A 57,671-nucleotide genomic window follows, 5' to 3' on the forward strand; every position below is an offset into this window, starting at 1 on the left:
GACAAAATCCACTGTCAGTACCCTGCTCACCTATCATCTGACCCCTAACCTCACAGCCACACTGAGAAGGCTGATGGGTATGGTCGGAAGGGATCAATACAGCCATCCGAAGGACTATCTCTTTCAGGCCGTTAACTTTCAGGATAACGGATATATGCCACCTGAATGGGGTTTACGAAGCCAGGGTAACGAAATCAATGCGCTGCTGAGAAACCATAACATGCCCTATCTGCCTACCCGAACCCCGCTCGGGGGAAATGGCGAACCCATTCCCGTCGAGGATGAGGGTATGCTTAGTAAGAACACGCTACTCCGGGCCTTTGAAGCGCTTTGGGAAGAGCTTCATCCGCAGGAAACGGGCACCCGATGCTGGACCGGTCACAGCGTCCGCGTAGGCGGTGCCATCGAACTTGCTCATGCCGGGTATACGCTCTTGCAGATCATGGAGATGGGTAACTGGAGCAACGCGGAGATGGTTTCACGCTATATCCGTAACATTGAAGCTGGTAAAAAAGCGATGACGCAATTCATGCGCGGAGCGCTGGATGAGTAGCGCCCATGCGGGCGCTGCTGAGGGTTATTTCTTACGGAAAGGATTAAACCGGTTCAGATCCTGAAGGGCGTCTTTCGGCGGCAGCATACCTGTGCGTTTCATTTTATAAACGCCGTTAAGCTTCATAGTTTGCACACCCAAGTTTAACAGTGCCACCAGCTTAAGCGTATACAGAAACGTGAATGCCGGGGCCATCTGGATAAAAATAAACAACAAACCGGCACACATCACCCTCAGCCACGCCGCATATTCCATGCTCAGCGGTCGCTTAAAATAATGGATTTCCAGTAATCCCACCGCCTTGTTACTGATCCACACCGCTGCCAGTGAGAGTAACAACACGATGCACACCATAATGCCCAGTTCCATGATCCTCACTCCCCGTCGTTTTTATATTTTGTGTTTCTGATTTGCCTGCTTTGGTTTTGTTTTTCGCCTTCTTTTTGGGTTTGATATGGTGGAACAGGAAACAATCCACCAGCACCCAGCCATTGGCATACCGGGCCAACAGCAATTTCTGCCCCGGATAATGAGCATGAAAAAGCATTTTCACATCGGCGGTATTCATGATCTGTTGCTTACGCTTCAGCTCCTCCTCAGGCATCTCATATTCCTGAATAAATGGTGATGACAACCGCTGGCGAAGCATACGAATAGCGCTGGCATTTTCATCGTGTTTAGCCAGACGGCCAAAACGCACAAGCGCCTTATGAGACACCTGGACAGGTCCCAGATGGGAATCAACCAGTTCATACTGCCAGAAATATCGCAGATCCACTTTCACCCAGCTGATACTGTCTTCCTGTGCAGCTTTCATTATGGTTCCCGACATCGGGACCATTGTCAGTTTGGTCAGACGTATGTGAATATAATCAGCCAGGGTCCTGAGGGACTCCGGTACATTATTGTTCAGCAGAAGCTGCTGAAGCCCCGGGGTCGACGTCTGCCAGCTCAGGTTGCGGCCGTCAGGTAAAAATTCAAAGTTTTGATCCGCTGGCGCCGATTTCGCATTGTTTTCCTTCCTCATGAGAAAGTAATGGCCACACAGTAACTCGGACCGTACCTTATCCTCTCCCGGGTCATGTCGGGCTTTACTGAGATCCACCGTCAATACAACACGGTTAATAGCGTCCTCGTGGTATTTTTTCACCCAGACACAGACACGATAAAGTCTCTCATCGAGCTTCTGGCTGGTAGTGGAGATCCATTGCATGCTTTTCTCCTCAGACCTTACTCATAATGAAAATGCCAAGATCCGCACCGGGTACAAGCTCCGTGTAGCTATGGTTGATCCTTCGTGCATTTGACGGTGCGTCATCCGACGCAGGCACCCAGTTCTGAAGACCTTTAAATGCTGGCTTTTGTCCAACAGCGAAAATGGGCAGTGAGGCTTTCACCACCTTGTAATCCGTCTCGGCGTATTTGCTACTTCCACGCTCCGTGCCTTCAGGACGGTATGAGAACAGATGCGCGATCGGAACCGGGAAGGTATTGGTCCGACAAAGACGTAACGCATCCCCGTCTTGTAGGACCTTTCTTTCAAGTAATGCCTTCGCCCTATCGATGTTCGCAACCACTGTCAGGTCAGTGGTCGCTGGCGATTTGACCGCTGCCGTACGACGCTTATCCAGCATCGCGATGAGCTCACTGGCGTTGGTTTTTACCTGGTTCCGGTTTAGTCGCCAGCAAAAAGTAACTTTTTTAAGCCGTGCCTCCACAAACATAATTTTGCGAGTAGACGCCACTGTCACAAGGCCGGGAAGTTTACGGTGAACTTCCTCAAAGCGGATGTGTTTCTGATCATTTACCCTTTTCATAGCTGAGGCAAAGTCAGTTTTGGCGTCGTTGATATCGCGAATAATTCTGCTCAGCAGTTCGGCACCCTCAGGAACAATAATCAGCCCCGGATATTTGGTCGTTACTTTCGTTGAATTCCTGCTGAGTACATCGATGTCATCGATACAAAAATCCTGAAATACACGGATAATGTCATCTACAGAGGCATCAGAAATAGTACTCACCTCAATTGGGGTAACCTCTTTCAGCCGCTCTTCGTGGCGCGTGACGGCCCCCACAGTCATCAGTTCCGCCATCACCGGCTGATGGTTATTCAGAAAGGCTCTGAGCTGTTCAATTCGCTCCAGAATCCGATCACGGTAGAAAGGTAAATTTTCACTGGACATTCATCACTCCGGTTTCAATAAAACAGCGCAACACCGTTACATCCTCAACCACTTCTGAAGATGCGATACGCAGCCGGTAGCTGTACTTTTCCAACACCTTCCGCAGTTCATCGGAATTGCCTGTTGTATAAAGGGGCAGAGGTTCAGCCTGCTGGCCGTCATGCCTGAAACAACGATTAAGGTCGGACAAAAGGCCAAAACTGACAGGCCTGTGTTGCAGATTGATACGCTGCCAGTCCAGCGGTACACCGAACTTCACCCACCAGCCCAGTCCAATAAGTTCATTTCGTATACTCTGCACATTACCCAAATCCGATACTGTAACATCCGGGATAACGCCATTACCTTCCACCAGCAAATGCATCACGCTCTTAAAATCAGGCTGACGACACTTTCTGGCTTGCTTCAGAATGGTTCGGATCGAACGCAAACACTGACGAGAATGCAAATTACGACGTTCAGCCGAACTAAGCCATCTGTTGATGAGTTCATTCGAATACGCCACCGGGCATTCCCCGAGGCCTGACCTTCCGTTTTCACGGACATACAACAGACAGGAGGTAGCTGCACTCACTACAGCGTCATATTTTTCATTCATGTTTACCCCCGTTAATATCAGAAATCTGGTTATCCGGAGTCAGGAACAAAGGCTGATAATGCAAGCGCCACGGATAATGTACCGTTAGGCCATCCGTGCCAATACGGTTCAGCCTGTAGCGGCCGTTCATTCGATCAACAGACCAAATGCCGGGAACTACAGGACGGCTCCACCGACAAACCGGTAAACCTCCGAGCTGAAGGGTATTCACCAGCCCTTTATCAATCTCGGTCACGCGTACCTTCAACAAGAAGCATAACCAGGGAGAGCACCAGATAAACAGCCAGACGGGCGCTAGGACAAACTTGTTTAGCAAATGCCCTGTCATCAACATCGCAGATAACAGCATAAAACTGATGATCAACCAAAAAACCATCCATCCTAACCAGGCTCGTGTCTCACAAAGTTTCCATTCCAACAGGTAAAGTCGCTTTTTCATCCAGAGCCCCCGGAACTCAGTGAATGACTGAGGTGTGCTGCATCAAAATAGGTGTGCGTGGCAAGATCTCGTTTCGCCACAGCTCTTGCGCTGACGTCCATCCATGGAGAATTCCGTTGCCACAGTGTGAATTGAACGCCATTACCTCATCATTTAGCTGATAGACAAGCCTGTCTGGCATCTCAAGGTACTCAGGCAGAGAAAGCAGTACGCCGTGGATCATTTCGCCAGTCAGCCTGGATAACGTCTCTTCTTCGTCGAGATTTACTGTTGGCATTGCAGATAGTGGGATAGAGAAACAGCAGAGATCCATACCCACAGCGTCATAACCAACATCAAAACCATCATCATTAAGCACAAATCGAAAGATAGCCTCAGGTGCCTGACCCAACTCGGGCATCGGTGCTTCAGGCACCTCTGTGCCGGTAAAATATTTTTCGGTCCAGTTGCTAAAGGGACTGGTAAACATCCAACAGAGCAGCGACAACGCAATGTCCGTTTTGAGTACTCGTTTCGTGCCAGACGCTCCAAAAGGATGAAGATTGCTTTTCATGATTTACCTGTAGATTGCTTTATTTACAGCTATTTAAACACATTCCGGATTTTCCCCAATAGGTTGCAAAACGCTAAAATTCGCAGATGCTGGTCCCCTTCTGTTTTAGTCGATGCTCAAGATAGATGCTGGCCAGATCGAGAGGATGATTTTCTTCGAGGCATGCCCGAACGAGATCTTCAGTTGATACAGATTCCAGTCCCCGGGTTTCAAGAATTTCTTTCGCCGTCGTCAGCGCCCGGGAGGCACTTCGACTTAACTGAATTTTCACCTGAGAACTGCTTTCACACAGGGTGTCAGCTGGTACGGTCTGTGAATCGGTATTGTACATAGGGGTATCACTCCATATCAGGGATCGAATGAAAATTGACTGCAAGAGACGTCTCTGGTTCACCGTTTTCCACAGTGCTTAGCCAGGTTCGGGCAGGAAGTTGTTGCTCACAGAGAAGCAGGTAACCTTCGCCCATAAGATGCTTTTGTCCCAATGCATGCAGTAGATCCCCTGAATATGGACCCAGAGCAGTTTGGGTATAAAACAACGCGCCTGCGGGTATTTTTTTAGACAACATGCTCATTAATACGATCTTCTCGTCCTCATTTTCGGGTAAAACGAGGATTATCCTGAACCCCTTGTTAACGTGTGATTGCAGACCTGCAACCAGCGACCGAAACCTGAGCGCATAAATGACCATCCTGAATCGGGTCATTAACAGTGTTGTAGCAGCAAAAATAACGACGACTGAGCCGAATTTTGACCGGTAAAACCACCAGTTCAGGCCACCGGCCACAATCAAAACAACCAGAAGCACAATGCTTCCGTAAAAAAATGCAGCCGGGAAACGGGTTCTTTTTCCTTCGAGGAGCGCCGACGCCATTATTACGCCCGTGATGCAGTACACAACCCAGTCATAGAACGATTCAGTCATCATTAGGTGCTTGTGTCTCGTATTGTTATAAAATCGGACGCTTGCCTTTATAAAGCCCTCAGCAATCGTGTCCCATACAGCCATAGACTTCGCTAAAATTGTCGCAACTGTCTGTTGTCACAAAGAGTTCCCCACGGCCTAAACGACGCTGTAGATCGGCCTTTACTTCAGCTGCCGGTTTGAGAAAAAGATACTCCAGCTGTGAGTCACTTCCCGAAGAAAGCAGCAACTCAATACTGAAATCAACATGCCGATAAGAGAACTGGCTTTGGTCGTGGGAAAAGACCGAGTTCACAGGGATATTGCTCAGACTTATGGTGGCAGGCATAGTCACTCCTTTGTTTTAAACAGTATACAAATCTCTATCGTTCCATTTTTCGGATAAGAGACCTATTTTCGCGAAACTAAAACAAAGTAAGTAAATTTTATTTATGCAGTCTCCAGCATGTAGACTGATTGCGGCCGGAAACGGAAACACGTGTCAAAAAATTGAAACTAACCGGAGCAGGAAAGGAAGCAGCAGAAAGAGTGTCATTTTGGATTGGAGTTGATGCGGAAGGTAACGGATGGTTTATGAAGAGCTGTGACCGGAGAGCAATGCAGTTAATCATATCGGTCAATGAGTACGTTGAAATATAGCGGATTAAAGAACAGATTTGAGGAATAAAAAAAGGCACGGATAACCGTGCCTTCTTGGGAGTATAAAAAACTGAAGATATAAAACTATCTTCAGCACTCATGCCGCAACGGAGACTTTAACCTCTGTAGCGGGGATGAGTTTACGTAATGTGGAGAATACTTCATAAATTAGATCCTGACGGTCATGGATTTTAACCCGGCCACCAGTCAATTCAGATACATTCACCCCTTGGTAAAGTTCATTAACGACTTCACCATCTTGATCAAGGACTCGAACATGAGCAACCATATGAAAGTAAGATTTTGCAGCATAACTTTCATAAATATCAATAATCGATTCATTATTACGACGTAAAACTACTTTGCCGGACGGCAGCGTTGTTTCATCCATATAACAATCGGTTAATTGATCGTCGAAATCGTCCTCTTGAAGTGAAATATGCAGACTCAGTTCGTCGGTAATTCGACGTGAATATGAATACTCACTAAATGTATAAGCGGCCATGCTTATATCACTGAAAGTGCGATAAGCATCATGAAGACCGGATGTTATTTCATCTGATACATAGTTGATAAGCCCAATAAAATGCGTATTCCAGAATTGTTCCAGTGCAAAACGGGCGATTAAAACCTGTCCATCAACTTCCATCAGTTTTTTGTATTCTTCACGATCATAGCCACCAGGTTGTGTGCTATCCGCAGAAAGACTTAGGATATCACAACAGACATCATCGTATTCAAAGCGGCTAGTCGCGTAGTGTTTACCAGAGATATCCAGATACTGACCGGAAACTTGGTCGAAGACCTCAAGGAAGTAAACCAGGCGCTTCTTGAGGGTATTAGCATCCAGTCCATCCAGTTGAGTAGCATTAAGCGTTTCCGCATAATGGTCCACAGACTGTCTTAATTCACTGGCTGATATACTGCAAGAAAAAGAAACCTCGTCGCCCTGGCAGTGAGAGACATTGATATGAATCTCTGTCTCATCAAAATCAATGCCAATGTCTGCCAGTACTGCACGAACGTAGTTTTGATTATCAGTATAATTAGTCATTTTCACTTCCTCAGGAAAATTGAAAGGAAGTGCCCCATAGGGGAGCAACTTCCCCAGTGGGTGGATAAAAATATGTTTTTCTAAATCATTCTATCCTGCCAGTTAAACAGGAAAGTGAACGCAATCATTTAGTCGAACAAAGTTACTTTTTACGATGAGGTGAGAATGAGGACCGGTTAAACACCGTCCCGAAACTCTTCAATCGCTTCATGGATCAACGCTGCTCTGTCACAGATTTGTACTCGGCCACAAGGTCCCACAGAAGAGAAGGTTCCGTGCGAGGATTCACACTTAACACTCCCATCACTGCCAGTGAAACGAACGTTCATCATAACCGGCACATCGTGTCCGGAACTTACGCAGGTATAAAGACGAATGAGTTTTTCATCATCGCAATACGCCCCCGTCGTGCCTTCAGACTCATTGAAACCAATGTAAAGATCAGGCATGCAAGCCGGGTATTCATCAGTGTTCAGCTCAAGATGCAACATCAGTTCATGATTTACACGACGGTGATATTGATATTGACCTAAACTATGAAATGAATTTTTAACAGACTTGATAACCTGAAGAGAATTAAATAGACACTCTGTTATTTTTTTCTCAAACTCATAGATAAAGTCGCCAAAATCAGAATGGAAAAATTGCTTCAGTGCATACCGGGCAATAAGAACTTTCCCGTCAACACTCATTCTATTCTGATAAATTTCCTTTCTGAGACCTTTCTGAAATTCATCATATTCAGGCAACGATTCTGAGGCCGCCAATATTGATGTTGCTATATCGAAAAATTTCATAGTGCTATGCGCATTATGATAACCACGAATTGTTATTTTCTGAAACCCAGACTTTTCATATACTTTAAAAAGGTATTTGATTTTATTCCGGAGAACTTCGGTTTCAGAATACGGCGCTTTATGTTTTATCAACTCTTCGATATATGAATCAAGATAGAATAACAAATCATCAGTCGCCACTTCTGCTTTGAATGAGAGTTGTTCAAAGAAATTAGACTTATCAAACAGTTTAATATCCTGTTGAATTACTGTCAGACCAAGTTGTTTTTTAAGCATGGCGCTAACAAAATTTATATCATCGTTTTCATTAAACATATCTACTTCCTCTTGAAAGAATAAAGGAAGCATCCCCTAAAGGGATTGAGCTTCCCTTAGGGTTATTTATTAATTACATGTAAAGCAGATCATCCGAATGCTCTGGAGCATACGAATTGATTTGCTTAAGCGAGTTATTTATAGCCTTTCTGTACAGCGATGAAGAATGCGATTGAACCATTTTGTACTCAGTGACGAGAAGAGGTGAAGTAAAGCAACCTAGATTCGCGTCGAGAGTTAAAGGGCCATCGTTGCAAGATTCAATAACAGCGTAAATGCGCCGCTTCATCACCCTACCCGACAGGTAACGATTAACATGGTTCAGGAACTTGTCAGCCCCAGAAATACTACTCACATCCCAGTTGGCAGAAATTATCTGGTCTGCAACTGAAACGGGTACCGGTTCAACTACTATCTGAGTATTGATTTGATGGTCAACACTGAAGAACCTGGTTAACACTTGTGGAACTGAACTTTCCGCAACCTTTTCTGTAACTGCGAAAATAAGCGGAAGAACCTGAGATAAGCGTGACCGTAACTGGCCATGAAGATGGCTGATGAAATTGTGACCGTTTTCAACCATACCAAGGATTAAATCCTTGTCTGCATTGCTGGAACGATAATAGACATAGTCCAGTTTTTCACGGTTCACACCTTCATTCAGCCAGTCTGGCTCAACATCAACAAGACGCAGGTGAGCTGCTGACACTGAAACCTCAAACTGCAAGGTTTCAAGAGTGACCGGCCCAGCCTTCAACAACGCAGCTCCTGAGCAATATTGTGCAACAGGATGGTTATCCACGTCAGGGCCCCATAAAGGCTCCCAGTCGCGCAGATAACGCATTAAATGCGGTTTTAAAGTCCGGACTGGAATATCAACCTTCACAACAAGACTCTGAATGACTCCGGTTTCCAGATTGACACTTTGGATCGCAGCACCTTCAAAACCCATCTTCACCAGCATCGCTTCAATTAATTTATAAATAGCTTTCATTTTATTGCCCTCGGTTAAGAGGGAATTCTCCCCAAGGGAAGAGTTCCCTCAGGGATTAGATAAGTTGAAAATAAGTTTTAATACCCGTAACGAATAGCGTGTTGTCTTTCTTGAAGGTAGGCTTCGTATTCATCTTTTCCGGATGCGAAGCACTCTTTAACAAAGACACCGCAAAACATTTTAAGATCATCTCTGGCATGCATTTCTTTATCTGACATGACTTTAGCATAATCAGACGTGTCGATATCCGCTAAGCGCCAACCGTACTTCATGTAAACACGATTACTGTGGGCAAAGCCTTTAAGATAGCGGCGTGCATTTTTGATGATCTGACGACTACCAGACATGTCGGATGACAAAAAGTCAGGTGCGATCATCGTTTCCAGAATATCAACTGGCAACCCCTTACAAAATATTTGAACATTATAACTATTGTAACAGTCATGATATTTAAAGTCCTTTATAAGACGGTCAGGTTGGTCAGTTGTTATCTTATTTAAAACATCAAGTGCTAAACGAATACCTTCCTTCATAGTTTCATGTAATTCTACATTCACAAATGAAAAGAAGGGACTCAGTCCTTCTTTGTACGTGAGATAGTCTTCACCAAAACGTCCATGTCGAGTTAAATGCAGCAATCGTTGCTTGTTATATTCACTATCAGTCACGTCGTAACTACCACCGCGCTGTAGAGTGAATCCTTCCTTGACAGTAACCGGGAATCTAATATGGTCAATAAAGAAAGACCGATTCTGCTTATTTTTCACTACATCTAACTGACGTTTAACACAATCCGTAATGTTCTGGTCTTCGAACCCAGGGAACGGGATATCTAAAAATATTGAACTGTATGCGTTAGCATACGAATGAAGAAAATCAAATGAAACATCGGCGTCACAGCGTATACCAGTAAATTTACCGTCACAACCAGTTAAGCAGATAACATTGCTGACCTTCACAGCGTGATTGCGTGACATCAGAAATGCATTAATGATTTTCTCGATAATTTTCATGTAATCCTCTCGTTATAAAAAGGGATTACGCCCATCAGGGGAGTAATCCCCAGATGGGTAGTGTTAATCAGAAATCAGAAAGACCTAAATCTTTATTTCGCCCTGATATCGTGGAAGATATAAGACGATTTACTCGTTTCTGTATACTGTATTCAGACGTCTCACTTATAAAAAGTGGTAATGACTTACCAAGAGACTGTCCATTTCGATAATAGTGACAGACTATATAACCATGTCTCCACCCTGTACTGATATAAGACTTAACACATTTGATAAAACCCGAAGCTGCCGCTTCTGTTCGTAAAGAGGTAAATGATTTCAGATACCGGTCCATTGAACATAGTGCAATAGCTTTAAGAGTTACCTCCAGCATTTCATTCCCGTACTTCACTCTCTTAATTAACTGATCTTCATTACGGTGCAAGAATGCATTCCGCAGTCCGGCAATCAGTATTAAAACTTCTCTGAGTAAAGTACAGAGTCTATTACGCACATATCTCATGAAGTCATCAAAATATAAAAGCCAGAAACAAGCAGCCTGGCTAATCAAGAGATCATGGGAACAAGCTAGCATCTTAGCCAGCTCGATATCTTCGGAACGAAGAGAAAAGTTACTTTCCTCAAACCGTTGTTGCTTTGAATTACACGTATAGAGTTCTATCCATACAGAGATAAATTCAAGCGATTCCATGTCTTCGCAGAGCAATTCAGCACTGCTGATACACTGCTGAAGTTCAAGGCCGATATCATACGATACCGGACAATCTTTCAGAGTCTCGACATAGTCAGGGACGAACCGCGATAAATGCGTTGTTTTCAGGTACAGGCTGAGATGCACTTGTGTCAAAGGATTTACAAGAGACTGTACAGGCATCTCAGTAATGGAAACCGGTACAACACCATCCTTTATCAGAACTGCATTGACAAGATCTGTAGCTAATTTCATAAGGCCTCCAGGTTAAATGCTGAGGGCCCCCCCGATGGGATTGGCCATCAGGGATGTAGTTAAAATATGTGATATGTTTATGCGCAAAGAGCTATGACATTGTCGATATAACTGACAAGAGATGGTCGCTCATCCTTTACTGCAAAATGACGAAGTCCATCCAGATTATATGCCGGTAGAAAATCGGCATAACCACGGGTACGAAGATCATCAACCACAAGTTTTAAATAATCAAATCTTCCAAGAGAACCTCTCAATGGGGGCCTTCCCGGTTTGGACAAAACTTCTAAAGCTTGTTGCCACGTGATATCTTCCGCTTTTCCTGTAGCAAGATTAAAATGCACATAAATGAATGCTTTATAATCTCCACGACAGGTAAGATAGTAATTCGGAAAAAAATATTTATCACAGCGTAACAAACATGTACCTGAAGGGCGAATTACATACAACAGGTTTTTGTCCTTATCTATTATGCTGTGTTTTAAAATCGTAAGGTCAACTTCACTATCATGAAGATAATAGCATGATGATGGTTGCTCAACGATACGAGATGAAATCACAGCAGCAAACTTATTAAATAAGTCTTGATTTTCAGTTTTCATAACAATGCTCTCTTATATTAAACGATGAGCATCACCCTAACGGTAATACTCCCGTCAGGGGTTTTGAGTTATATGGATATACCACGTCATACAACCGACCGTAGCCAGATGTACCGCACATTTATTTAACTGAGCAAGCATCTCAGCCGTAAAAAAAACCTGAATAACAGGTGATTTTCACGAAGGAAATCTAATTATCTGTTTAGTATTTATGAAATTAAACACTAAAGAGATAACCCCCCCCGACCTAAAAAGGCGGGGGAGTTATCGGGTTTAAAGCTGAGCAAGACATTCAGGAGCCCATTTTACTGGGAAGCCATCAGGTCCTGTTAATTTCAATACTTCGTTCCAGTCGATTCCTTTCGTCCCTTCAGGAATATCGAAATCTGGTTCAAAGACTTTAATTGTCAGCTCTGAAGTGGGATATCGCTTTGCAAAAAACTCTTCCATTCGGGCCTGAAGTCGTATTGCTGACTCCATACCCGGGCAAGCGCCTCTTGAATTCACAACATCCTTATCCGCCCAGACGTAAAACTGTATTTCTTTCACATCCGGAGGAGGCAGTAGACTATCCGGCACTTCAACGTTTTCAAGACACCAGGCAGAGCTCGCAGCCCAACACGGTGTTGAAGTCGCTTCAGTTACTGACAGCGCGTTTTCTATGCCTTCAGCCACACCTAACGTCCAGGTACGGGTACCTGAGTTGTAGTGTGGGTCGTACAGCTGAATTGAGCCGCCGGTCATATCGGCAGGCGGTTTCATCATCAGTTTCGGATTCTCTACCCGAGCCTTATCACCATTTTTCTCTACGAACGTTCTATGGATTGTCAGAGGACGTCCCCGTGTATCACGATAAATTGCGATCATTCCCGGGTAAGTTGACGGTTTCTCTAGTGACTTATCCATATAGTAAAGTCGGTTGTTCAGACCAAGATCCTTAGGCAGATTACTCAGAATTCGTTTAAGACCACGATTTCGGAGATACATGCCCACAGGACTCCCTGGCTTGATTTCACCTGTATAGTGATATAACACTTCAAGTTTACGCAGCCGTTTTTCAACTTCATCGCTATCAAGCGTTTCGGTTGCACGAACTGTTGATTTATAACGCCGTTCACTTTCGAGATCCGCATCAGTTAACGGAGCGTACAGATCCATACCAAAGAAATCAGTCAAGATCTTCTTACAAGTCTGGGTTTTGCTCAACTTGTAATACTCTGCCAGCACATCAATACCGTCACAAAATGCATTCACAGGGAAATCATTGTGAATAGCACAACCGGTATAGAGGTCTTTTTTTCGGAAACGGAACTTTGATTTCCCGTCCCCGGTGAAGGGGCAAGGAACCTGGCTAGGTGCTTTATCACAAGCATCTTTAAATGCCGGTATTCTATCGAATACATAGCGCCAGCCAGAGGCTTCCGCAACACGAGCGTGAACCATTTTAATAAAGTGCTCAGATACTTCATGTGGTGTACGCTTAACAGCCGGTGATGCATAAGTCATTTTGTTCTCTCTTATCTGGCATTGTGGGTTTCTCAATGCCCTCTGCGATGCAGAAAACAGGGAGAAACCCACAACGCAGAATCTAAGAATAAGGGCCATAATGGCCCTTAACAATTACGCTTCAGACTTGAAGCCATTATTTTCAAGACGCTGGATAAAACCATCAACCATTGATGTTGCCATTTTTACATTACCCTCCGGTATAGATACATCCCGGAGAATTACTTCTTTTGGCAATTCACTTTTGACAACTTCACCCATGCGACCAAAAATACGGACACGATGCATCATCCCGACTTTTTCATACTCGACACGGTAAGTCTTTATCTGAGTCATATATTGCTCCTTAATCCTTCAGGGAGCAAAACGACCCAACCGGGCGTCATTTTGCCCCGATTGGGTAGAGTTAATTAGATAGAATTTGATGTACTAATTTACTGACCACATTCGGCAGTAAAGAAATATCATCAACATTTACGAAGGTGCCCTCATCAAAACCAATTAACTCATCAGTTTTAATGCCTACACCAGCGATTTCAATACCGTTACTTTCAGCTACCGTAAGAACATCACTAATGGTGTAATCAGACTCTGTCGGATAACCATCAGTAATAAGGAAAACAATTTTCCTGTCAAACTGGCTTTCAAGTAACAATTCTACAGCAGCCATTAAGGCGGAACCCGTTGGGGTATTATTCCCTTTACAGCCGAGTGAAAATTTTGAAAGCGTCTCTTCCGCGTTTTCATCAAACGTTTTGATAACTTCAAAGTCTTTGTCGACAAACGGATAAATCACATTAGCAACGTGCATTTTTGAATTAGCTTCAATCGCCAAAGTTAATGCAAGGTCAGTCTTAATTGCGTGGATATAACGGTGATCCAGAATCATAGAACCTGAAATATCACGAACAATAACCAAGCCGACGTGGCCCCGGTTTTTAGATTCGCTTTGCGACCGGAATACATCCCTCACACCCATCGGAGACTGGATCAATCGATTAATGTCGAATGACAAGCCTCTATCACGGGTTTTAAATTGACCACGCATTTTTACCTGCTGTAAAACAGATAAGTCTGCCCCAAGAGTCTGACTGATATTTAATGCTTCATTGTAGACATTCAGATCAATAAGCAAATCTGGAAGATCCCACTCATTTGCACCAAATTCAGCTTTAACCTCATCCGACACACTGGCAGCAATTACGGAGATTTCATTTGCAAGAGCCTCATGAAAATCTTCACTTTCCTCATCGCTGTTAAGAAAATCATCCAGCAATTTGGCAAGGATACTCCACTGCTCAGGAGAAAAGTTACTTTCCCCATCGGAAGGATTTCCATTGGAACTGTCGATTTGGGAAGGAGTTCCGTCAGCATCATACGAGTCAGGGTTAGCCGATTCATCGGTTTCGGGCTCTCCATCAGGTTCACCGTTACCGCTCTCAGCACTTTCTTCATCCCCTTTAGATTGCTCTGACGGCTCATTATCTTCCATAGGTGCTTTACCATTACCAGCATCATCGTCTTGCTCTTCGGAATCTCCATCCCCTTCACCCTGGTTGTCACCATTGGTTTCGGAATCAGGTTCATTCTCAGAGCCAGATGAATTGTCTGTGTCGTTTTGCGGGTCTTTATTCTGATCCTCTTCTTGCTGTTTCTCTTTGGCTTCATCCCGTAAACGCTCTAAAAGAGCCAAGGTTTTACGCGCCAGAGAATCGCAATTTTGCGTACTTTTGCAACTTAGAGCCTGATGAATAATCTCATCAACTTCTAAAATTACAGGCTCAAGGATTTTCTTTGCATAATCGAAAAATGGATCAAGCGTTTCTTTATGCCCTTCTTGCTGGAGAACGTTAACCCGCAATGTATTAAGCAGGAACATTTCAATAAACTGAACAGGGTTTTGAGGGCTTGAAGAAACATCAACCGTCATTCGCCCAGCTTCAACCATCAAGGCATAACTTACCGCGAGGCGCTTTTTTGCCTCCTGATAGTTAATACCCGTTTTCTCTTCCATCTGGACATCATCAAAGAGATTAATAAGTCCATGTAGACGGTAAGCCCGGGCATATGCGATTTTCTTTTGTTTAAGGGTTTGAAATTCAGCGTTCAGCTTATCATCTATACTGATGAAGCCATCTGCATTAATCAGTTCCCCAACAAAAGCTTCACGGTATACTTCATGTTCTGTATAGCGACCGTGTCCAGCTTCATGACATATAAACCCTTCAATTAGCTTGACGAATTTCTCATCGCTATAATCACCATTAGGTAATACACAAACGTTCTTTTCGCTGTTGAAATAAGGTGTATGTACCTTATTGTCTATTACAACATTAAGACCACTTATACCGCTTATCACGCTGGCTATATTCGTCAGGCGTTGAATATGGCGGGGTGAAGATTTCAAATCAAATTTCATTTGAGTACCTTTAATTAATAAAGGGTACTCACCCAGATGGTGAAGTACCCATCTGGGGTTATTTTTACAAGACTAAATCACCAGCCGTTCAGTTCGAGTTCGCTGTTAAAAGCACTATTACTACCACTGGCCTGAAGGGAAACATCTTCTTCAGGGACAACAGCAGACAAAGGTGCAGTTACTGCGTTTTTCTCAACTTCTTCAAGCGGATCTTCTCTGAACACATTTGCTGAAGAAAAAACATCATCCTCAAAAGCATTCTGAGAGTTAGCCGTATTATCCTGTGAATCAATATTGAATGACCGGGTAATGGAATCCAGCCAATCTGTTACTTTCTGCTCACCAGAAATAATACGTTTCAGCATTGACGCATCACTCATGAAATAGAACCATTGCTTTAACACCGCAACATCACGGGGAGAAGAAATGGCGCCTTTGGGTAAATTATTCATGACGTGCTTGATAGCTTCTGCAAGAACAACCGCCTCTTTATGAATGAACATAAAGCTAATGATTTTATCTTGCATCTGTTTTAATCGGTCAATCGTGCTGGAACGCAAATTATCATTTTTACTGATTTTTGCATAAACCTTCATAGCTTCATCGGCCAAATCGATTATCAGTTGTTCCTGATAAAAGTCCTGTGTTTCATCCCCCTCCACACTAATCGGTGAAAACGGAATGAAATGCGCCAGATTAAACCGGAATGATTTAATAAAATCATCTTTCGTTAATTTCAACTGGTCGATTAAATCTGACATCAACGGACTGCGATCTTTCTCAGCCTGAATATGAGTGTCATAGTTATCAACCACATTCTGGATACCGGCTTGAAATTCACGTTCAATTTCTTGTGCCTCTTCCAGAAACTCCTCCATTCTTTCGACAGGCAAAATCCACATATTGCTATAGCGGATACACAACCGTGAACAGAGTGTTGAAATTCGACTAGTGATAGTGCTTTTGAAACTCAGTGCCTTTATGTCTATCCAGCGAACTTCACTTTTAGACACGCTCTTCTGGTCCGTTATATCATCGCCGCCATAGGACAGTTCGATTTTATCGGTACGCCGAGAGCCCTGACAACCACTGATTTCGATTTTTGTTATAACAGCACCTTCCAACAAATCAGGATGTGCTTTTACAAAGTTATCACAGATTTGCTTAGCGGAAACTTTATTAAGTTTAGAAGTATTGAAAGTCATAGGTTTTCTCCAGATTAAAAAAATGGGAAAACCTCCCTGTCGGGAAAGATTTCCCGATAGGGTTAAGATTATTACTTCTCAAGTGTTGTTAAAAGAATTCCAGGAAATTCACTCTCGACAGACGTCGATTGAATACTTCCTTGATACATGAATCCTTTTGATTCAAGGCCCTTAATCATGGCTTCCATATCTTTGTCACAATCTTGATAACAAATAAATGAATAGTCATTATTGTGCTGCTTAAGACCTATATATTGATTTCCTTCCTGTGCAATCGCGAAAGTTTCATCCCCGTCTGCACTCAAAAAACCGTAAAACGAAAGATGAGCAAAGTCTGTCACAAGGCATTCAGCCTTCTGATAACTCGTCCCATCTATAACTACTTTTTTGCAGTGTAATACTCCATTGTACGGTTCTTATCGTCACCGAGTTTTAAATCGATGGCTTCCAGCACCATACCACTGGCATGTGCAGGCAGAGCCGACGCAAAAGCAATTTTAAACGTATCCAGTAAGGACATGGTCTTTAACGTCATCGACGTTCCAACCCATGCCACAAGCTGACGAATATCCATTACACTGTCTTCAGTTCCTATGTTGTTTACTGCAACGGCTACCGAAACGAATTTTTCAATTACCAGCATAGGCAGGCTATTGTAGCGTTTAAGCAAAACGTTGGTTAATGCAACCTCTGAAGGCCTTTCCATCTCCACAATCAGGAAGCGTTTAATAAACGCTGCATCCTGCCGCTGTGATGAAACGAACTTACGAGATCCCCCACTCATGTTTGTGTTTGCTGTACCCATAAACCGCGTAAACTTATTGGCATTAACCACTTCGCCACCGTTGGCGGCTAGTGACCAGGGCTTACGCTCTATAGGCATATGCAGCTTCGCGGCGGTATCAGGGTCAATCTTGTCCACTTCATCCAGAAGAATGAGGTGGCCTTCCTGAAACGCCGTTACAAGCTCGCTGGGCACAAAACTGGTGTTTCCGTTAATGAGACTACGCTCACCTTCAAGTTCATCAGCACGAATATTACTGTTGATTTGCTTTATGGTTAGCGGCCAATTCAGCATATGGCTAATGTACATTGCCATTTCAGTCTTACCAGAACCAGACTCCCCTTTCAGGCATACACTTAAATCTATATCGTTACTTACGAGCAATTGTACTACTTGCTCAAGTATACGAGCATTCGGTATATAATCCTTATTCAGGTTTGCACGATGTGGAGATAAACGTTTAAATACTGGAACTATCATATCCTCGGACATTTCAGGAATACCAAACAAATCTTTGGCCTTAACCAGGTAATATTGTTCCTTATTCGCATATGCTTTTGTAGATATAACATTTGCGGGTAACAGATTACCAATATTTTCTTCCAGTAATGAATTTTCGGTTTCTAATATAGTTGCGGCGTTAGTCATTTTTAAAACTCCGGTAAAATGCAAACACCGCCCGCTGGCAGATGTTTGCCAGTGGCATATTAGTTGAAGGTCATCTTACACGCTGTAACCATCTGTTTTCTGATAGCATCAACGTTGTAACCAAGATGAGTCCCTACAATTTCGAATACTTCAGATTCAATCCATTCGAACTGGCGCTCAAATGTAGGGTTTACGATAACCCAACCTGATGTATCCCTTAATGTTAACTTGTTATTTACGACAAGTTTTTCAAACAAATTAATTGTTGATTTAAATGCTTTAGAATAGACATCCATTATATCCCGATCAGTCCATTTTACTGCCAGTTTATTTTCTGCCAATAAATAGTCACGGTCGAAAAAGATATCCCATCCCATATCTTCCTTACAATCATGCAAAATAATCTCTTTATCCTGATGATATTGAGATAATTTAACATTTTCACTTTCAAAACTGTGCGTGTATTCATACAAGCTTTTTTTAAGCTCTGACCTAAACTCAATAGCATCTATACCATGAGTGGCACATGTAAGCTCAAATGACTGCGACATATACCAACGTGTTTCTGCTTCAAGAAGCGGATTCACTTTGATATTTCCGAATTCATCAGTTGTATAGAGTGATTTTGTAAAGACAAGATATTTAACGTTTTCCAACGACTCTTCCATTGCGACGACGTATAACTGATATACATCTTCAGGAGCCCAGTCGATAACCAGACCACCTAATTCTGCATTGTATTCTTCTAAAGTGAAGAGATAATCAGTTTCAGAAGCAAAACTAATTCCATGCAGAATTTGATTGTTGAGTAATTTGGAACAATGACCTAGCAATGCAACATCATCCGACACATGAGGCACCAGTTCCGGGCCAGAATGTTTTTCTTCTGATTGCATGCTTTGCTTTTGGGCTATTGCATTATTTATATATTCAAGCGGAGACTCAACTATGGGTATTATTTCATTTTCCTCTTCTTCAAAATCGAATATAGAGAAAAAATCCATTTGTTTACCAATAAATGATGTCGAGCTAATTTTTTGTTTCATGGGGCCTCCAAAGGGAGATCTCCCATGAAGGGATTTCTCCCCTTTAGGGTGGTTTAAATGTCAGATCTGTCTAAAGCTACTTTGCCCAAAACCCTTGGGGGGTTTAGGTATGTGAGCTAACTTACTTGTTGCAACGACTCTCATGTAGTCAAGAGGGTGCTCTCTCCCTTCCAACGTGACAATATCCACAACAAGATAACCGGAGACCATTAACTCATCACCTTGATTTATACCAGTGAAACAGCCTGAATACATTTCTGGTGACACTTTGATTTGAATAGAAAATTCTCTCTCAGCGATTTCACCATTAATTTCAGTCTTCATTCTGTTTTTGAGCTTTATTAATAACCCAACGTTACCGTCAGTCATTTCTTTCTCCATTGCACTGATAACTATCCCGGACACTTTAACTTCATTAACATATTCAAGATGTGACATTTCTTCTCTCCTCATTTTAATCAAAGAGAAGCCCTGTCAGGGTTCCCCCTTAACAGGATTAAATAAATTTATTTACAATGAACATCAATGACATCATGCCAAGAACAGCAAAACAAAACGTCTGACCAAAAGGTCTTGGTTCTTTAGCTGTTTTAGCGCTATTGACTTGAGTCAAAAGTTCATCAATTGTTAACTGCCGTTTTTCTGCCTTCATTTTGTCATCTAAATATTGCGCTTCTCGTTTTGTGAGAAATTCAATTTTAGATTTGATAGCATGGTCCCAGCCTTTGGAATCGAAAACGCTCAATTCACTAAAGGTATGTAGCATGAGTTCATCAGGAAAACCTAATTCTTTCATTAAGGGACGGACGGCTGCATACAATGCATCTACAGTTTCATAATGTGCCTTTGTCACTTCATTAAAGCGATTACGCAATGCTAATTTATCGCGCTTCACAATAATTTCAGAAACCCAGGCAATCAACTGATCATTTTTTAACTCTCTGGATTTATCGAGTGAATAATCTAGGTCATCCACATCAAGGAATGTGTTCAACCCATACTTTTCAAACTCTTCATTTAAAAACTTATCCAGTTCAGCTAAAGTTTTAAACATGGGAATTGCAGGTGCTTCTTTGAGTAGCTTATAAGCCTTCTCAAAGTCAATTGGATTGACATGAATTTGCTGCATTTCTACATGATAATAAGTTGAAAAAGCTGAAAGCTTTTGGGCCAGCATAGAAACCGATTTTAAAGAGTTCAGTTCAATTATAGTTGGTCCGTCTTCATTCAAAATAACAATAAGGTCATTATCATGCCCTGAGTAAATAATCAGAGATTCCAATAACTTCTTGTTAACTGCCTTGTCCATATCCGGAATCAGATCGGCGAAGGCCAGAAGAAGGGCTTTACTGCGTGCTTTGCTTTTAGACATTTGGGGTCACCTATATATAGTAAGAAGGAAGGAATAATGGAATATTCCAACACAAAGGCAAAGCCTGTCATTCATCTCCCGTAAGCTATGAACCGCCTGATTTATACTTTCTGGCATTAGAAGTACGCAACGAAAATAGCTCAATCAAGAGCTAAATTAGTTACGATTTGGTAAATTCGGTTTGCCTTTTTACGGGCATAGGAAAGGCACCAGCGACAAAGGTGACATTTTGCCGGTGGTGCCTTGCAGCTTAAGTAAGCTGGCCGCTTTTCACGGCTGAATCCGCGCTTAATGCGCAAAGTAACTTTTGTCAGTTACTTGAAATGTGGGAGCGATAATACAAAGCTCAATATTCTTATACAACATAGAGTCATTATTGTAAATACTGATTGGAAAATTCTTCTGTTAAATTTGATTCTATTCTCATATTCGCTGCCTCTTTCAATTTTTCTTCGGCGCATTCGCTTAAAAAGAAGGACGGATCACCGTACCACATTACATGCAGCTGTTGTTCTGCTCGTGTAAATCCTACAAATAGAAGTCTTCTCTCTTCTTCAATCGCTTCCTGCCCCACTGATCTCTTGCTTGGGATCTGGTCAGCATTGCAACTCATAATAATGACTTTTTTCCATTCTAGCCCCTTCGAACCATGCAATGTCGATAAAACTACTTTATCCGGCGTATATTCCTCATCCTTCTTTTTAGGCCCCAAACACATCGCCGCAGCTCGATTTATCATGTTTTGCCAGCCATTTTTCTCAGCCCATTGCTTACAGGTATCTAACGCAATTCGTGTCAGTGAAGGTGAACCTTTCTGAGTCCTCATTTTTATTGATGACAATTCCATCCATTTAATCAGATTTGCGAAGCGCTTTTCGATTTCAACTTTATCCCGAGTCTCCTGTGTAAACCGGGTGAAGTTTGAGTGAAGTGTTCTTGTTTCCAGGGAACTTGCATCTGGGATGCTCAGTTCACCAAAAGTTACTTTTCTCCCTTTCATGCTAAATGCTGTTTGATCCAAAACTTCTTCATTTTCACCGAAAAGCGCCAGCACCCTCTTCATTAATCGAACATCGTTGGACTGCCGAAAGAAAGCCATCAGATGCAGTACGTCGCTCGTCTCTTTCTCATCCCAAAAGGACTTGCCTCCATAACGAAGAACCGGCTGCTCTATGAGGCTTTCAAGCTGATCAAGATGTGCATTACCTCTGCTAAGGATTGCCCAGCCATTTGGGTCTTGGTTAATTAGATTGAGGATGCCTTGAATCTGTTCATCCATATCAACATATGAGCGGAAATTAACTTTTCCACCACCACTTTTAGCTGAACGCAGATCCTTAACGTATCTGTAAACATTTTTTTCAATCAATGCCCCTGCAACCTTAAGAATTTCTGGTTCACACCTGAAACAGGTATTTAGATAAAATATGTTTGGCCTGAATTGTTTTTCAAATTGCTGGAATATTTTTACCCCGCCGGAGGCCCTGAAAGAATAGATTGCCTGATCATCATCCCCTACGATGCTCGTGTTAACACCACCCCTTGTATGTAGTGCGATCCAGGCATACTGAATCGAGTCGGTGTCTTGCACCTCATCTACAACTAAATGCGTCAAATTTAGTGGCTGCATTTTTCCTGAGTGCATCTGGCCCACGACAAAACGTGAGAGTGCATTTAAGTCAGCTACGTGGTCTTTCTGACATATTGCCTGGTATGTGTTGAACAAGTGGATTTGTTGACGCGTATGGCGAACTGAAATGATGTCTGTATCCATTTCCCTTCCAATCGCATCAATAGCAAATTCAGCTTCCGGGTAACGGAAAGGCGCGCCTGACTCCTTTAACGCACGATGAATTACAGAACGCTGTGCCGAGCTAATCAGCATCTTGCCCTTCCAGTTGACCATGTCCAGTTGCATCCGGATAAAGCCGTGGAAAGTATTTACCAGCACCCTATCCTGGTCTTTTTTACTTAACCGACTTTTCAGCTTTTCAGCCAATGAATTTGTTGCAGCGCGAGTAAATGTGACCATTCCAACCTTGGCATATGGGAACTGCCTGAGGATTGAGATCACAGCCTCGATCATCGTAAATGACTTCCCAGACCCTGGTGCTGCAATAACCATATTATTTGCGTTTGCATTTTCAATGATGACCCTTTGCTCATCTGTTGGTTTACCCATAAAAGCCTCTGAATATTTAGTCCCACTGATTATACGATTTAATTTAGAGGGATTTTTCTTTACAAGGCTGGTTTTTGTTCGCTTCACATTTTTTCATTTTTTCTGCATTTTGGTTGTTTGAGAAACTGACGAGTATGAAATAATGCTTCTAGACAAAAAAATCATTCAAAGAAGGGTCTCAAATGAAAACTAAACGTTTTGTATCTCTGGTTTCTGCTTTTGTTGCCAGTGCATCGCTGGTTGGTTGTGCCCGGGATGCTGGTAAAACCCCGAATTCTGCACAGCACAGCGACACTCATGGGCTCTACTGGCATGCTAATTCTAAAGACTCGGTAGCCAAAAATGCTTACTCTTTGGCCGGTTTTGACGTTACTTTTAATGAAGAAACAGTCCAGCCGGGTGGCGATGCAGATAACTTGCTTTCCAAACTGCTAATTAGTGGCTCTATGGGCTATGTTACAGGAGGGCTCAGTGGATTAAGTATTATGAGTTTGGGATCAATGTACAGCTCCTCTGACGCTGAATATATCCAGGTTAACCAATACGTCGTCTTTGTCCCGAACCCTAAAAAACTTCCTTATAACGATGAAAGCTTAGTACGTGCCGGTGCTGCATATGTTTATAATCACACCAAAGAGTCACAGGTGGCACTCGGGTTCAATCCTTCGAAGCAAAGTGCGGCTCTGGCTTCATGCAAGATTGATATGGCAGTGATGAATAAATGGAGTACCTGCGACCTCCCTTCAAAGCCAGCTGCCGACGTAATGCCGACTAAGTCCATGTACAGCTTCCAGGTTATTCGCCCAGCGTCTGGATCTGAAATCCCTCAACTTAATCTACCTGCCGGTGATTATTCAGTAGTTCGTTACGTATTCATTCCATTTAAAGGCAATGAATCTAGTACTAACTTCTCAGGTATTATTTTCCGTTCTGACAGTCCAAAATTCACTACCCCAGGTGGCGTTGCTGCATCTATTAACGGTAAAGATTATTATCTTTTCGCAGGAGAATATGGTCAGAAGGGTTTCCCTGAAAAAACTCTTAAAGCAAAATAAAAATAAAGGGGCTTTACAGCCCCTACATTTAGTATTTTGGTAATTCCTTCCCAGTAATTGGGTCTACATAAGTTGACCCAACTTCACAAATCGCGGGCCGTGGTAGATAGCTACAGTCCACATTCTCCTCTTTAATTGCCTGATTATTTTCCTGTCTAGCTTTTATCATATTATCCTCACCACCCATTGATTCTTTCGTTCTTTGGGATGGAAGTTGGTAATTTTCATTTTTAAATGGCAAATTTTCTGTTATCGATGACTCGGAGAATGTAGCGTACTGATCAGGAACTTCTCCGACCTGGACGGCATCGTTAATCCATTCAGTTAAATCGATCTTATCAAAATCTAATCTCTGTATTTGACTAATTGATAATCCAACGCAACTCGAAGCAACCGGATCTATTCCAAGTTGAGGATACGCCTGCTGCATAATCACGCGAGATAACATTGAATTGTAGCAGCACATGTCTGTTGCTTTTTTAACACACTTCTTTGTAAATCCCATATTGAGATATTTAACACAGCGTTCAGTATCCAGTGTGAAACAGGATTTCTGATTTTTATGAATAGACGCTTCCATTTCTTTTTGATCACAGGCCACAAGCATTTCAAGCAACATTTTTGTTATTTGATATGCGGTATAAATCCAGCCAATGACATTTAATGCAAGCATAAAGTTTTGAATTGCTGCTGAAAAGACTACTTCGCCACCCGTTGTCGCTACATTTTTAAAAACGAAGTCCCTTACTGTATCGGGAAGCAAGTCATATGCTTTTTCCATGGCCATCTTCTTAAGGGTACCAAGCCCGAAAGAGCTCATTGTCTCCTTAGCAAGTTGACCACTTCCACCAGCAGTGGATGAACCTACTGTTCGCCCAAGGTTACCGGCCACATTTTCGTAGACGCTGGTTAGCGAACTGGTGACATTGTTCCACATCTGACCAACAGTTTTACCTGCCGATGCTGTCCATTCACCAACCGAGTTAGCCATTGAAGCCCAGGTTCCACTCTCCCCACCGGTCCAGCTTACCAGCTGAGCATTCACTCGTGTCCAGTTCGTGTTTCGGATCATCGACCCAGCCAGCATAATCGCCTCTAGTGAGCCAGCGGTACCCTGTGGCTGTTCGCAGCAATCTGTTTTGGCCAGCCCGTTCACAAAACCAACGGACCTGCCGCACCATTCTGCTTTCCCCTCAAAGACGGAGCAGGAATTAGGGTCGTTGGGATCTTCGCATTTTGCCTCACCCTGCATGTACTGAACCATGTTTGAGTACGCGGCCACTTTCCCAAAATCATTGTTTTCCTCTTTTGGGCCGGTTTCGCATGTTCCACCAGAACATGGGATCATACCTACACAGGCGTTAGTCTGTGACTCTACCTCTCTGACGACGTCCTTACCTCTGTCACACGTATATTTCTGCTCATACATGTAGCATGTATTTGTGCCTTCATCGAACCAACCTTCTGCACAAGTCTGTGTATCGAGCACACACGCAGCATCATTTTTATATGTGCCGCAAGCGTCAGGCATATTTTTAATGTCGTCGTAGTTGTAGCAGAGGTCTTTTCCTGCGGCGTCTTTCATGATGTTTCCCTTCGCATCATATGAGCACAGCTTTTCCTTCGCCAGGGGATCACAGAAGTAACCTTCAAGGTTTGTTTTCCAGGTTAAGAACCCGGTATCGCCTTTATAAAGCGGTGTGGCCATTTTAAGCACAGTTTCCGGGAGCCGCTTTGTACCGACATCCATGTTCACAAACCGGTCAAACCGACAGAATGAATTCGGCGTTTGTACTGCATCAAAACAACCTGCGGGTTCCTGTATATGTTTATCCTCCAGCTTCATATTTTCAAAAGTCAGCTCAACTTCAAAATAGCCTTCCCCACCGCCACCTACCCAAACGCGTGACGCCATTGTCACTTCACGGTCCACCTCCTGATATACAGAGTTTCTTACCTGGTCGGTAATATCGTAGACTTTGTCAAGCTTCCATGATTTTTTCAGCTCCCATGGCCCTTGTGGTGATGGATAATTGCTACTTCTATATTCTCCATCTATGTGAGCAAAAATCTGCGTTCCATCAAGCGTGACCCTCATATGATCATCCCACTCTGCATTAATTATTTTCGCAGTTGCAAGCTTTGCATCAGGATGAAATTTTAAGGTTAATGAGTTGTCATATACTCCATCGTTCCAATAGTTGTCGTCTCTTCTGCCGAACCAGACCCTCACACAATTATCCCCGCACATAGACATATCACCATTACCACCTGAGATATAAACAGGTACGGAAAAATCACGAGTTATTGTGCAACTATTAAAGTTATCTTTCTTGGGTGAGTTGCAGTAAAACTCTTTATAATCTGGATAGTGTGTAGTAATAGTTTGTTTTTTTGTTTCCGTATTGCAACTCTGTAGCCAGTTGCCTGTACCGGCTACAGCATTACCAATTTCATTTCGGCCAGCATTGAACATAGGGTCGTTAGGTTTAATATTAGATGCTGGGTTGTCTTTATTTGCATTCACCAGTGTACGGTAGGCAACCCCATCGTAACTCTGCGCTTCAAACAGCTGACTTTTTCGATTTTTGATGTCATTGATGAATCCATCCTCATCTCCATACCGGCCACCGGAATTAAACTGAATATCACTGTGCTTCTGCTCTGAGCTGAATAGCTCTCCTGTACTGGTTTTGGTTCCTGCCGTTGTATTCGTGTTGTTACTTATACCAATGTTACCGCTACTGTCTCTGGAAAGTAACTTTGCCCCCTCTTTCGTATAATTAGAGTTGATCGTACCGCCCGTCATGCTCGGTAACTGTACGGTCTTACCGATCGACTTGCCGTCAGATGCAGCATTACTCATAACACTTTCGTTTGAGTTCAGCGCCCCGTACTTCCCAACGTCTAAGTTTATTGAATCTGCTTTACCTACATATTTATCTGATATTTTTCCGCTCAGGTTTTCCCCGGAATCAGCATTCTTGTACTTCTCTACAATATCCTGAGCACTTGTTGTTGCATTTCGATTTGCGTTGGGGTTCGCAAGGTCAAAATTGTTTTCCAACTGATCAAATATCGCATCAGCTGCGTATATTTTTGGTGTCATAACCATGTTAATGAGCGAAACGTAAAATGCCCAACTCATAGTATTTGCGAGCATAGACGCAATAATTGTTGAAGCAATTAATTTCCTAGTTTTCATATTAAAAGCCTCCTGCAATTAAGCGCCGGGATTAAAACGCACGCAACAGTCATTATATCTCCATAGCATATAGACATAATTATCTATGCCTATTTTCTTTCGTCCACCTTTCAGCGTTGACCAATCATGTACGGAGTCACCAAGCCTATGGCAGCAATCAGGCCCTTTAGCTTCTGGCGTTGGGTAAAGCATTGAAAGTCTATATTGTGAACGAGGAGTGAAGTATTCCCATGTTTTCTCACACATTGCATCTGCTCCCATTGTTCTCATTAGCATTCCTTGCCGATGTAACTTAGTTAGTAGTCGTTGTGTAATAAGGGAACTGGTTCTGACGGCATCATCATTCGCATAGACGTGCCCTGTAAGCGGGTACAAGTTACCATCACAACCGGCACAAAAATAGGCAGCCAAATTATCCTTTCCGGCAGTCACTGCCACGCAGTCAGCAGCACATACCATTGAGGCAATAGGGTTTGCAAATACCACAGCTTCGGGGTTCAGCACGAGCGTCAACAGATCACTTTCCCACATTGGATCAACTTCGCTGATATACGTCAGACTGGCATCAATATAAGGTTCTGCTGTACATTCACCGATTATCAGCAATTTCAACATTGTCATGATCGGGAATTCCCAGAGATGTACGTCGTAGAATCCGGCTTCTGTAGCAGTCATAGGCTGGTTAGTATTGCTCTTGCCAATATCGAACTGTGATTTTTGCAACATGGTTCCCTCCAAAAATGGGCTGCACCATGGGCTTTTCACTACTTCTACGATTTTAACTGGCTGGAAAAAACTTAACTGCCATCCGATTTCTGGTATCCCATTTTGGTCTGTGCAATAGCAGCCGGGGCGTGAGGGTGCGGCACCTTCAGGTGCCGCACCAATTCCCATGATCCGCATCGGGAAGATGCAACTCCAGCAGATATTTTTGATTAGTCCCTGCCACACACCAGCTGACTGGCACATTGCTCCCGGGACGCCGGTATCTGCGGCCATGGTCATTGCAGGCAGGGAAAATGACAGCATGACAGCAACCAAAATTTCCAAAAGTAACTTTTTTAGCTTCTTCACCGGCACGCTCACTATTTAGTAATGAATGTTGTCACGCTTTCCATATACGTAACCACTTTGTTGAAATACTCTCTCATCAGGTCCGGGTAATTCAGAGTCAGCCATGTGGCCAGCAGCGCCCCTAAAATAAATCCGATCTTCATATCAGTTCTCCTCTGCCGAGATTTTTTCTCCAACACCACGTATTTCAGCTTCACTGAATTGCGTTATCCGGAATTTATCTTTTTCAGTTGAAATCAACACTGGAGTGTTTTTAATCTGGAAGCGGGAAATAATTTGCTCATTGACTTTGAATACTTTCCCGTTAAATTTCTCGCGCAGATCATTCAGATGGTCCCAACCATTTTCCTGTTTAATTCGCGTAAACATCGGCATAACCTGTCCGCTGCCAAGAAGTTGGCGATATTGCTTCTCAGCCCAATCAAGCTGCCCCGGATTCAATGGGTCAAAAATTATCATGGTGAGGTTCTGCGGGAACCTGCTCAGCGGGTTAATCAGCTCGCCCGCAGAAGCAATGACGCGGCCCTGCTTATCTTTCACGTCCTGAGTGACCCTGATAGTCGGGTCAATTAACCATTCCTTGTGCTCCTGAGCCGGAGGCAGATTAACCATGAATTGGTTCTTCCATGTGTCTGCAACAGCTCGCTTCTTGGCGCCCTCCCAGTCATACTTTTGTGCTCGCTCTTCGAGCTCTTTAATAATGCTTTTCTCTTCGACCGGATAGGTCGTACCAGCATTAGGTAAAATATCCTGATCGGGATTTCTGGCCAGTTCTCGCTGGAAGAAATCAACGTTAAACGAACCGACCATTTTAGCGAATCGGGATTCCTCACGGGAGATAATTGTCGGGACCTGCGTGACCTGGTACTGGTCAAACGCATCAGGGTCAATCGTAATCAGTGGAGAGTCAAACTTCCCCTTCACCACCAACTGATTGATTGCAGCCTGAGTCTCCGGAAGACGCGTCGTGCCTTTCTTCAGACCATTAAAAACCACTCTCGCCTTATTTTGTGACGCGGTACGGAGTAGATCTTCTAGGACGTAATCAGGCAGGCTAAATGACGCAAAGATAGTGATACCGTTTTCTGTCGAAAGCACCTCTTCCCGTCTGCTATCTATTTTTCGTTCGAAGTCAGCGGCGGTGATCCCTGAGGTACCAAACATTTTTTCGATATTCGTCGACTGGCTGCGCATTACTTCTGGTTTATTTTCGACAGACTTCAGTGCTGAGTCGTTCAGCTGAATATTTCCCTGAATTTCATCACGTCTGCGAATAATGTCATTAACTGCTTCAGAATTATTATTCTGAGCGCGTATAGCCTGAGTATGATCGATAACCGCCTGCACACTGTCAGCATTCATACCCGGTACATAGCCCCGATTCGTTGGCTGACTGATGTCCCTGTTTTGCTTCAAAGCTTCAGCCTGGCGGACGTACTTCTGGACATCCGGAGAATCCAGAGAGCCTGACGAGAGCGGGCCTTCTGCTGTTTCCGGCGGCGTTGACTGAGCGCCCAATACTTGAGCTTGCCTAGCAATGTCGTCAGCAACCTGTTGATACTGGGGGCTAGCCGTAGCGGTGGACATCAAGGCGTAAAACGCCAGGCAGGTGGCCAGAGGCTTAATCGTTGTTTTTAATTCAATAGATCGCATATGTTTTCCCAATAACTGAAGTCAACTTAACCGGCCCCCAAAATCGTGAGTCCCATGAGTGATCCGTTTGGCCAATTAAAAAAACTTCTCCTTTCGGAATAGTTAATTCTCTTTCAATAGACTCAGCAGGTATGTTGTATTTCATTGAAATACGTCTGGCATTAGCTTTATAAAACTTGCTCCCGTTATAAACGCCATCCATTGTGACTCTTAGGCGATCTCCGCCTACCCCCGCCACAATTTTAATAACCTTCTCATTTTCACGTATAAATCGGACTGATTTTGGCATATGAAATGCAATGATGTTTCCTGCCTTGACAGATTTATCCTTCAAGTCAATCATGTAAAAATCAGCAGGTAAACAACCATTTAATAGCCCATGTCCAAATGTAAATCGAGTAAAGAAGATGGCCAGTACCAGTATCAGAATTGCCAAATTGATCGGCACGTACCAATCAAAACTCAGTAACCCACGCTTCTTAGGTATGTATTCGCTCATAACCTGCTTCTCTCAGATACCGGAACCAAAGGACTAATTTTTACATTACCTTAATACCTATTATCCATGTTTTGGACCGTCATTATTTCTACAAAGCCAGTTATTTCTGATAATTTACGCCCCTCTTTTTCTTTCATTATTGCCATTGATTGGTGATTCATGAGACTTGTATCACCGTTCATGCAAAGTAACTTTTCCGACGAAATCAATTCAAAAGACCAAAGACAAAAAGCCGGGACATTACTGTCCCGGCTTCTATTTCAGTACATAAATTTGTCTTACTGCGATGTACCAGTTGTTTCTACAGCCTTTGATTTTTCCTCATCTGGGCCATATACGACCGTGCGCTGTGTTGCTGAATCTCCACTATCATCATATGCGACTACACGGATATCTTGCTTCCCACGATTAAGATTTTTCGATAGTGTCGCAGTGCTGCCAAAAACATTCCTTAGTTCATCATTGATATACCATTCATAACGAACCAGTTTGCCATCAGTATCGACACATTTATTTGTGAAACTCCAGCTCATATTGGATTCTGTATGGCTTAGCACACATTGCGGAGCGGCGTTTTTTACAACATCAAAATCTACTGATGCTGTACCACGCTGTCCCATTTTACTGACAACATCCAGCGTGATTTCATATTTTTTCTCAGTAAGACCGGGAATTCCCTGAGCCCAATAGTTTTTACTACCCTGGACAACCTCTCCATTTACTTTATACGTCACCGTATCAATACTGTCAGCAGAGTGCGCCAGTTTAATATTAGATCTTAGTGTGACATCAAGAGGAGCCCTCATGAACTTATTAGAGAATTTTGGGGTCATTTCAACAGTCATCGGAGTTTGCTCATCGACGACGAAGGTATTTTCAATACGCTGTTCGTTATTACGGTTATCGCGGAAAACGATCATCAACGTATATTTACCCGGCTTCGCAATTGCAAACTCTTTCGTATCTCCTTCATCTTTTGAAATGGAGATATTTTCCTTATCGTAGATCCACTCCCGTGAATAAGTTACTCCCGGATAGTCACCGTCTTTTATTCCGGTCAGGGCGACGTGTAAGGTCGACGGGGCCATAGTGTATTTTAGCTTCGTACTGACTTTCATTTCAGGGAACTTATACACCCAGGACTTAATCGATACTTTCCGCGTGGAAATGGTACTTTCCTTGCTGTCAGCGAGCCATGCACTGTATGTAAATGCCGCATAGCCTTGCTTATCCAGCATCTCCTCTGTCAGCGTCATCGACAACTTAGGCCCTCTGATTTTCTGTCCGTCAGGGGCAGTCCATTCTTCAATGACGTCATTTCCGTTCTGGTACCGACTGTTCGGGTTGGAGTATTTACCATCTAAAGTAACTTTACTTCCCACCTCTACCTTTGAAATGCTGCTCACTGAAACGGAAAGGCGCTTGGGTTTAGCGACCGTTAACCGCGCAGACGTCTCTTTCCAGGAGGACTCTTCAGCCAGGTCGTCTGAATCCAGATAGCGCATCCGGGCGTAGATAGTTGGCGGAAGCTTCTCAGCGGCAGTCACGGTATAGGTAGTGTCACCCGCGACCCAATTAATTTTATCTTCCGACCACATTACTTCAGCCGTACCCTGCGGAATCGGCTCATCATTATCCAGCAACGAGACTGGTAAATCATCGCCTTCAAGAATTTCCGCAACATCAATACTTAGCTTAGGCTGTTTGTACGTTACAACTGTCAGCACGTCGCTATAAGACACTTTTGACGTAAACTTGTTGGTCATCTTGGCCCTGTAGAGCCACTTACCGACGTCAGTTTTTCTGATTGAAATACTTCTCTTCCCAGTCATGTCCGAAAGCATCGTCCATGTCTGCCCATTGTCTGACGACTCCTGCCACTCGGTAGGAGCAAGCGCATCAGAGTTAGCTGTGCTGGCCGATTTGAAGTTCACAAGCGTACTGAGCGGGATACGGCCGATAATCAGGCTCTTTGAGAGATTACCCTCCAGCTCTTCACCCTTATACACACGTATGCCGACCGCACTTGTTTCCCGGGTCAATTCAAAATCAGCGAAAGGCGAACGGACTTTAGCTATCCCGACAAGACGCATGTTCCCAAGGTCCATATTCTCGATTTTGATTTTTGTTTCGACTACCCCGGCATCATTCACCGGCAATGCCTCGGTTAATGGGGTACGTTCATACGTCGTTTTAAAACGGCCTGTTTCTGGATCTTTACCATAGATACTTTTCTGAGCGTAAATGGTTACATCCCAGTCACCCATTGTCGTCCGGCTAAATGAGCTTTTGCGAGTTGAATTGTTATAGCGCCCAACTGACACCTTCAACGGTAATTCCATTGTAGTAGCCGTCTTTTTGTCTTCGACTTCCATCGTAGCCCGAATGCTGAAGTCGGGGACCGTATACACGTTAAGTGTATCGGCGGTCCGCATTGTCGGGTCCTTCGAGTACTCTACAGCAATGTCGAATACATTTTTCGTCCACAGTGGGGCTGCGGCTACTTTCAGACGCTGAACGAATGTAGTTGCATCGTTGTTTGATGAACGGTTTTTAAACGTCGTTTTTGTGTTCTCACCCCCGTTTTGCGAAACATAGACTGTCACATCAGCAGGTACCACTTTTGCCAAGAGGCGAGCAGCTTCCCCACCTGTCGTGTACGCTAGTGCAGTGTTAGGGTTGATCCCAGTTACCAACTTATTTTTCTTGTAAGTAAGGATTGGGTTATATGGCAGTTGAGTTGTCAATACGCGGCGGTATTTGGCCGACACAGCTTTAGAGCCTCTACCGTTTATCATATAGACTTGGTAATCGAGCAGGTTTTCGCCAGTTTTATTGAAGAACCCCGTAAGTCCTGGCGTCCTGCCTTTAAAGTAAAATTCAAGCCCGTCCGGTACATTGTTCCACTGAGGGTAACAGGCAGTGATATCAGATTTGCCGCCATACCACTCAAGATAAGCCTGCGCGTTCTCTTCCGTAGTAAAGAGAGTGCATTTATCACCGGCTGTCTGACTCATCAGATCGGTATATTGCCGAACGCGAGAATACAAGGTGACGTCTTTTTCTAAGTTTTTAAGCGCAAACCCTGTCGGTTGATACGTGAAAGTGGTATTGAATGTCACAATCTTGCCATACAGGTTTTCCGCCACGACTGTGATTTCGTGGTCAGCATTCACATCTAGATCATCCCCCACCGGCAGATAATAAATGCCTTTGTAGTTCGTTGGGGTGAGTTCAACAACTTTGTTATCGATAGTAACGGCTTTAATATCCGCAACCCCGGCCTGCCCCTGGAATGCGGCAACAATAATTTCATTTAAGAAATAAACAGGTGCTCGTTTTGCCAGCGCTGCCCCATCCTTAAGTACCATGAGTGTGGGGTTATCAGAAAGCATCAGTTTGCTTTCGGGCTCATTGTACGTAGACGTATTCTTGCTAGTATTCTCTATAGTGAACGTGGCGGCATAAGAGCCATTCGTCAGGTCTGTTAAGTCAAAGATATACAGATACTCATCGCCGACCTTCTGGGGTCCGCTCACGGGCTGGAGGGTACGCCGTATCGGTGTTACCCAGGATTGCTTAAAGTCGATAACCGTACCGTCATCCAAAGTTACTTTTGTTGTCGGCTTGAAAACCCCGTCCGGCACCATCGTCAGCGTCATAGCTGTTGGTAGCCACCACTCGCCTTCAGTCTCTTCCTGGGGCACTTTGACGGCTACAGCTACCGTTTTAGCGCCGGTATAGATTTGCTGACCGCCAATACTGATAGTTTTAGCTTCATCAGTGAAATTCCAGAGAGTATGGTCAACAACAGGAGGACGGTAGTCCCAGGTCAGCGTAAGCTTTTGCGCTTCAGGAGGGGCAAAGTAATTATTTTTCGAATTAGCGGTGACAGTTATTTCCCGTGAACCTATCAATAAATCCGAATCACTTACTTTAATACTTCCTACATCGATCGTGCAACTGGTCCCACCAATAGGGACTTCACAGGCAGAACCCGATCCGATAGAAATATATTGCACAAAATTGCGGGGTTCTACTGAGACGGCAAAACTCCTGATCACTTCATCCTTAATATAAGATTTAAGTGTGTAACCCTCTTGAACCAGCCCATTCATAGACGACTTTAGGCCGGTGATCGTCGGTTTAACCGGTACGAGAGCATTAACTGTATACTCCCCTTTCACTACTTCTACTTTTTGCCTTTCTGTACCGGAAAAATAGGAAATTTTGTAAGGGAGTTTTAGGTCTCCTGAGCTGTTTGGAATCCCGGTTAACGTGAACCCGTTAGCAGTAAATCCAGAGCTATTTGGAAGCCACTCAAAGAAGCAGACAAGATTATCCACCGTTGATGTCGCACGATCATCAACCGTCACATTACATGCGGTTCCAGAGCCTGAGGCAGTAATTATATTATTGTTTACGAATGCAACAAAATCGCCCGGGCCGGGATTAAACGTGACGGCAGGCATATCAGCCTGGAGTTTTCCGGAAATCATAATTGCCTCGGCATGTACCGACTTAATCGAGGCAATTAAAGAAAACAACAGGGTTAAACATAAACCTGATTTTCTCATGACGAACACCTGTTTTTTTTACGCAGAATTAAAATTACTCTACGATAAAAAAATCTGAAATCTTGTTCGTTAAGAGGAAAAAAAAATATTAATTTTTTGCTAAAAATTGAAGATTTTTAACTCACTGACAGCTTTTCGACTCCGAAAGGCGCAGAGCAGTTATTATCGATTCTGAGGATACCCATGGCATCTTAAGCGTCAAGAATCCAAGCAAAAAAAGTCCTGTTGAAACACAATCCATTTGCGTTACGGGAAGATTATAATTTATGGGTTTAAATGAACCCCTTTCGACCGGAACAATGCCTGACGTGACTAACAAGCCCCCACGGTCATTTGGGCCGATAGTGATATTTTTGTAAGCCTGGTGTGTGCGATGCGTGGTTTTTCTCTTTTCAATTTTAAGTGTAGGTTTAATTCTCAGGAAGACAGAAGCCAGCGCCATGGCTTCGTTTTGGGATAGTTTCATGAGAATACTTCCCTCTGAATTCCACCCATATTCTCTATTGTCAGCCGGAGGGGCGAATTGGAGAGTAAGGTAATATTTTTCAGCCTCGCTTATGAAGGCTGAATTATCAGCAGACCGACTTATGTCGACGTTCACTTCAAATGCCATCGCCACTGACTGGCTGAAGACCCTAGCCCGTAGAGCCTTCGTTCCAATAGCTTCCAGTTCTTTCATTGCTATGCTCTCTTCTTAAAGAACCATATACCGGAGATGACTTCATTATCCTGGATGCGTATCAAATCCGAAATAACAAAACCACCTTTTCCTTCCGAAATTATCATGGTGTAAGAGCTCGTATGCACAAGCCGAGCATTTTTGATTGGTAACCCAGCACACTTAACAGAAATTTCATCAGGCGAAACTTTTTCAACAAAAGTAACTTTTGATGCAACACCATTGATATGTATGTTTCCGTTATCTGCAATTTTAACGTTTAACGAAGGTGTGGATTCTTTATCACAGGGTTGGAAAACAGACGTGGCTTTAAGAACTTTGCCAGTAAAATCGTACAAGTCGGGCTCCGCCGGTCTTGCGTTGAAAAGCGAGTAAGCCCCCGCAATTGTTAAACCGAGCACTACAAGAGGTAATAGTTTCTTGTAATTAACTTTCATCCTCCAGTTCCTCTCCAATCAGGTGTAAAGCACTCACGCACATAAGCCTAAGCTGATACAGCAAATTGTCGGCGGTGATACCACCAACAAATGTCACTGTACGGCGTATCGATACACCACCAGGCTCGCATTGAATATGGCCAATACCCGCATCGCGAAGAAAATCATTCTCGGCGCTTACGAGGTCTGCTTCCGCAGGTGGAATGACCACTTCGATGAGTATTGTATCAATTGGAGCCCATTCCCAGTCGTACTTAAGGGAGGAAATTGGAGCGATAGAAACATGAAATTCATCAATATTAAAAATTACAGGTTTTTTGCCCGTTGATTCAGGCTGAATGAAGGGATTCTCGACCAGGACAACTGGGAATTCAGAAATAGACAGAACTTCGATTAACTGATCTCGACGTAAACCATGTATTAGTGAGTTGCGTGATAACATTCAGTCAGCCTTCATTATAATAATCAAACAGTTACACATGATGCCGTTAGTTTCTTTACGCTCATCCAGATTGCACGGCAGAAACTCTTAGGATCATAGGGTGCTAGGGTAACAAAAAAACCTAACTTGACCAGTAAAGCATAGAGATTTTTTACATAAAATAATAAATAAGTACCAATTTTAGTAAGATATTTCTTACTTCAACCAATACTTTAGGACAAATCTGTACCCGTTTTAACACCTGTTCTTAAATCGTGCAAACGAACAACCATAAACAGGAGCTAAACCACCTTTTTTTTAGTAGTATACATAACTAAAATTAGGTTTCATAAAACAAACTGGTTAGACCTGAAACAACCAAAGAGGTTCATAATGAGTTTTTGAGTTGGATCTATAATTCTACGAAATTATTTAACTTGCTATGCAGCATTGAGTGTTCCATTAACTACATGTAACCGGTTCACCATCCAACCTCATCTACTAATAATATACCAACAAAAAAGCCAGCTGGTAAGCTGACTTTTTTGAGAGATTACAAATTTTAATCAATTGATACTTCTATATTTACTTTGCAAGATTTGCGAGGTTTGCATTTGCCCTTTTCTTCTGCTTTGTTGTCACACCCTGCACTTGCGCTTGTTCACTGAGCGCCATGGTTTCGGTTTGAGCTAAGTTAACGTCCGGAGAACCATGATTAGTTTTTAGAACTGAATCATTCTGATTTGCGATCGCAACAGGCGGCAAGGTCTCTACAGTCACAGGCATGGAGTTTTTGGCCAGTTCTGTAGACATTAATTCCAACCGCTGTTCCTTTGCTGTCTCAGGCTTTACTGCATCACTGACATCAGTTTGACAATTAGTTGAAAATACAGCAGCAGGATTCTTGCAATTATTAATCTTTAAAATTAAATCGTTGAATTTCGAATCAAGCATAAGACTTATTTGTTCTTTCAACTGTTCATTACTTAAATCACTCTTTTTAAATTCATCATTAAAAAACCGATTTAGATCAGCAGCCGTTAATCTCTCATTCAGTCCATTAATAAAACTTGATAGCTCGGGGAAGAGGTTATTTAGCACTAACCCCGTAGTGATTGCAGACCTTATTATGGAAAGCTGTTCGCCACGATGTGTTAAGTCACTTTTTTTTAGAAAATTATAGGCATACGGAGATTGCCTTTCCGATAACCAAAACGCGCTAATCTGGATGCGATCGTTTTCCTTCTCAGTTTTTTTTGTCATACCCCCCCCCCTTTACAAAACCATCATCACGCAAAAACAGTATCTGCAATAGCCAGTGAGAGAGCGAATTGCGGATTATCTACCATGATGATTTTCGATTTATCAAAATGTTCACGCACTGCCGGTTCAATCAGGTAAGAACCCCCACCGACTAGGAATACATTGTGCGGACGTTCTTCCACCTGAGTGACTGCTTTGATCACTTTTTCTTGAAGTTGCGCTACGGCACTATTTACGGCTTGGAAGACACCATCAAGATCATCGGAAGAAACCTTTAGTGAGGCTTTGTTATCACGATTGTCGACCAAGTGTTGAATATACGCGTAGCTTGCGTTCAGCTTTGAAGAATCCAGATAACGACGGACTTCATCATATACGATAGAACAACCAATACGGTCAAAACCCTTGACTCGGGAGATCTGTTCCAGCTGACCAGTAATGCTTGCTACATCAAGTGTTGTCCCACCTAAATCGATAACCAGGCTTGATTCAAAAGATTCAATTAACTCAATTTCATCTGCACGAGTTACCGCCGGAAGTGACTCAGGAAACACGGTAACTGAAACAACATTAAATGAAACACGCTTACCATCAATATAACGTTCAACCGGCTTCATCAGGTTGTCTTTTTTCCGTTGGATGTTTTCGTCATTGGTTTCACCCAAAGCGGTATAAAACTGACTAAGTGGCAATGTTACATAGAGATGAACATCCTGCGGCTCTAAACCAGAGGAATGAAGAGCATGGTGAACATTCAGACGACTGATCTCATCGTACTGATGCGCAACGTCGGTAGTTTCAAGGGCATTACTAGATTCACTGTGATGAGAGAATCGTTGAAGGCCATCAATAAGGTAATTAAACGGAATAAGCCCGTCATGGCTTACCCGGAAATCTGCAACGAAACTATTTTGAGTCAATAAGGGAACAAGGTCACCTTGATTGTTAACACAAACCAGTTTTGCCGCTTTACTACCATCATCAATAACAACTTTAAGTGTCTCTAATTCAGTAGAGTTTGATTCAGCTACAGCCAGTTTTGTTTTTACTAATTCAGTCATGCAGAACCCCTCGAATTGGTTTAATTAACCCACCACTTTTGATATGGGATTTATACACTAATGGTTGCTTTAGGTCAACAAAAACGAGGCAAGAAACACACGTAAGTTATTGTTAAAAAAGAATCCTTCGTTTTTAAAAATTGTCTTGCTCTACTTTATGTACACTTGATAAAAACACACATAAATGACGTTTTCTTCAGCTTTACGACACTAAAAAATCCTATCCAAAGACGGCACTTAAAAGTCTCTCTGTGCGGATACTACAGATGAATTCAACTTCTATTTTGCCTAAGCGCAGAAATTAGCCCTCTTAACGAAAATATTGCCGACACTCATCCGGTATTATTACTGTACTTTCTAGAAGAGGCATTTATGGCATCTGAGCACGTCCAGACAATTGACCTGACTAATTATTCCGGAAGGGTTTTCTTTCTGGCAGACCCCCATGGACATTATTCGACGCTTTGTAATCTTATCCATTCGATATCGAGCCCAGATGAGGAACTAATCATTTTCCCTACCGGGAATCTCTTTGATTATGGTCCTGAGCCCATGGAGTTAATGACAGCGATAAACACTGGTATTTTTGATGGACGTTCTGTGCGAGTGTTCTCAGCAGCCGGGGCTGGTGAAGAGATGATGAAGAAGCTCTTACCCACAAATAATGATCGTAGGACTTATTACCCAAGCACATTTCTTAACGAACGGTGGTGTGCAAGAGGCGGACGTTGGCATAAACAAATTAACCGCAGTTATCTTGAAGAGGAGATCAGCAAACTGCTCTCCACCCAGCTGGCCACGGTGATGAAGGTGCTTTTTAAAGGAAATATTACTATCGGTGTTTGTCCATCCGACTACACGGACATACGACAGGGTTTCGACAATACCTATAACGCTCTCCTCGCGTTTAATCAGGCAAACGTGAATATCTTTCAGAGTCAGTTTCTTTTTGGTATGGATCACGCAGTCAGCCCAATGAATATTAGCGATGTCAACCTCGTTGTACTGGGTCGGAATCCGGTCAATAGCATCAGAAAGGCTCATGGGTTACCTTTGACTAACTTACCTGTACTCGTCGGCAACTGTCTCCATATCAATACTGGCTCGCTGTTCATGTCAGCAATTAGCGATCCAGCACTACTAGCCCCAGGTATACCTCGTACTACAGTTCCGGCAATAACGCTGGTCGAGTTGATACTGGCCTCAACACCAACCCTAATTTGCCACCAAATGATCCTTAATAAGAACGGCATTTACACACAAAACACAACACCACTTGACCTGGATTTAAAAGATAACAACATAGAGGCTGCTTTATAATGCAGAAATTAAAACTGATAATTTTACCGGTGCTGGCATTTGTGTGGCCATCAATCAATGCAACCGCATCGACTAAAACACCAATGCCTACTTCTCAGCAGTCAGTTGCTAAATCTGAGGCTAACTATGAATTTATTTCTATTTCTGCAAAATATGTCGACGGTATGTGGCTTGTTAATGGTCAACAAAGACCTGTAATTAAAACAAGCATGACTAAGCGTAACTATCTCCAGATCGCAAATCAGTCAACACTTACGCCTTTGAACCTTGTGATACCCAAAATTGCATTTGACGTTATAGCCAAAAATGGCGTTTTGTTATCAAATATTGTATCCCTGGATGAAGATGCAGCCGGTAAAAAAATTCTATGGTTAGAGCCGGGTTCCAGCCTGACAATCTCTTTCGTCAATGACCTATCCAGTACCCCATTACAGGCGATAGTGTCCGTAAGTAAATTGAATAAAAGCGTTATTGCGATTTTTGGACCAGACCAGGGTAAAAAATTCACCCTCCCCCAAACTTCAAAATCACAGGATTTTTCAAAGGAGTATGACCCTTCACCAGAAGTCGCACTACGTCTCAATGTGCCCAAAAAAATTCACTCTTCCGTCACAATCCCAGATGTCGCGACTGCATCATTACCGTCCTCACATACCTACGAGATTATAGCGACTGATAAACTCAGGTCTTTTATGTTTTCAGAGTTTGTTTGGGTTGGTAAACGTAACAGCTTCCTCGTTGGTTCTAATTATTTCTCCAAAAATTTGACGGTTTACCCAGGTGAAGAATTCGATATCAGCACCATACAGAAAACGATTATGAGGGCTAGTAATGATTAAAGCAGCCGGAGTGATTTTTATCTGTCTTTTGACTGGCTGTCAGTCGGTTGGAAGCAAAATTGCAGACCTCCCCTCAGTAGGTTTCGACCCTGTGATGAGCAACAAAAGTGAATCCTATACCGACGGAAAAGTTACTTTTCTGATTGAGAGTTCAGGCACTGATGTCTGGCTGCTCGCCAAGAATGGTACCAAGGAATTTATTGAGTTATCGGATCTAAATCTAGCCGGAAGCCGTTGCACCTATTCATCGCGTGGGAAACTGTTATTAACACCTGGTTCAGTTTCATTGTTTACTGTTCCGACTGTTGGTTTACTCGGCCTTTGCTACGACAACACTGACCAATTAACGTTTATTAATAACGCATTTACCAAAATTTCACAAAAGTCGAGTGATGGACCCACATTGCCATTGTTGTTCAGTATTAGATATGAATTTCCCGGCTCGGGTGAAACAAACACAACGCTAGTTACGCAATCATTAAGTCTTGCATTTTTGGAACAGGAGCAATCATGAAATCTATATTGGCCGTCATCTGTATTTGCTGCTGCGAGGTGGCTTTTGCTTATCCTTATCGCATCTACACAGCACCTGATGGTGCCATTGTGAAAAATATACTGACCAATGAAGTGATCGGTAGGACACCGGTTGAAGTTGATGTCAGTAATACTGAAGCAGGCTCCACGTTCGGGATATCTATGTATCGGCATGAGAATGTTGCAATAAAAATATTCACAGTAATGCCAAGCGCGGAAAATAACTTTACTGTTTCAGGTCCCGACGTTGCAACAATGTCTTTACCAGGTAAAGCCCCTTTAAACGTAATTAATGACAGTAATGCAGCAGCAGTTCACATAGATCTCAGGCCTTTTCTTTCTGAACCTGTACATCAACCCATTCAATAGTTAATTTAGGTCCCTGTCATGGGGACCTGCAATCTCATTTATAAGGATATTTGTTCTAAAGATCATGCAGTTACACGCATCTAGAATGATTAAGGCTTTACAGTATTGATAATGGAGGGAATGAAATTAAGGTCAACATAGTAATAAATCCGCATCCTTGCGATGCGGATTAATGCAAAATTTAATTATTCTTTTTCTTTCAACTTCGATTTTATAAACTCCTCAATTTCTGCGATCAATTCGCTATTAATTCTATTAAATTCAAACCTAATTTTTCTTCCAGACGCATTTTTGCTAATCCTTGCATATTTATCTTTATTATCAAACACGGCTAATTCACGAGTTTCCCACCCCTTGCTAGGAGGTTTTATGTCAAGCTGTTCAACTACTGTAGTAATTTTATCTATTACTGTCTTCTGTGCTTCGGAAATATCGGTTACATCCAAGCTCCTTATTTCCTCCCGAACATTATCTACAACTTCCTCAAGAGAGAATAAATTCTTTTCGACGTACTTCTGTAGTCGGGATAAGCGATTGTAATACGAGTTAGGAATACCTTCATAGTCAGGAAAGAGAGCAATAAGAGAATTATCTATCTTCGCCGCCTGGATACGCTTAGAAACAGATACATGGCTGATTCCGAGATAATTAGCAAGCTCTTCATTAGTTGCAAATCCAAGGTCTTTCATTTTCTGTAAATACTGGAATCCAACTTCACGGTAAGAAAATCTCCGTGATGTCTGTGCTGCTGTAATGATGGAATTAATATCTTCCGGGGATAATTCATCCGGCAACACCCATAGTGGCAAATCCTTCGCAGATTGAATACAACAGAAACGCCTACGACTGCCCTCTATAAGCAGATACACCCCATTTCGTTTGACAGCAACGCCTTCTGTATCAACACCACGTACCTTAATTTGTTCCAGGATATCTCGAACTGCATTTACAGTGAGAGCTTCCTGGTTTCGTGGGTTCATAGGGTGTACTGCGGTTTCCAGTTCCACCTTCTCAGCCGGTACAATGATGTGTTCAGCTTCCAGCTTACGTCCATTATGTAAAGCAAACAGCTTCCTCAGTCGAGGCTGTGATTTCAGGCCTGGAAGCCCGGAGCGATGGCTGACTTCAGTACGCTTAGGTGCATTAATATAACGGGATTTGTCATTCCCGATATGCTGCTCATCACTCATGCGTTACTCCTTTCTTTCACAGAAAAACTCTTAATCTCATTTATAAATTGCTGGTAGACCGCCATTACAGATTCTTCAGCCACATCAAGCTGCTTAGGTGAGCAAAGCTCTTCAGACTTTTTAATATCCAATACGGTTCTGCCCCTTGATGCTGCGGCTTTAAACGCTTCGGAATTTTTAATATTTGCAGACATAAAGAGTTCCTGCACTGTTCTTACCAGTTTATCCAGAACAATTTTTTCATATGGACTCTTATCGTCTACGTTAACAGCCAGCACTTTGAACCACCTCAGATTTTCGCCCTTGCTCGGCGATTGTTTGAAACGCTCGCTGATGGTCAACATGAAATCAGTTGTGGAAGCATAATCGTATTCACGAGGTGATACGGCAACAAGAATGCCATCAGCGGCTTCATCAGCTGCCCAAGTGATTGGCGAATCCTCTGGTGGAGTATCGATGATAATCAGGCCGTATTTTTTCTTCAAAACAGGCAGAATAACTTCTTTGAATCGAAGTAATAGCTCTGTTCGTTCTTCTCTGGAACACTGCCAGTATTTATCTTTAAATCGCGCATCTGTAGGAAATGCTGTAATAACATCAAGATTCGGTAGGTGTGTCGAAAAAGGCATACTCTCAATGATTTCTTCTTCCGAATACCCTAAATCAAGGTATTTTTTGTAATCTGAGTCCTCTTCATAAACCCCTAAGATGGCGTCAATAGCAGTGAGGAAAACATCATCTTCCGCTACACTTTGTATCATCCCGCTACCAATTGAGCCTTGTGGGTCCCATTCGATCAAAAGTGTCCTTGCGTTTAGATGCATATCAAGCGCTGCGGCTACAGCAAGAGCCCCTGAAGTTGTACTCTTACCCGTGCCGCCCTTATGGTTCTGCGTTACGATTGCACGGCTATGGTAATAGTCGCTGTACCGAGGACAGCCCAGAGCATCCATGATTTTTTGGACGTCCCACCTGGTATAGAGATGGTTTTTGTTCTGAAAGATAGGAGCACCAACCAGACCTCTATCTTCAAGATCGGCAAGGATTTTATTAAAGGTGACGCGTGACTTGCCAAAAAAATCTGACAGATTTTTTTTATTCAAACAATGGTTATAGATGAGGCGATCTACACCTTCAACACTATCATCCGAGACCGAAACCCTTGAAGAGACCAATAATGACTCCTTCAGGGAAATCTGCTCGCTCTTCATTCGTTGACCGACAAGGGCGATCTTATCAATTAGATTCATTCTCTTCCGATCCCTTTTAACCTAAATAATGAAATTAAACGCATATATGTACACTTTACGCATAATGCGTACATTCGTGCCTTATGCGTTTAATTGTAACCGTAATTCTAACTATACGCTAACGTTCTGTTTCTTTTTCGTCGATTATGGGATATCAGCCTCATCGGTTTACTTTGTTATGTGTAAAAAGAGAGTTATAAGGAATGACTTTCAACATTGGCGATAGCAAACTACCGACTTAACAAGAGTCAGCTATGTGGCAACTAACGTCAATTCCCCTGTATTCAAAAGCATCTCTTTTTGGGCTGGCGATTAACGGGGTTAAATGTTCCGGCACTCAAACAGCATCCCGCCCTGGGCTGGCGATTAAGGGGGTTAAATGTTCCGACACCCGGACAGCGTCCCTCCCTTGGCTGGCGATTAAGGGGGTTAAATGTTCCGACACCCGGACAGCGTCCCTCCCTTGGCTGGCGATTAAGGGGGTTAAATGTTCCCGCACCCAAACAGCATCCCGCCCTGGGCTGGCGATTAAGGAGGTTGAATGCTCCGGCACCCGGACAGAATTCGGCCTTGAGCTGGCGATTAAGAGGGTTCAATGTACCGCCGCTCCGACAGTATCCCGCGCTGGGCTGGCGATTAAAGGGGTTAAATGTTCCGGCACCTGGACAGTATCCGCCTTGAGCTGGCGATTAAGGGGGTTAAATATTCAGGCACCCGAACAGTATCCCGCCCTGAGCTGGCGATTAAGGGGGTTAAATATACAGGCACCCGAACAGCATCCCGCCCTGGGCTGGCGATTAAGGGGGTTAAATGTGTTCCGGCACCCGGACAGTATCCCGCCTAGAGCTGGCGATTAAGGGGTTATATGAATCAGTTCCCGGGAGGGATCTATACATGACCTACGATAAAAGCAAAACAACATTAAAGTTTGGTTGTAAGAACTGAAAAGTACAAAGTTGAAATATGAAACGCGGGTTGGACCTCTCTAACGTTAGTGGTAATGACTTATGGTGCAAACATAAATCTACATATTTATGGGAAGCTGGTTAGACGACGTCCGGTCTGAAGCGCACAGACTGAAAGAGTACCGTGTGGTTCGGCGTGAACCCAGACAATAATGTTAATTCTTCGCAGCAAAATAAGAGGGCGTTCTCACAAAAGTTGTGGAGACTTGTGCAGATTACTTCTTCTGAAATCTCGTAGGCCGTTCTAATTATCTCTATGTTACTAACATTTAATTTCCTTTACCTTTTCTAGTGTTTTCGAAATAAGGTTTCGGTGTGCTAGAACTTTGTTGGAATTTAAAGCCTGGACTCTAATACCGGGCAAAAGAGTAGAATATGCCAGGCCCCCGCAAAATTTTCGACGGCTAAGGCGCCATTCAGGAATGAACTAAATCCTTCCTGCTTACCTCGTGATCCAAAAGATGGCATTCAGAATACTAAGAAAGCACGCCGAATCTGAGCCTATAACCCTTTGGCTAAATTATGCAAAGCAATGTTACTCAACACCCGGGATAAACTTTAAGGTGTTTATATACCAATTTTGGAGATTAAGGCGCACATACCCGGCGGAGCGAATTGGTTGGATCGTCAGTAAATTGTTTTATTAGGAATAAACTTCCCCAATTTCAAGATGCGAATTTCAGGTTTTTTGGTAAATGGCACTACGCTTGTTTTACAGATAGCAACCAGTTACAACATCTCGATTAACCATATTCTAGTAATCACTTGAAGCTGAAAATGGTTGACTATACCAACCTAAATAGAAGGCATTTCATTTTAGTTCAAAACAAAACTGCAACTTAATAGTTATGGTTGGTTTAGATAACCACAAATACGAAAATTGACTAACAAAACAAAAAGAAACCAACTCACAAATATTATCTCTAACTTGTTAAACAAACCAACAAGACATGAGTTATTGTTTGTTTTTCAATGCCTTACCAAACTTTAAATCGATACATAAGAAATTATGGGTTGCTTAGCTAACCATAAAGATAGTGTTTATATCTAATATACAGTAGCGCGACAAATTTGGTTATCACTTGCAACCACAACATCCGTATCCAAGGCAGGAAATTTAGCTCAGCACAGGCCGAGCATGATTAAACATCAGCCGTATAAAAGCTACATCACCAATCAACTTAAGTAGAAGCCCCAGAGAAGCCAATCAACAGTATCTACAAATAAAATTTAGGGATATTTAGGGATATTTAGGGGAGTTAATTCGATCCAGAAATTCTGAACCTGAACAATTGTTGCGGGGGAGGGCAGTGTAACACAGTTAAAAACCTGTATTTTGAGTAAAGTACGGATACCTCATCCAGTAAAGATGAGGTATCCAGTACTACTTAAACGTTATGCAGCTGCATTGCTAGCAACTTCCTGTTCATACAGTATCTCAATTGCTTCGCCGTAAGAGCAATCAAGACGGCTTTGTATTTCCCATAGCTTTCCACGGTCGGTACTGTCAGTCGTAAAACAAAGCTCCATTTTCCTGTCTACATAGAGGCGACATATCTCCTGGAAATTCTCGAATCGGACGAGCATCTCAGAAAATGCACGCTTTATCGTTCGTATGTTTTTCATACGCTCATATTCAGCATCAGTCGTGGAGAAGTAGTTATTAGCCTTCATGGCTTCTATGCTCTCCTTTTCCTGCTTCATGATGATCTTCCACGGCGAGTTGGCCGTCAGGGCTCGACCTACCGAGGAGGTGAAGTAATCTTCAAAGGACTGGGTAATACAAATACCAGCACAGTTCGTTTTCCTGAATCGGCGCCAGGCAGCTTCAAGGAAAGATGAGAAAAACTGATTTGACTGATTACTGGAGCCTGAAGCATTATCCGGGCGAATATACTCCCATGCCTCATCAAGGATGAACAACCGGCGGCGACCGTCCTTTTTGATAAACATTGCATGCTGAGCAGCTTGAATGATCGACATGAGCACGACTGTCTGGAGGTGAGGGGTACCCTTCAACTCTTCAAGCTCAAGAACTATAAACCGACTACCGAAGTTTATTGGCGGGAGCTTTTCGGTAAATCGATTTCCGTAAATGCCTCCTTCACACCATTGCCCTAATTGCTCACCGATATCTTTAATACGCTTATCTTCATGGGCAGAACAGCGGCGTGCAAATCCTGTAATAGAGCCTGTACTTCCGACTTTACGTGATTCGTTATATTCATCACCAATCAGTTGAAGCATGACCGATTGTTGAAAGTCGTCAATATTTCCTTTTTCAGATGCCATTATTTTTAACTGATTCAGGACCATAATGGTCTGTGCAACTTTATCCTTTTCTTCATCGTTATTATTTGAGTCGTCATTGAAAACAGGCGCTTCATCAAAAACTCGGTCTGCAACAGTGACATCGGTCAAAAATGCGAACGGATTCAGAGTAAAATCAGGCTTTTTACCAAAATCTATAAACTGACTATTTGTATATTGCTCCGAAATACCCTGATACGAGCGACCAACGTCAACTACAAAAATCTGGGCTCCATCAGGGTCAAATGCATCATAAGCATTGTTTTTGAAACCTTCAAAAGTATCACGATAATGGATCAGATTATTAGAACGCGGCCCTGCACCAAGATAGTTATTAATGATGTATGCAACCCAGAACGATTTGCCTGCACCAGAAGTCGCCCCAACAACCATATTATAGCTGGCAGAAGTCTTGAAGATATCAAGCCCCAACAGCTGGCCCTCTCGTGAGACGAGGTTAAGTACAGGTCTGTCAGTATTACCTTTCCATGGGCCGAATAGAGGGGTCATATGCGCTGCACCAGTATTACTGACTACCTCAAAACGGTCCAGATCTAGTATCGTCTTGGGGTCATTACACATTGGAAGGCAAGAGACAAAAGATGGAAAGATGATGTATGAATCATCAGCCACTTTAACGCGACTTTCCAGATAAAATGATTTTAACTGGTCTGCGGCAGACTGGACATCTAATGCTGAATTCCCCATGACGGTAAATGTCAGATAACTGTGTAAAAGACGGGCCCCATCTTCCAGTTCACGTGTTACCGCCATGTAATCATTATCCATGTCCTTCAGTCTTGGACAAAACGTTAAGACGGTTGGGATACTAGCTTGTTTGTTAGTAATTGCCTTATATCTGACGTTATCTCTAGCTAATTTTAAGGGATCGGCGAAATGGACTGTTTGAGTTATCATAAATGGGCTAAATATAGTTTTACGCCCATTCATCCAATTCACTACAAGTTCATACATGCTTCCAAAATTTACATGTTCTGGGAACTTGACCACAGATAATTGTTTGAAATAACGATGTTCAGAAACATCAGTACTCTGCGTTGTAGATGAAAAATTATTTTCAGTTACTGTATATTTTCGCCCCGGAACATTTAGCTGTTCGTTAAGACGCCTCATAGTGTTGACTTCAACATGACCTTCAGCCCAACGTGATGTTTTTCCCGGATGCATTAATTTATCCATGCAATAAAGCCAGTTTTCGGCGCTAACTTTATGTGGAAAAAGGCCCAGTGTGTTCAACTTACTGATTAGGTCAGAGTACAGTGCATCGATGCGATTAATTTCAATTTCAGTAGGAAGCGCAGATTTCAACGGAATAGAAAATGACATCCAGATCTGAAAGTCACGAAGCATTAATTTATCATGATCCGGTTTTAAGGGTTCATTTAGACTTCTATCATAATAATCCAGCTGGTAGGCCGTGAGTAAGTCCCCCTTAAGCTTATCATGTCCTTCCATTCGACCACCACGAACTGCCGACCAGGCACTTAAATGCAAGGTCAGGTCCGGCAGTGCTGTTAATGAGGTCTGACAGATAGTGTCAGTAGGAAAATCCATTTTAAATAATTCAGCTAACACATCCTGCTGATTATCAAAAACACCAGGTGAGGGGTTACAAATAAACATAAACCCAAGCCGATTACCGTCTATTAGAAAATAATTCGTGCCAGGAATCTGGTCGTATACAGGAATAAACCCACCAAACTGGTGGCGACTTAATTCTTTATTATAGATGTTAGCAGATTTCATTCGCGACCTCAGAGTTGTCTGATAATACCGTTAGACGAAACTGCTTTCGTTGCTCGCTGTTGCTGTTGCATATTTTCACGAGCGGCATCCTGAACTTGCAAAGGAACTATTCGCGCCGGATTTGATGTCGAATTTTTACCCGCAATCCAAGTTTGGGGTTTGACATTCACATAGACAAAGCCAGGCAGGTTTAAAGCGTCATTATCGTCCGTGTATGGTGCAAAGGTGATTCTCATGACGCGGCCTTGCTGAAGTACAGCAAGCGGTTCTGGAGCTACCACAGCCTGTTTATACCCTTGTGTACGGTATTGCTGGATCTGGCCAGAGCTGAGCGTAGGGTTTACAGGCTGTCCATTATTAACGGAGTAAAGGTCTTTACTAGCACTGATATCGGAATTTGGCGCAACGTAGCGCGGTACAGGTGCCGGAGATACAACCTGTGTTGTTTGCTTCATGACATCAGCAGTCGGATGGATAAAAGGGTTACCGGATGCACCTGTTGAGCTGTAGCTCGTTGTCATCCTTACATTAGAATTAACTGGAACGCCGCTTATCGGCCGTGGCCCGATTGTTGATGTTGGCGCGCCCATTTTTAATGTCTCATCGTACATAACGGGGACTTGGCCAGCAGGTTTAATTTGCGTCGTCTTGTATGTCACAGGCTTATTTACCAAGACGGCAGACTTAGGGTATTGCACAGCGCCAGGCGGCGAAATTTGGGCAGGGTACTGGCTGTCATTGACAGCCGATTTCTCCTTTCCCGAATTAGCTTCTTCCTCCGCAAGGCCGGAAAGATCATCACGGTTATTCGTTAGTTCCATAACTTCACGAGGGCCTTTACAAACGACCCCTTTTTCAATTCCCGGACATTCTGATTCTGAGCTGCCGATAGTACAACCCGCTAGGTATGAAGATGAACCAACAACCAGAGCGCTGAAAATAACTTTTTTAATGTTCATTTCATTACCTTAATTAGTAGCAAATGGGTTTTTGAGTAAGGGTTCGACACTTTGTTTTAACCATGAATCAAAATCTTTCGGTATGCCATTACCGGCAAGTCCGTCTTGTCTCACAACTGAAGGTACGCCCTGTAATTTATAAATACCTGCCAGCATCAGAGATCCTACCAATGGCTCAGCCGGACATGTTTCTGCCTCTTTTTTTGTCAGGAGCCTTTGTTCTATATCGGTCTTATTTCCCATAAGCCAACGCAAGATATCAAGGTCATTCACTTTGCCTTTTTCTTTACTGCACCATAGTTGACGTAATTCTTGCTTTGGCTCACCGGGGGAGGGGATTAAAATGATGTCAACCCGGTATTTTTCTCTTTCGTCATAGAATTTTTTTATTAAATCTTGGCAACCATCACAATCAAGCGTGATAAAAATAGCGGCTTGTCTTTTTAGTTTTGGGTTTCCTAAAGGGATCAATGCCACAGTATCAAGAGGAAAGGGGGCGTCGTCTAAATTAATAAAGTAGGATTTTCGTACATCTTCTACGGATAAGACTGACTTTCTCTGAAGAATGTCCATGACGCTACCACCCGTTATTGTATAACGTCCATCAGTGGTCACAGCCATCAACTGCGAACGTTCATCCTGGAACAGATAAAGACCTCCAGTCGGGATGTAAATAACATCTTTAGGCTTATAGCTTTGCATTTTCGCCAGTACGCCCTCTAAAGGTTTCGTGGACACTCCACCTTCTTTTGCTTTTTCCATTAATGCAGCTGCATCAGTGTTGTTTAATACATTTTCAGCAGCATTTGTAAGGGGTGGACACACTGTGATCATAGAGACCAGCAGAGATAAAAGTAACTTTTTCAATTATCGTATCTCACTTTCTTTTGTTTCGCCTTGTAGAGATTGTACCTCACCAAAACTTCCACCAAGGTCGATATAAGAGACTATTTGAACATTATCTGGAATTGTTACTGCTAATGATGCATCAATAACCAAATAGCCACGAGAACGGTAAACTTTCATTAATGCTTTAAAGTAATTTTCAAAGTTGTTTTTAGACTGTACCAAATCCGGCTCAGGATTCTGCTTATTAAATTCTTTCCTTAAAGTTTGCATATCAAGTACTGCAATTTGGTAGGACGGATTCGACATTGCTTTGACGCTTTCATAAACAAAACTCGCCCCCTTGTATCCATAGATCACGAAAAGCACAGCTAGGCCAGCTAGCATCAAATACTTGAGGGTTTTCTCGATATCTATTTCCAAAGTTACTTTTTTGGTTGTACGTATACCCCCAACAGGTTTAGCCGCCTCAAGCTTCACGTTTTCAGCAGAATCACTTTTTGTTCCTGGTTCAATGTTATTTTCCATAATTAACCTCAGCGACTCGTCAGGTTTGTAGGTATTGTTGCGCCTGATTGAACGATAAACGTAATTGGGCGCCCTGGGCTAACTTCGACTATTGGCCACTGCTGCTCAGCAATTGATGTGTAGTAGTCCACAAGACGGTTTAGACCGCCCTGAGCTGCTCCGGCTCCGGCCAACGCTCCTAATGCCCCGATGTTCGGCGATTGGTATTCAGCCGTTGAGTTAGGATCGATATTTAACGAAGACACCTTAGATGGGCTCAGACTACCAGCCAGTGCTGACAGGCCTCCTGCAAAAGCAGAACCTGCGATCGCATTTCCATTTCTACTTATCAGATTTCCACGAATACCATTTTTCCCGTCATTTTCACTAACTGCGTATGCTTCCAGTTTGACGTCGAAAGCTTTTCCTTTCGAGTTCACACAAGATATTGATGTTGCCCGAATGTATGCTCGCTGTGACGCCAGATCACCCACAGCTGAACCCAACAAATTACAATCCCGCAAATCCATCGTGAAATTGTTTGGCATGATGATGTCTTTTTTAATACGCATAGTGACTGGCATGGGTTCAGCTTTAGACGACAGACTCGTTGGGGCTTCCAGACCATTAATTAGCACCCCTGTGATAATTGACGTCGCTGGGAGAAACATTTCGTCTTTACGTGCCGCATGCCGAGCTTTACTGTCTACAGGAGCGGTCCCGTCGCCGCGAATAGTTCGTGTCGGGGCTTTGTCACCGCCAGCAACGACCTCACGCCCCTCTCTTATCCGGCTTTCGGATATCGGCATAACCTGAATGACACCATCAGAACCATTTGTCTTAATTGAACTCTGCGTGATAGTCCGCATTGGGCTATTTCGGGTCGGTGTGATCGGAGCGTATCCGGAACTAGCCCCATTCACCGCAGCATTTGGATTTAGCTGGTATGGCGTTGCTGGGGCCTGCTCATTGACGTTTTTGCGTGACCCACCTGCGTCGAGATTACGATTACCGTTTCGTGAGGTCTGCATGTCAGTCAACTGCGTCGAGAGCTGCTGGACTTGTGAAGCAAGGTTGGCAATCTGTACTTTGCTTTCTTGCTGGGCCTTTTCAGCTTTATCACGATCTGCCTTTGCCGCATTCTGATCAATGCGGTTCTGCCTGACCATTTCGTTATAAGTCTTCTGGCTTTCCTCGTTACTCAGCTTAGTCATTTGTGAATCATCAATCAGGAACCCAGTTTGCATATCTTTTTTCTGGGTTTTCTTCTCTTTTTTAACCGGAGTGGAAAAAATTGATTGACTAATAACGATAATCAATACAATCAACGCAGCACCAATTACTGAGATTCTGACAGTTTTATTTTCCCAGGCATTTTTAATGTCCATTATTAACTCCACTCTTTGGTTGCTGGAAGCGCTTAACTTTCAAATTTCGTTCGTTTTCTGTCATCTGAGGCACGATATAAGGTTCACCCGCCCTGGGCCATTTATCTTTAAAATTCAATCCTGAATTATCGGATTCAACAGGGGCAAAATCCTTACCATTATTAAGCGAACCAACTTCTTTAATTTCCTTAACTCCGCGCCGACTTTCAAACTCGGTTGAGCTTCCAACGAATTTTTGCGCAAGGGTAGGGTCGCTTATAATTATCGTATGTTCTTCAAACGCATCGTCAACTGTCTCACCCGGTCGGTGGTCATCGGGAACTATATTCACTGTTCCTTTTGGAATGTACTCAGTTTGGTAGTAATAACTGGTACCCAAAAAAACGACTAGTCCAAATGAGACCCCTGTAAGAAAAGTAGCTTTTCTCATTTTATCTTTTAATCAGGCTTGGTCGTGTGGTTACACGAGTCTGGCGCTCTTTAAATAATTTATCCCGCACAATGTAAAGCTCGGTTTCCTCTCCAGGCTGAAGAAATGCTTTATCGAACAAAGCACTTGCAATTACTCCTTCAGTTATACATTGCTGATCAGCGACAACTTGTCCGTAAGGCTTGTCATTTTTAACAAGAATGACATCTATCAATTCCCTAGATCCCACAAGTCTTTGCCCTAACTTTGAATACATATTGAAATTACACGGAGACTGCTCTGAGCTCGGTATACGTGACAAGCGGTCTTCTTGTAAACTAAAACCAGAAGGAACCTCACCTAGCGCAACCGGAGTCAGTAAATCAATGATCCGCTGTTTATGGTCATCCTGACGAGGGTCAGATGGTGCCAACTCTTCTGACTGGGATCGTGCCAGCATCTCATCATAATTATGTTTATCCAAAGATGTCTCACGTTTCGCCTGCATTGTCGGGCTCAAAGAAGTTGTGACCGAAATCATTGCACCAGGAACATCCAGTGGAACCAGTGTCAGGTTATAAGTCGATTCAGGCACTGAATCTTCTGAAAGCATTATTCCAATTGGCTTATCCGTGTTTGTTGAAATAAATACATCGCCGCCGTTAACGAAAATACTGGCTTCATCACCTGGCGTTGAAGTACTTACAGATGCGTTTTTAAATGAAGTTGAAATTCTGTTTTGCAGACCCCGTGAAACTGGCAGTACAATATTCCCACCCGGTGGGACGTTTACTCGCTGCACTTCTTTGTAGCGATTACGAGCCTCTACATATAACTCATCTGCTTTTGAAGGGGCCCCGGTGCTTTGTGCATTTTGTTGAGGCTCTTTCCCTGCCGGTCTTCCGTAACTATCAAAATTTCCGGATTTAACCTGTTGCTGATAACCGACAAGCGTAGGGTTTTTTGACAATGCGCCAGTTATCTCATTGACAGCTGGGGAGGCACTACTTGCAGGTGAAAGACTTGGTAGTTCAGTGGTCGGTTTTGTTGCTTGTGACGTCTCAGGCGCGGGGCCGGTGCCAGATTCTTTAATAATCGCATTTTTCACACCATTCTGAAATTCATCTGCCCCGACAGGCATAACAACCGGGTTATTTACTGTCGCCGGTAACTGATAGTCTTCAGCAAAGACTACATTCGAAGTTGCCAGCAAGATCATTGCTGTAATCGCGTGACAGCGAAAGCCCTTTTTAGAAGTCATAATTAGTTACCTGTAGACGGCGGGGGATTATCGAGTGTTGCCAGTTGTTCTTTGCCGTTGATTGTAATTTTCTTAATATTTGGTGTACCAGAATACTGATTTACATAGGCTATGCGTGGTCGTCCGTTTTTCATACCCAGCACCCATTCAAACGTCCATTTTGATGATTCTGTTTTGTCCGGAACATTAATCAAACGCGTTGATTTCGTTCCCCAGACATAGACCATGTCATTTTTGGTGTCATAATACATATCGATCGGTTTAAATGACTGTTCAACACCACGAGCTTGCATAATATTGGTCTGCTGCTGTAATGACTCACGGGTTTTCGCCTGTAAATCCGGAGAAAGCGCATCCAATATGGTTGTTGTTACAAAGCCTATGTTTGTTGGGTTTATGTTCCCAATTAAAGTACTGAAGAATAAGGCCCATTGAGTTTTATATGACTCTGAGGCTTTATTTCCCACAACTTTAACTTCTTCCGTCATATTAGGCGGAAGCACAATAGTCACAGGATCGGTAAGAAATTGATTTTTTACCACTAAAACTGCGATGACTAATATAGCAATTGAATTCACACGTAAGAGTTTTTCGTCACGTTTAATCAATGCACTATAAGTAATTCCAATTTCAGAAGCTTCAATCTCTTTACTAAAGCGAGCTTTAGAATCCCGAAAGCGTCCTTTTGAGTCTTCGCCTCCATTTTGCGAAGTCTCGTCCTTTTTATCAAAATCGCCATTACTGGCACTTTTAATGAATGGAATTTTAAGCTTGCTGAGAAGTTTCATTCTTAGCTCCATCAAGAATAGAGGTTTCTGATAAATGGATCGGTAAAGTAACGACTACTAAACACTGATTTCCCTGGAAACAAGCCGAACCACCACAGTTTGTGTTTGAGTTTTCCTCTAACTCCTTCTTCAGCTGCTTTTTTATATGCAAACCAAAACACAACCGCAACAACTACAGAAGTTATAAAGAAATCAAAAATATTACCACTCGCGATAGTCACGAATGTTATACCCAATTGCTTTGCATCCCAGAATAGAATCAACAAAGGCATATTAATTCTGTAAGGGAAACGATAGGTATGTGGAGGTACCTCGTACTGACTTGTCATAAAAACTCCAGAGAGGGGGAATATCCCCCTCATCGTTATTGTTCTAACAAATCACAGCGGGATACCAGCATCCAGGAACGTGCTGATAATTTTTTCACCGTTTGCCATAATCAGCATCATTAATGCTGAAACCAGCGCCAAACCAAGGTTAGGTTTTACAACGCCGAAATAAGCTACGGAGAACAACATGCCGCAAGCGATGATTTTACCCGGCGCACCAGTTAATGCTTCGCTCATGTAGGCCCAGATATCGCCGAAGGCTCCGTCGTCGGAACCCGCGTACGCTAAACCGCAACTTGCTAAAAACAGGAGAATAAACAAAGGCACTTTTGCATGTTTAGACTTCAGAAATGCAAAAGCGTTAGTTTGTTCTCTTTCAACGTTAGTATTCAATGTCAGTTCCATAATTACTCCGTGTTGATTTGAGTTCACGTAAACGCATTTGCATAATACTTTTTATTTTTCTTTCATTTTTCTGTTAACCACCCTTTTTTTCCCTTAATTGCGCCTGGTGTTTTTTTAGCCTATGAATGTCACATGTGAATACCGTGTGTATATCGGATTGAAGAAGGTGAGGCAGGTTATTTTTTCTTTATAGGGAAGAAGTTCATCGTCTATCTCTTCACCATTTTTGTGATAACCATCCAGTCCGATATTTGAGAAAGCTCTGTGTAAGGATGTCATTCTAAAAAAGTCACTTTTCCCATTGATACAAGTGCTTTTCAGCCACATCCTGTGTGTCGCCCCATTCATGCAAATGCTTTTCAAACAATGCGCCTTTTCCAGCCTCATTCATGCAAATGCCTTTGTAGCAAAGACACATATCCGAAACCCATTCATGCAAATGCTTTTCGACCAAAGGAACCTTTTCCGGGCTCATTCATGCAGTTGCTTTTCGACCAAGGGCAACTTTTACTATTCCATTCATGTAAATGCTTTTTGGTGAAATTCAGCTATCGAATCCCATTAAGAGAGGTACTTTCAGTCCAAAGGCACCTTTTCAGGTCGATTCATCCAAATGCTTTCCGGTCAAAGACACCGTTACGGCGCCATTCATGCAAATGCCTGTCAACCAAAAGCACCTTTTACTATCCCATTCATGCAAATGCTTTTCGACCAATGCCCCGTTTGCTGCACCATTCATGCAAATGCTTTTCGACCAATGCCACCGTTTGCGGCCCCATTCATGCAAATGCTTTCAGCTAAAGGCACCTTTTTACTGTCCCATTCATGCAAATGCTTTTCAGCTAAAGGCATCTTCCCGCCTCATTCATGCCAGGGGTTTCCAACGTAGGCACCTTACACAAACTCATTCAAGCAAATGCTTTTATACAAAAGGCACTTTTCTGTCGCCATTGAAGCAAGTGCTTTTCACAAAGGTCACTTTTCTCCCCCCATTGAAGCAAATGCTTTTCACCACCACTATGGGATTTTTAAACGATTTGCTTTTATTTTCATGAGGTTATGTTTACTTATGGGACCTCTGTTTTGAACTGGATATTTATCAAAACGCCTCTGTTCTAATCATGTCCCAGACAATTACAGGCTTTAATTTTCTGTGCAAATCTCAGTGTGACATGAGAAGGACAGGGATTTTTCACGTATAGCCACTATGCACAAACGTTGATGGGTAGTTTTATCTAAAGGCATCTGGATGAATGACTTCTGATTAAATCATTCAAAATCAATTGCTTAGTATTCGTTATCTAACTCAGTGAAAATTAGTTAAATAAAGCATTCGATCGAATGCTCAAAATTCCCAGGGTGCTTAAGCAAAAGTAAGAAAGGAAGCAGGGAAGCAGGGAAGCAGGGAAGCAGGGAAGCAGGGAAGCAGGGAAGGGTATTCATATCAGCAGAGGCGTCCAAAAAAGCATTTGGATGAATGCCCGTACGCCTCATTACATCCAAAGTTACTTTTCTGCGAACTGAACCAGAGGATCAG

Annotated in this window: 56 protein-coding genes (2 of these 56 running past the window's edge); 6 read left to right on the plus strand and 50 right to left on the minus strand. The window is 43.0% G+C overall.

Annotated features, from left to right (window positions below):
* Window positions 1-553: the final stretch of a tyrosine-type recombinase/integrase gene (locus tag NMC31_RS14625; RefSeq protein WP_015063151.1), read on the plus strand. It extends 629 nt beyond the left edge of the window; 553 of the gene's 1,182 nt are visible here — the last part of the coding sequence; the start codon falls outside the window, past its left edge; the stop codon is at window positions 551-553.
* A 24-nt stretch (window positions 554-577) separates the two neighbouring features.
* Here the strand turns inward: NMC31_RS14625 and NMC31_RS14630 are convergent, their stop codons facing one another.
* The 25 genes from NMC31_RS14630 to trhI form a co-directional block, all read right to left on the minus strand.
* On the minus strand, window positions 578-922 hold the full coding sequence (locus NMC31_RS14630; RefSeq protein ID WP_015063150.1) for a hypothetical protein: 345 nt from the start codon (window positions 920-922) through the stop codon (window positions 578-580).
* Entirely contained in the window at window positions 858-1,766 is a 909-nt protein-coding gene (locus NMC31_RS14635) for a hypothetical protein (protein ID WP_022652181.1), read from the minus strand. The genes NMC31_RS14630 and NMC31_RS14635 overlap by 65 nt, the downstream gene beginning before the upstream one ends.
* Window positions 1,767-1,776: 10 nt before the next feature.
* Window positions 1,777-2,736: a DNA replication terminus site-binding protein gene (locus tag NMC31_RS14640; RefSeq protein WP_022652180.1), complete on the minus strand. Its 960-nt coding sequence runs from the start codon at window positions 2,734-2,736 to the stop codon at window positions 1,777-1,779.
* On the minus strand, window positions 2,726-3,334 hold the full coding sequence (locus NMC31_RS14645; RefSeq protein WP_015063147.1) for a hypothetical protein: 609 nt from the start codon (window positions 3,332-3,334) through the stop codon (window positions 2,726-2,728). Before NMC31_RS14645 ends, NMC31_RS14640 begins: the two co-directional genes overlap by 11 nt.
* Window positions 3,327-3,773, minus strand: a complete 447-nt coding sequence (locus NMC31_RS14650; RefSeq protein WP_015063146.1) for a hypothetical protein — start codon at window positions 3,771-3,773, stop codon at window positions 3,327-3,329. The genes NMC31_RS14645 and NMC31_RS14650 overlap by 8 nt, the downstream gene beginning before the upstream one ends.
* 16 nt (window positions 3,774-3,789) lie before the next feature.
* Window positions 3,790-4,326 carry a hypothetical protein gene (locus NMC31_RS14655; RefSeq protein ID WP_015063145.1) on the minus strand — a complete coding sequence of 179 codons (537 nt, stop codon included), beginning with the start codon at window positions 4,324-4,326 and terminating at the stop codon, window positions 3,790-3,792.
* Window positions 4,327-4,399: 73 nt separating this feature from the next.
* The gene (locus NMC31_RS14660; RefSeq protein WP_015063144.1) at window positions 4,400-4,657 is read right to left on the minus strand and encodes a hypothetical protein; all 258 of its coding nucleotides are present in this window, start codon (window positions 4,655-4,657) and stop codon (window positions 4,400-4,402) included.
* A 7-nt stretch (window positions 4,658-4,664) separates the two neighbouring features.
* Window positions 4,665-5,201 carry a hypothetical protein gene (locus NMC31_RS14665; RefSeq protein WP_223203164.1) on the minus strand — a complete coding sequence of 179 codons (537 nt, stop codon included), beginning with the start codon at window positions 5,199-5,201 and terminating at the stop codon, window positions 4,665-4,667.
* A 109-nt stretch (window positions 5,202-5,310) separates the two neighbouring features.
* Entirely contained in the window at window positions 5,311-5,580 is a 270-nt protein-coding gene (locus NMC31_RS14670; RefSeq protein ID WP_015063142.1) for a hypothetical protein, read from the minus strand.
* Between the two features lie 408 nt (window positions 5,581-5,988).
* A complete protein-coding gene (locus NMC31_RS14675) occupies window positions 5,989-6,945 on the minus strand; it encodes a hypothetical protein (RefSeq protein WP_022652178.1) in 957 nt (318 codons plus the stop codon).
* Between the two features lie 176 nt (window positions 6,946-7,121).
* Complete coding sequence (locus NMC31_RS14680) at window positions 7,122-8,057, minus strand: hypothetical protein (protein ID WP_022652177.1); 936 nt, start codon at window positions 8,055-8,057, stop codon at window positions 7,122-7,124.
* 73 nt (window positions 8,058-8,130) lie between these two features.
* Window positions 8,131-9,051, minus strand: coding sequence for a hypothetical protein (locus NMC31_RS14685; RefSeq protein ID WP_022652176.1), 921 nt, complete (start codon window positions 9,049-9,051; stop codon window positions 8,131-8,133).
* A 77-nt stretch (window positions 9,052-9,128) separates the two neighbouring features.
* The gene (locus NMC31_RS14690; protein WP_015063138.1) at window positions 9,129-10,064 is read right to left on the minus strand and encodes a hypothetical protein; all 936 of its coding nucleotides are present in this window, start codon (window positions 10,062-10,064) and stop codon (window positions 9,129-9,131) included.
* A 67-nt stretch (window positions 10,065-10,131) separates the two neighbouring features.
* The gene (locus NMC31_RS14695) at window positions 10,132-11,010 is read right to left on the minus strand and encodes a hypothetical protein (RefSeq protein WP_015063137.1); all 879 of its coding nucleotides are present in this window, start codon (window positions 11,008-11,010) and stop codon (window positions 10,132-10,134) included.
* Between the two features lie 77 nt (window positions 11,011-11,087).
* Entirely contained in the window at window positions 11,088-11,612 is a 525-nt protein-coding gene (locus NMC31_RS14700; RefSeq protein WP_022652175.1) for a hypothetical protein, read from the minus strand.
* 273 nt (window positions 11,613-11,885) lie between these two features.
* Window positions 11,886-13,118: a DUF7146 domain-containing protein gene (locus NMC31_RS14705; protein WP_032610499.1), complete on the minus strand. Its 1,233-nt coding sequence runs from the start codon at window positions 13,116-13,118 to the stop codon at window positions 11,886-11,888.
* A gap of 114 nt (window positions 13,119-13,232) precedes the next feature.
* Window positions 13,233-13,454 carry a hypothetical protein gene (locus tag NMC31_RS14710; protein WP_015063134.1) on the minus strand — a complete coding sequence of 74 codons (222 nt, stop codon included), beginning with the start codon at window positions 13,452-13,454 and terminating at the stop codon, window positions 13,233-13,235.
* A gap of 70 nt (window positions 13,455-13,524) precedes the next feature.
* Window positions 13,525-15,537 (minus strand): vWA domain-containing protein, encoded by a 2,013-nt coding sequence (locus tag NMC31_RS14715; RefSeq protein WP_022652174.1) that lies wholly within the window; start codon window positions 15,535-15,537, stop codon window positions 13,525-13,527.
* 77 nt (window positions 15,538-15,614) lie between these two features.
* Complete coding sequence (locus NMC31_RS14720; protein WP_015063132.1) at window positions 15,615-16,742, minus strand: DUF3150 domain-containing protein; 1,128 nt, start codon at window positions 16,740-16,742, stop codon at window positions 15,615-15,617.
* A 71-nt stretch (window positions 16,743-16,813) separates the two neighbouring features.
* A complete protein-coding gene (locus NMC31_RS14725) occupies window positions 16,814-17,083 on the minus strand; it encodes a hypothetical protein (RefSeq protein ID WP_032610391.1) in 270 nt (89 codons plus the stop codon).
* 38 nt (window positions 17,084-17,121) lie between these two features.
* The gene (locus NMC31_RS14730) at window positions 17,122-18,174 is read right to left on the minus strand and encodes an ATP-binding protein (RefSeq protein WP_022652173.1); all 1,053 of its coding nucleotides are present in this window, start codon (window positions 18,172-18,174) and stop codon (window positions 17,122-17,124) included.
* Window positions 18,175-18,233: 59 nt separating this feature from the next.
* Window positions 18,234-19,220: a hypothetical protein gene (locus NMC31_RS14735; RefSeq protein ID WP_022652172.1), complete on the minus strand. Its 987-nt coding sequence runs from the start codon at window positions 19,218-19,220 to the stop codon at window positions 18,234-18,236.
* 60 nt (window positions 19,221-19,280) lie between these two features.
* Window positions 19,281-19,658: a hypothetical protein gene (locus tag NMC31_RS14740; protein WP_022652171.1), complete on the minus strand. Its 378-nt coding sequence runs from the start codon at window positions 19,656-19,658 to the stop codon at window positions 19,281-19,283.
* A 58-nt stretch (window positions 19,659-19,716) separates the two neighbouring features.
* On the minus strand, window positions 19,717-20,592 hold the full coding sequence (locus NMC31_RS14745; protein ID WP_015063128.1) for a hypothetical protein: 876 nt from the start codon (window positions 20,590-20,592) through the stop codon (window positions 19,717-19,719).
* Between the two features lie 373 nt (window positions 20,593-20,965).
* Window positions 20,966-22,774, minus strand: coding sequence for an IncHI-type conjugal transfer helicase TrhI (gene trhI / locus NMC31_RS14750; protein WP_015063127.1), 1,809 nt, complete (start codon window positions 22,772-22,774; stop codon window positions 20,966-20,968).
* A 182-nt stretch (window positions 22,775-22,956) separates the two neighbouring features.
* Between trhI and NMC31_RS14755 the strand changes: the two genes are divergently transcribed.
* Window positions 22,957-23,829, plus strand: coding sequence for a hypothetical protein (locus NMC31_RS14755; RefSeq protein ID WP_015063126.1), 873 nt, complete (start codon window positions 22,957-22,959; stop codon window positions 23,827-23,829).
* A gap of 28 nt (window positions 23,830-23,857) precedes the next feature.
* On the opposite strand, the gene trhN is transcribed toward NMC31_RS14755, so the two are convergent.
* From trhN to parM, 11 genes are all read right to left on the minus strand, one after another.
* Entirely contained in the window at window positions 23,858-27,034 is a 3,177-nt protein-coding gene (trhN, locus tag NMC31_RS14760; RefSeq protein WP_015063125.1) for an IncHI-type conjugal transfer protein TrhN, read from the minus strand.
* An 18-nt stretch (window positions 27,035-27,052) separates the two neighbouring features.
* On the minus strand, window positions 27,053-28,108 hold the full coding sequence (gene trhU / locus NMC31_RS14765; RefSeq protein ID WP_022652170.1) for an IncHI-type conjugal transfer protein TrhU: 1,056 nt from the start codon (window positions 28,106-28,108) through the stop codon (window positions 27,053-27,055).
* Window positions 28,109-28,119: 11 nt separating this feature from the next.
* Window positions 28,120-28,251: a hypothetical protein gene (locus tag NMC31_RS26135; RefSeq protein ID WP_022652169.1), complete on the minus strand. Its 132-nt coding sequence runs from the start codon at window positions 28,249-28,251 to the stop codon at window positions 28,120-28,122.
* A gap of 1 nt (window position 28,252) precedes the next feature.
* Window positions 28,253-29,761: an IncHI-type conjugal transfer protein TrhW gene (trhW, locus tag NMC31_RS14770; protein WP_015063123.1), complete on the minus strand. Its 1,509-nt coding sequence runs from the start codon at window positions 29,759-29,761 to the stop codon at window positions 28,253-28,255.
* Window positions 29,748-30,260 carry an IncHI-type conjugal transfer protein TrhF gene (trhF, locus tag NMC31_RS14775; RefSeq protein WP_015063122.1) on the minus strand — a complete coding sequence of 171 codons (513 nt, stop codon included), beginning with the start codon at window positions 30,258-30,260 and terminating at the stop codon, window positions 29,748-29,750. The genes trhW and trhF overlap by 14 nt, the downstream gene beginning before the upstream one ends.
* 278 nt (window positions 30,261-30,538) lie before the next feature.
* Complete coding sequence (gene rsp / locus NMC31_RS14780; RefSeq protein ID WP_040113304.1) at window positions 30,539-34,837, minus strand: IncHI-type conjugal transfer protein RSP; 4,299 nt, start codon at window positions 34,835-34,837, stop codon at window positions 30,539-30,541.
* Window positions 34,838-34,958: 121 nt separating this feature from the next.
* Window positions 34,959-35,516: a hypothetical protein gene (locus NMC31_RS14785; RefSeq protein ID WP_022652167.1), complete on the minus strand. Its 558-nt coding sequence runs from the start codon at window positions 35,514-35,516 to the stop codon at window positions 34,959-34,961.
* 2 nt (window positions 35,517-35,518) lie between these two features.
* Window positions 35,519-35,953 carry a hypothetical protein gene (locus tag NMC31_RS14790; RefSeq protein WP_022652166.1) on the minus strand — a complete coding sequence of 145 codons (435 nt, stop codon included), beginning with the start codon at window positions 35,951-35,953 and terminating at the stop codon, window positions 35,519-35,521.
* Window positions 35,943-36,395 (minus strand): hypothetical protein, encoded by a 453-nt coding sequence (locus tag NMC31_RS14795; protein ID WP_015063118.1) that lies wholly within the window; start codon window positions 36,393-36,395, stop codon window positions 35,943-35,945. The genes NMC31_RS14790 and NMC31_RS14795 overlap by 11 nt, the downstream gene beginning before the upstream one ends.
* A gap of 564 nt (window positions 36,396-36,959) precedes the next feature.
* Complete coding sequence (locus tag NMC31_RS14800; protein ID WP_015063117.1) at window positions 36,960-37,637, minus strand: hypothetical protein; 678 nt, start codon at window positions 37,635-37,637, stop codon at window positions 36,960-36,962.
* Between the two features lie 26 nt (window positions 37,638-37,663).
* Window positions 37,664-38,698: a plasmid segregation protein ParM domain-containing protein gene (gene parM / locus NMC31_RS14805; RefSeq protein ID WP_015063116.1), complete on the minus strand. Its 1,035-nt coding sequence runs from the start codon at window positions 38,696-38,698 to the stop codon at window positions 37,664-37,666.
* 372 nt (window positions 38,699-39,070) lie between these two features.
* Between parM and NMC31_RS14810 the strand changes: the two genes are divergently transcribed.
* From NMC31_RS14810 to NMC31_RS14825, 4 genes are read left to right on the plus strand one after another with little or no spacing between them, the layout of a single operon-like run.
* On the plus strand, window positions 39,071-40,018 hold the full coding sequence (locus NMC31_RS14810) for a metallophosphoesterase (protein ID WP_015063115.1): 948 nt from the start codon (window positions 39,071-39,073) through the stop codon (window positions 40,016-40,018).
* Entirely contained in the window at window positions 40,018-40,857 is an 840-nt protein-coding gene (locus NMC31_RS14815; RefSeq protein WP_015063114.1) for a hypothetical protein, read from the plus strand. The genes NMC31_RS14810 and NMC31_RS14815 overlap by 1 nt, the downstream gene beginning before the upstream one ends.
* Window positions 40,850-41,371: a hypothetical protein gene (locus NMC31_RS14820; protein WP_015063113.1), complete on the plus strand. Its 522-nt coding sequence runs from the start codon at window positions 40,850-40,852 to the stop codon at window positions 41,369-41,371. The genes NMC31_RS14815 and NMC31_RS14820 overlap by 8 nt, the downstream gene beginning before the upstream one ends.
* Window positions 41,368-41,760, plus strand: coding sequence for a hypothetical protein (locus NMC31_RS14825; protein ID WP_022652165.1), 393 nt, complete (start codon window positions 41,368-41,370; stop codon window positions 41,758-41,760). Before NMC31_RS14820 ends, NMC31_RS14825 begins: the two co-directional genes overlap by 4 nt.
* Window positions 41,761-41,945: 185 nt before the next feature.
* Here NMC31_RS14825 and NMC31_RS14830 read toward each other — a convergent pair whose 3' ends face one another.
* The 14 genes from NMC31_RS14830 to NMC31_RS14895 all read right to left on the minus strand — a co-directional run.
* Entirely contained in the window at window positions 41,946-42,950 is a 1,005-nt protein-coding gene (locus tag NMC31_RS14830; protein ID WP_022652164.1) for a ParB family protein, read from the minus strand.
* Window positions 42,947-44,200, minus strand: a complete 1,254-nt coding sequence (locus tag NMC31_RS14835) for a ParA family protein (RefSeq protein ID WP_015063110.1) — start codon at window positions 44,198-44,200, stop codon at window positions 42,947-42,949. The genes NMC31_RS14830 and NMC31_RS14835 overlap by 4 nt, the downstream gene beginning before the upstream one ends.
* 2,360 nt (window positions 44,201-46,560) lie before the next feature.
* A complete protein-coding gene (trhC, locus tag NMC31_RS14840; RefSeq protein WP_015063109.1) occupies window positions 46,561-49,242 on the minus strand; it encodes an IncHI-type conjugal transfer ATPase TrhC in 2,682 nt (893 codons plus the stop codon).
* Between the two features lie 8 nt (window positions 49,243-49,250).
* Entirely contained in the window at window positions 49,251-50,201 is a 951-nt protein-coding gene (locus NMC31_RS14845) for a TraV family lipoprotein (protein WP_015063108.1), read from the minus strand.
* A 9-nt stretch (window positions 50,202-50,210) separates the two neighbouring features.
* A complete protein-coding gene (gene htdT, locus NMC31_RS14850) occupies window positions 50,211-50,963 on the minus strand; it encodes a protein-disulfide isomerase HtdT (RefSeq protein WP_185757620.1) in 753 nt (250 codons plus the stop codon).
* Between the two features lie 105 nt (window positions 50,964-51,068).
* Window positions 51,069-51,575, minus strand: coding sequence for a hypothetical protein (locus tag NMC31_RS14855; RefSeq protein WP_015063106.1), 507 nt, complete (start codon window positions 51,573-51,575; stop codon window positions 51,069-51,071).
* Between the two features lie 8 nt (window positions 51,576-51,583).
* On the minus strand, window positions 51,584-52,942 hold the full coding sequence (gene trhB, locus NMC31_RS14860) for an IncHI-type conjugal transfer protein TrhB (RefSeq protein WP_022652153.1): 1,359 nt from the start codon (window positions 52,940-52,942) through the stop codon (window positions 51,584-51,586).
* Window positions 52,932-53,372 carry a plasmid transfer protein HtdO gene (gene htdO / locus NMC31_RS14865; RefSeq protein WP_015063104.1) on the minus strand — a complete coding sequence of 147 codons (441 nt, stop codon included), beginning with the start codon at window positions 53,370-53,372 and terminating at the stop codon, window positions 52,932-52,934. The genes trhB and htdO overlap by 11 nt, the downstream gene beginning before the upstream one ends.
* Window position 53,373: 1 nt before the next feature.
* Complete coding sequence (locus tag NMC31_RS14870; protein WP_015063103.1) at window positions 53,374-54,612, minus strand: TraK domain-containing protein; 1,239 nt, start codon at window positions 54,610-54,612, stop codon at window positions 53,374-53,376.
* Between the two features lie 2 nt (window positions 54,613-54,614).
* Entirely contained in the window at window positions 54,615-55,400 is a 786-nt protein-coding gene (locus tag NMC31_RS14875) for a TraE/TraK family type IV conjugative transfer system protein (RefSeq protein ID WP_022652152.1), read from the minus strand.
* Window positions 55,401-55,411: 11 nt separating this feature from the next.
* The gene (locus NMC31_RS14880) at window positions 55,412-55,729 is read right to left on the minus strand and encodes a type IV conjugative transfer system protein TraL (RefSeq protein ID WP_022652151.1); all 318 of its coding nucleotides are present in this window, start codon (window positions 55,727-55,729) and stop codon (window positions 55,412-55,414) included.
* A gap of 51 nt (window positions 55,730-55,780) precedes the next feature.
* Entirely contained in the window at window positions 55,781-56,134 is a 354-nt protein-coding gene (locus NMC31_RS14885) for a hypothetical protein (RefSeq protein ID WP_015063100.1), read from the minus strand.
* 289 nt (window positions 56,135-56,423) lie between these two features.
* Complete coding sequence (locus tag NMC31_RS14890) at window positions 56,424-56,609, minus strand: hypothetical protein (RefSeq protein ID WP_032610388.1); 186 nt, start codon at window positions 56,607-56,609, stop codon at window positions 56,424-56,426.
* A gap of 1,058 nt (window positions 56,610-57,667) precedes the next feature.
* Window positions 57,668-57,671, minus strand: the 3' portion of a protein-coding gene (locus NMC31_RS14895; protein ID WP_015063098.1) for a RepB family plasmid replication initiator protein. Its footprint extends 872 nt past the window's final position; the window shows 4 of its 876 coding nt (coding positions 873-876); the start codon falls outside the window, past its right edge; the stop codon is at window positions 57,668-57,670.

This window comes from Pseudocitrobacter vendiensis (assembly GCF_943590815.1).
Lineage (GTDB): Bacteria > Pseudomonadota > Gammaproteobacteria > Enterobacterales > Enterobacteriaceae > Pseudocitrobacter > Pseudocitrobacter vendiensis.

Excerpts from the sequence above, each read along its gene's own strand:
- NMC31_RS14630 (WP_015063150.1), bottom strand. The coding sequence starts at position 922 with ATGGAACTGGGCATTATGGTGTGCATCGTGTTGTTACTCTCACTGGCA.
- NMC31_RS14635 (WP_022652181.1), bottom strand. The coding sequence starts at position 1,766 with ATGCAATGGATCTCCACTACCAGCCAGAAGCTCGATGAGAGACTTTAT.
- NMC31_RS14640 (WP_022652180.1), bottom strand. The coding sequence starts at position 2,736 with ATGTCCAGTGAAAATTTACCTTTCTACCGTGATCGGATTCTGGAGCGA.
- NMC31_RS14645 (WP_015063147.1), bottom strand. The coding sequence starts at position 3,334 with ATGAATGAAAAATATGACGCTGTAGTGAGTGCAGCTACCTCCTGTCTG.
- NMC31_RS14650 (WP_015063146.1), bottom strand. The coding sequence starts at position 3,773 with ATGAAAAAGCGACTTTACCTGTTGGAATGGAAACTTTGTGAGACACGA.
- NMC31_RS14655 (WP_015063145.1), bottom strand. The coding sequence starts at position 4,326 with ATGAAAAGCAATCTTCATCCTTTTGGAGCGTCTGGCACGAAACGAGTA.
- NMC31_RS14660 (WP_015063144.1), bottom strand. The coding sequence starts at position 4,657 with ATGTACAATACCGATTCACAGACCGTACCAGCTGACACCCTGTGTGAA.
- NMC31_RS14665 (WP_223203164.1), bottom strand. The coding sequence starts at position 5,201 with ATGGCGTCGGCGCTCCTCGAAGGAAAAAGAACCCGTTTCCCGGCTGCA.
- NMC31_RS14670 (WP_015063142.1), bottom strand. The coding sequence starts at position 5,580 with ATGCCTGCCACCATAAGTCTGAGCAATATCCCTGTGAACTCGGTCTTT.
- NMC31_RS14675 (WP_022652178.1), bottom strand. The coding sequence starts at position 6,945 with ATGACTAATTATACTGATAATCAAAACTACGTTCGTGCAGTACTGGCA.
- NMC31_RS14680 (WP_022652177.1), bottom strand. The coding sequence starts at position 8,057 with ATGTTTAATGAAAACGATGATATAAATTTTGTTAGCGCCATGCTTAAA.
- NMC31_RS14685 (WP_022652176.1), bottom strand. The coding sequence starts at position 9,051 with ATGAAAGCTATTTATAAATTAATTGAAGCGATGCTGGTGAAGATGGGT.
- NMC31_RS14690 (WP_015063138.1), bottom strand. The coding sequence starts at position 10,064 with ATGAAAATTATCGAGAAAATCATTAATGCATTTCTGATGTCACGCAAT.
- NMC31_RS14695 (WP_015063137.1), bottom strand. The coding sequence starts at position 11,010 with ATGAAATTAGCTACAGATCTTGTCAATGCAGTTCTGATAAAGGATGGT.
- NMC31_RS14700 (WP_022652175.1), bottom strand. The coding sequence starts at position 11,612 with ATGAAAACTGAAAATCAAGACTTATTTAATAAGTTTGCTGCTGTGATT.
- NMC31_RS14705 (WP_032610499.1), bottom strand. The coding sequence starts at position 13,118 with ATGACTTATGCATCACCGGCTGTTAAGCGTACACCACATGAAGTATCT.
- NMC31_RS14710 (WP_015063134.1), bottom strand. The coding sequence starts at position 13,454 with ATGACTCAGATAAAGACTTACCGTGTCGAGTATGAAAAAGTCGGGATG.
- NMC31_RS14715 (WP_022652174.1), bottom strand. The coding sequence starts at position 15,537 with ATGAAATTTGATTTGAAATCTTCACCCCGCCATATTCAACGCCTGACG.
- NMC31_RS14720 (WP_015063132.1), bottom strand. The coding sequence starts at position 16,742 with ATGACTTTCAATACTTCTAAACTTAATAAAGTTTCCGCTAAGCAAATC.
- NMC31_RS14730 (WP_022652173.1), bottom strand. The coding sequence starts at position 18,174 with ATGACTAACGCCGCAACTATATTAGAAACCGAAAATTCATTACTGGAA.
- NMC31_RS14735 (WP_022652172.1), bottom strand. The coding sequence starts at position 19,220 with ATGAAACAAAAAATTAGCTCGACATCATTTATTGGTAAACAAATGGAT.
- NMC31_RS14740 (WP_022652171.1), bottom strand. The coding sequence starts at position 19,658 with ATGTCACATCTTGAATATGTTAATGAAGTTAAAGTGTCCGGGATAGTT.
- NMC31_RS14745 (WP_015063128.1), bottom strand. The coding sequence starts at position 20,592 with ATGTCTAAAAGCAAAGCACGCAGTAAAGCCCTTCTTCTGGCCTTCGCC.
- trhI (WP_015063127.1), bottom strand. The coding sequence starts at position 22,774 with ATGGGTAAACCAACAGATGAGCAAAGGGTCATCATTGAAAATGCAAAC.
- NMC31_RS14755 (WP_015063126.1), top strand. The coding sequence starts at position 22,957 with ATGAAAACTAAACGTTTTGTATCTCTGGTTTCTGCTTTTGTTGCCAGT.
- trhN (WP_015063125.1), bottom strand. The coding sequence starts at position 27,034 with ATGAAAACTAGGAAATTAATTGCTTCAACAATTATTGCGTCTATGCTC.
- NMC31_RS26135 (WP_022652169.1), bottom strand. The coding sequence starts at position 28,251 with ATGAAGATCGGATTTATTTTAGGGGCGCTGCTGGCCACATGGCTGACT.
- trhW (WP_015063123.1), bottom strand. The coding sequence starts at position 29,761 with ATGCGATCTATTGAATTAAAAACAACGATTAAGCCTCTGGCCACCTGC.
- trhF (WP_015063122.1), bottom strand. The coding sequence starts at position 30,260 with ATGAGCGAATACATACCTAAGAAGCGTGGGTTACTGAGTTTTGATTGG.
- rsp (WP_040113304.1), bottom strand. The coding sequence starts at position 34,837 with ATGAGAAAATCAGGTTTATGTTTAACCCTGTTGTTTTCTTTAATTGCC.
- NMC31_RS14785 (WP_022652167.1), bottom strand. The coding sequence starts at position 35,516 with ATGAAAGAACTGGAAGCTATTGGAACGAAGGCTCTACGGGCTAGGGTC.
- NMC31_RS14790 (WP_022652166.1), bottom strand. The coding sequence starts at position 35,953 with ATGAAAGTTAATTACAAGAAACTATTACCTCTTGTAGTGCTCGGTTTA.
- NMC31_RS14795 (WP_015063118.1), bottom strand. The coding sequence starts at position 36,395 with ATGTTATCACGCAACTCACTAATACATGGTTTACGTCGAGATCAGTTA.
- NMC31_RS14800 (WP_015063117.1), bottom strand. The coding sequence starts at position 37,637 with ATGACAAAAAAAACTGAGAAGGAAAACGATCGCATCCAGATTAGCGCG.
- parM (WP_015063116.1), bottom strand. The coding sequence starts at position 38,698 with ATGACTGAATTAGTAAAAACAAAACTGGCTGTAGCTGAATCAAACTCT.
- NMC31_RS14810 (WP_015063115.1), top strand. The coding sequence starts at position 39,071 with ATGGCATCTGAGCACGTCCAGACAATTGACCTGACTAATTATTCCGGA.
- NMC31_RS14815 (WP_015063114.1), top strand. The coding sequence starts at position 40,018 with ATGCAGAAATTAAAACTGATAATTTTACCGGTGCTGGCATTTGTGTGG.
- NMC31_RS14820 (WP_015063113.1), top strand. The coding sequence starts at position 40,850 with ATGATTAAAGCAGCCGGAGTGATTTTTATCTGTCTTTTGACTGGCTGT.
- NMC31_RS14825 (WP_022652165.1), top strand. The coding sequence starts at position 41,368 with ATGAAATCTATATTGGCCGTCATCTGTATTTGCTGCTGCGAGGTGGCT.
- NMC31_RS14830 (WP_022652164.1), bottom strand. The coding sequence starts at position 42,950 with ATGAGTGATGAGCAGCATATCGGGAATGACAAATCCCGTTATATTAAT.
- NMC31_RS14835 (WP_015063110.1), bottom strand. The coding sequence starts at position 44,200 with ATGAATCTAATTGATAAGATCGCCCTTGTCGGTCAACGAATGAAGAGC.
- trhC (WP_015063109.1), bottom strand. The coding sequence starts at position 49,242 with ATGAAATCTGCTAACATCTATAATAAAGAATTAAGTCGCCACCAGTTT.
- NMC31_RS14845 (WP_015063108.1), bottom strand. The coding sequence starts at position 50,201 with ATGAACATTAAAAAAGTTATTTTCAGCGCTCTGGTTGTTGGTTCATCT.
- htdT (WP_185757620.1), bottom strand. The coding sequence starts at position 50,963 with ATGGAAAAAGCAAAAGAAGGTGGAGTGTCCACGAAACCTTTAGAGGGC.
- NMC31_RS14855 (WP_015063106.1), bottom strand. The coding sequence starts at position 51,575 with ATGGAAAATAACATTGAACCAGGAACAAAAAGTGATTCTGCTGAAAAC.
- trhB (WP_022652153.1), bottom strand. The coding sequence starts at position 52,942 with ATGGACATTAAAAATGCCTGGGAAAATAAAACTGTCAGAATCTCAGTA.
- htdO (WP_015063104.1), bottom strand. The coding sequence starts at position 53,372 with ATGAGAAAAGCTACTTTTCTTACAGGGGTCTCATTTGGACTAGTCGTT.
- NMC31_RS14870 (WP_015063103.1), bottom strand. The coding sequence starts at position 54,612 with ATGACTTCTAAAAAGGGCTTTCGCTGTCACGCGATTACAGCAATGATC.
- NMC31_RS14875 (WP_022652152.1), bottom strand. The coding sequence starts at position 55,400 with ATGAAACTTCTCAGCAAGCTTAAAATTCCATTCATTAAAAGTGCCAGT.
- NMC31_RS14880 (WP_022652151.1), bottom strand. The coding sequence starts at position 55,729 with ATGACAAGTCAGTACGAGGTACCTCCACATACCTATCGTTTCCCTTAC.
- NMC31_RS14885 (WP_015063100.1), bottom strand. The coding sequence starts at position 56,134 with ATGGAACTGACATTGAATACTAACGTTGAAAGAGAACAAACTAACGCT.
- NMC31_RS14890 (WP_032610388.1), bottom strand. The coding sequence starts at position 56,609 with ATGAGCCCGGAAAAGGTTCCTTTGGTCGAAAAGCATTTGCATGAATGG.